The 57671-nt window shown below is 37.8% G+C and carries 53 protein-coding genes and 4 pseudogenes; 13 read left to right on the top strand and 44 right to left on the bottom strand.

The genetic code is table 11. The features are described from left to right. Positions 1-202: 202 nt before the first annotated feature. From RI196_RS02315 to RI196_RS18715, 5 genes and pseudogenes are all read right to left on the bottom strand, one after another. A complete protein-coding gene (locus RI196_RS02315) occupies positions 203-499 on the bottom strand; it encodes a hypothetical protein (RefSeq protein WP_063387903.1) in 297 nt (98 codons plus the stop codon). 49 nt (positions 500-548) lie between these two features. After that, on the bottom strand, positions 549-968 hold the full coding sequence (locus RI196_RS02310) for a stage II sporulation protein M (protein WP_311066818.1): 420 nt from the start codon (positions 966-968) through the stop codon (positions 549-551). 72 nt (positions 969-1040) lie between these two features. After that, complete coding sequence (locus RI196_RS02305) at positions 1041-1745, bottom strand: ABC transporter ATP-binding protein (protein ID WP_063387905.1); 705 nt, start codon at positions 1743-1745, stop codon at positions 1041-1043. After that, entirely contained in the window at positions 1742-3367 is a 1626-nt protein-coding gene (locus tag RI196_RS02300; RefSeq protein WP_311066817.1) for a hypothetical protein, read from the bottom strand. The genes RI196_RS02305 and RI196_RS02300 overlap by 4 nt, the downstream gene beginning before the upstream one ends. Before the next feature lie 832 nt (positions 3368-4199). Beyond that, a pseudogene (locus tag RI196_RS18715) lies at positions 4200-4397 on the bottom strand (transposase); the annotation flags it as partial. Between RI196_RS18715 and hypF the strand changes: the two are divergent. After that, on the top strand, positions 4347-6596 hold the full coding sequence (hypF, locus tag RI196_RS02290; RefSeq protein WP_311067316.1) for a carbamoyltransferase HypF: 2250 nt from the start codon (positions 4347-4349) through the stop codon (positions 6594-6596). The pseudogene RI196_RS18715 and the gene hypF sit on opposite strands and share 51 nt — an antisense overlap. A 372-nt stretch (positions 6597-6968) precedes the next feature. Here the strand turns inward: hypF and RI196_RS02285 are convergent. The 3 genes and pseudogenes from RI196_RS02285 to RI196_RS02275 all read right to left on the bottom strand — a co-directional run. Then, positions 6969-7133: pseudogene (locus tag RI196_RS02285) on the bottom strand (aldehyde dehydrogenase family protein); the annotation flags it as partial. An 11-nt stretch (positions 7134-7144) separates the two neighbouring features. Continuing rightward, positions 7145-7303 (bottom strand): annotated as a pseudogene (locus RI196_RS02280) (transposase); the annotation flags it as partial. 164 nt (positions 7304-7467) lie between these two features. Then, on the bottom strand, positions 7468-8790 hold the full coding sequence (locus RI196_RS02275) for an MFS transporter (protein ID WP_198318584.1): 1323 nt from the start codon (positions 8788-8790) through the stop codon (positions 7468-7470). 460 nt (positions 8791-9250) lie between these two features. On the opposite strand from RI196_RS02275, the gene RI196_RS02270 reads away from it, so the two are divergent. The 3 genes from RI196_RS02270 to RI196_RS02260 are packed head-to-tail and all read left to right on the top strand — an operon-like array spanning position 9251 to position 12698. Further along, positions 9251-9958, top strand: coding sequence for a FadR/GntR family transcriptional regulator (locus RI196_RS02270; RefSeq protein WP_311066816.1), 708 nt, complete (start codon positions 9251-9253; stop codon positions 9956-9958). A 24-nt stretch (positions 9959-9982) separates the two neighbouring features. After that, positions 9983-11392: an FAD-binding oxidoreductase gene (locus RI196_RS02265; protein WP_311066815.1), complete on the top strand. Its 1410-nt coding sequence runs from the start codon at positions 9983-9985 to the stop codon at positions 11390-11392. A gap of 1 nt (position 11393) precedes the next feature. After that, on the top strand, positions 11394-12698 hold the full coding sequence (locus RI196_RS02260; protein ID WP_117017308.1) for a (Fe-S)-binding protein: 1305 nt from the start codon (positions 11394-11396) through the stop codon (positions 12696-12698). A gap of 699 nt (positions 12699-13397) precedes the next feature. Here the strand turns inward: RI196_RS02260 and RI196_RS02255 are convergent. From RI196_RS02255 to iolA, 15 genes are all read right to left on the bottom strand, one after another. After that, complete coding sequence (locus RI196_RS02255; RefSeq protein WP_130158037.1) at positions 13398-13640, bottom strand: WGxxGxxG family protein; 243 nt, start codon at positions 13638-13640, stop codon at positions 13398-13400. Between the two features lie 329 nt (positions 13641-13969). Continuing rightward, positions 13970-14482, bottom strand: coding sequence for a DUF3231 family protein (locus tag RI196_RS02250; protein WP_311066814.1), 513 nt, complete (start codon positions 14480-14482; stop codon positions 13970-13972). A gap of 313 nt (positions 14483-14795) precedes the next feature. Continuing rightward, on the bottom strand, positions 14796-15065 hold the full coding sequence (locus RI196_RS18490) for a transposase (protein WP_375338779.1): 270 nt from the start codon (positions 15063-15065) through the stop codon (positions 14796-14798). A 195-nt stretch (positions 15066-15260) separates the two neighbouring features. Further along, positions 15261-16127, bottom strand: coding sequence for a class II fructose-bisphosphate aldolase (locus RI196_RS02245; RefSeq protein ID WP_063387626.1), 867 nt, complete (start codon positions 16125-16127; stop codon positions 15261-15263). A 117-nt stretch (positions 16128-16244) separates the two neighbouring features. Continuing rightward, positions 16245-17243 carry an inositol 2-dehydrogenase gene (iolG, locus tag RI196_RS02240; protein ID WP_063387650.1) on the bottom strand — a complete coding sequence of 333 codons (999 nt, stop codon included), beginning with the start codon at positions 17241-17243 and terminating at the stop codon, positions 16245-16247. 210 nt (positions 17244-17453) lie between these two features. Then, positions 17454-18440 (bottom strand): sugar ABC transporter substrate-binding protein, encoded by a 987-nt coding sequence (locus RI196_RS02235; RefSeq protein ID WP_117017312.1) that lies wholly within the window; start codon positions 18438-18440, stop codon positions 17454-17456. A 61-nt stretch (positions 18441-18501) separates the two neighbouring features. After that, entirely contained in the window at positions 18502-19494 is a 993-nt protein-coding gene (locus RI196_RS02230; RefSeq protein WP_063387628.1) for an ABC transporter permease, read from the bottom strand. Beyond that, positions 19494-20978 carry a sugar ABC transporter ATP-binding protein gene (locus tag RI196_RS02225; RefSeq protein WP_311067315.1) on the bottom strand — a complete coding sequence of 495 codons (1485 nt, stop codon included), beginning with the start codon at positions 20976-20978 and terminating at the stop codon, positions 19494-19496. The genes RI196_RS02230 and RI196_RS02225 overlap by 1 nt, the downstream gene beginning before the upstream one ends. Before the next feature lie 102 nt (positions 20979-21080). After that, positions 21081-22100 carry an inositol 2-dehydrogenase gene (iolG, locus tag RI196_RS02220; protein WP_311066813.1) on the bottom strand — a complete coding sequence of 340 codons (1020 nt, stop codon included), beginning with the start codon at positions 22098-22100 and terminating at the stop codon, positions 21081-21083. A 13-nt stretch (positions 22101-22113) separates the two neighbouring features. Next, positions 22114-23112 (bottom strand): Gfo/Idh/MocA family protein, encoded by a 999-nt coding sequence (locus tag RI196_RS02215; protein ID WP_066248129.1) that lies wholly within the window; start codon positions 23110-23112, stop codon positions 22114-22116. 157 nt (positions 23113-23269) lie between these two features. Then, complete coding sequence (iolE, locus tag RI196_RS02210; protein ID WP_063387631.1) at positions 23270-24163, bottom strand: myo-inosose-2 dehydratase; 894 nt, start codon at positions 24161-24163, stop codon at positions 23270-23272. 15 nt (positions 24164-24178) lie between these two features. Then, a complete protein-coding gene (iolD, locus tag RI196_RS02205) occupies positions 24179-26089 on the bottom strand; it encodes a 3D-(3,5/4)-trihydroxycyclohexane-1,2-dione acylhydrolase (decyclizing) (protein ID WP_066248127.1) in 1911 nt (636 codons plus the stop codon). Between the two features lie 25 nt (positions 26090-26114). Beyond that, positions 26115-27092: a 5-dehydro-2-deoxygluconokinase gene (iolC, locus tag RI196_RS02200; protein ID WP_311066812.1), complete on the bottom strand. Its 978-nt coding sequence runs from the start codon at positions 27090-27092 to the stop codon at positions 26115-26117. A 26-nt stretch (positions 27093-27118) separates the two neighbouring features. Further along, positions 27119-27934: a 5-deoxy-glucuronate isomerase gene (iolB, locus tag RI196_RS02195; RefSeq protein ID WP_130158047.1), complete on the bottom strand. Its 816-nt coding sequence runs from the start codon at positions 27932-27934 to the stop codon at positions 27119-27121. A 179-nt stretch (positions 27935-28113) separates the two neighbouring features. After that, a complete protein-coding gene (iolA, locus tag RI196_RS02190; RefSeq protein WP_063387635.1) occupies positions 28114-29577 on the bottom strand; it encodes a methylmalonate-semialdehyde dehydrogenase in 1464 nt (487 codons plus the stop codon). Between the two features lie 311 nt (positions 29578-29888). On the opposite strand from iolA, the gene RI196_RS02185 reads away from it, so the two are divergent. Then, a complete protein-coding gene (locus RI196_RS02185; protein WP_063387636.1) occupies positions 29889-30653 on the top strand; it encodes a DeoR/GlpR family DNA-binding transcription regulator in 765 nt (254 codons plus the stop codon). Between the two features lie 796 nt (positions 30654-31449). Here the strand turns inward: RI196_RS02185 and RI196_RS02180 are convergent. The 10 genes from RI196_RS02180 to RI196_RS02145 form a co-directional block, all read right to left on the bottom strand. Beyond that, positions 31450-32100 carry a cupin domain-containing protein gene (locus RI196_RS02180; protein WP_311066811.1) on the bottom strand — a complete coding sequence of 217 codons (651 nt, stop codon included), beginning with the start codon at positions 32098-32100 and terminating at the stop codon, positions 31450-31452. 903 nt (positions 32101-33003) lie between these two features. Continuing rightward, positions 33004-33531 (bottom strand): stage II sporulation protein M, encoded by a 528-nt coding sequence (locus RI196_RS02175; RefSeq protein WP_311066810.1) that lies wholly within the window; start codon positions 33529-33531, stop codon positions 33004-33006. Then, positions 33528-34253, bottom strand: a complete 726-nt coding sequence (locus tag RI196_RS02170) for an ABC transporter ATP-binding protein (RefSeq protein ID WP_311066809.1) — start codon at positions 34251-34253, stop codon at positions 33528-33530. Before RI196_RS02170 ends, RI196_RS02175 begins: the two co-directional genes overlap by 4 nt. Further along, the gene (locus RI196_RS02165; RefSeq protein ID WP_311066808.1) at positions 34246-35922 is read right to left on the bottom strand and encodes a hypothetical protein; all 1677 of its coding nucleotides are present in this window, start codon (positions 35920-35922) and stop codon (positions 34246-34248) included. The genes RI196_RS02170 and RI196_RS02165 overlap by 8 nt, the downstream gene beginning before the upstream one ends. A gap of 125 nt (positions 35923-36047) precedes the next feature. After that, positions 36048-36179, bottom strand: coding sequence for a hypothetical protein (locus RI196_RS02160; RefSeq protein WP_311066807.1), 132 nt, complete (start codon positions 36177-36179; stop codon positions 36048-36050). 225 nt (positions 36180-36404) lie between these two features. Next, complete coding sequence (locus tag RI196_RS18485) at positions 36405-36893, bottom strand: stage II sporulation protein M (RefSeq protein ID WP_375338778.1); 489 nt, start codon at positions 36891-36893, stop codon at positions 36405-36407. Then, entirely contained in the window at positions 36829-37119 is a 291-nt protein-coding gene (locus tag RI196_RS02155) for a hypothetical protein (RefSeq protein ID WP_130158054.1), read from the bottom strand. Before RI196_RS02155 ends, RI196_RS18485 begins: the two co-directional genes overlap by 65 nt. 35 nt (positions 37120-37154) lie before the next feature. Beyond that, on the bottom strand, positions 37155-37346 hold the full coding sequence (locus RI196_RS18480) for a M48 family metalloprotease (protein ID WP_375338777.1): 192 nt from the start codon (positions 37344-37346) through the stop codon (positions 37155-37157). 75 nt (positions 37347-37421) lie between these two features. Further along, positions 37422-38603: an IS701 family transposase gene (locus RI196_RS02150; RefSeq protein ID WP_311066806.1), complete on the bottom strand. Its 1182-nt coding sequence runs from the start codon at positions 38601-38603 to the stop codon at positions 37422-37424. Positions 38604-38699: 96 nt separating this feature from the next. Continuing rightward, positions 38700-40124, bottom strand: a complete 1425-nt coding sequence (locus tag RI196_RS02145) for a M48 family metalloprotease (protein ID WP_311066805.1) — start codon at positions 40122-40124, stop codon at positions 38700-38702. Between the two features lie 789 nt (positions 40125-40913). Here RI196_RS02145 and RI196_RS02140 point away from each other — a divergent pair. Both RI196_RS02140 and RI196_RS02135 read left to right on the top strand, forming a co-directional pair. Further along, positions 40914-41741: a sugar phosphate isomerase/epimerase family protein gene (locus tag RI196_RS02140; protein ID WP_094245009.1), complete on the top strand. Its 828-nt coding sequence runs from the start codon at positions 40914-40916 to the stop codon at positions 41739-41741. Positions 41742-42564: 823 nt separating this feature from the next. Then, complete coding sequence (locus RI196_RS02135) at positions 42565-42999, top strand: VOC family protein (protein WP_311066804.1); 435 nt, start codon at positions 42565-42567, stop codon at positions 42997-42999. 160 nt (positions 43000-43159) lie between these two features. Here RI196_RS02135 and RI196_RS02130 read toward each other — a convergent pair. Beyond that, positions 43160-43625, bottom strand: a pseudogene (locus tag RI196_RS02130) (DDE-type integrase/transposase/recombinase); the annotation flags it as partial. 658 nt (positions 43626-44283) lie between these two features. Between RI196_RS02130 and RI196_RS02125 the strand changes: the two are divergent. The 3 genes from RI196_RS02125 to RI196_RS02115 all read left to right on the top strand — a co-directional run bounded on the left by RI196_RS02125 (position 44284) and on the right by RI196_RS02115 (position 46171). Then, positions 44284-44766, top strand: coding sequence for a DUF2975 domain-containing protein (locus tag RI196_RS02125; protein ID WP_117017326.1), 483 nt, complete (start codon positions 44284-44286; stop codon positions 44764-44766). A 10-nt stretch (positions 44767-44776) separates the two neighbouring features. Next, positions 44777-44998 carry a helix-turn-helix domain-containing protein gene (locus tag RI196_RS02120; RefSeq protein WP_063388940.1) on the top strand — a complete coding sequence of 74 codons (222 nt, stop codon included), beginning with the start codon at positions 44777-44779 and terminating at the stop codon, positions 44996-44998. A gap of 387 nt (positions 44999-45385) precedes the next feature. Further along, positions 45386-46171: a DUF817 domain-containing protein gene (locus RI196_RS02115; RefSeq protein ID WP_311066803.1), complete on the top strand. Its 786-nt coding sequence runs from the start codon at positions 45386-45388 to the stop codon at positions 46169-46171. Positions 46172-46639: 468 nt separating this feature from the next. Here the strand turns inward: RI196_RS02115 and groL are convergent, their stop codons facing one another. Both groL and groES read right to left on the bottom strand, forming a co-directional pair. After that, the gene (groL, locus tag RI196_RS02110; protein ID WP_063388690.1) at positions 46640-48262 is read right to left on the bottom strand and encodes a chaperonin GroEL; all 1623 of its coding nucleotides are present in this window, start codon (positions 48260-48262) and stop codon (positions 46640-46642) included. Between the two features lie 53 nt (positions 48263-48315). After that, on the bottom strand, positions 48316-48600 hold the full coding sequence (gene groES, locus RI196_RS02105; protein WP_063388689.1) for a co-chaperone GroES: 285 nt from the start codon (positions 48598-48600) through the stop codon (positions 48316-48318). Between the two features lie 248 nt (positions 48601-48848). Between groES and RI196_RS02100 the strand changes: the two genes are divergently transcribed. Then, on the top strand, positions 48849-49580 hold the full coding sequence (locus tag RI196_RS02100) for a CPBP family intramembrane glutamic endopeptidase (RefSeq protein WP_066248103.1): 732 nt from the start codon (positions 48849-48851) through the stop codon (positions 49578-49580). Positions 49581-49584: 4 nt separating this feature from the next. After that, on the top strand, positions 49585-49788 hold the full coding sequence (locus RI196_RS02095) for a YdiK family protein (protein ID WP_063388687.1): 204 nt from the start codon (positions 49585-49587) through the stop codon (positions 49786-49788). A 92-nt stretch (positions 49789-49880) separates the two neighbouring features. Here RI196_RS02095 and tatC read toward each other — a convergent pair whose 3' ends face one another. From tatC to RI196_RS02080, 3 genes are read right to left on the bottom strand one after another with little or no spacing between them, the layout of a single operon-like run. Continuing rightward, on the bottom strand, positions 49881-50627 hold the full coding sequence (gene tatC, locus RI196_RS02090; RefSeq protein WP_066248101.1) for a twin-arginine translocase subunit TatC: 747 nt from the start codon (positions 50625-50627) through the stop codon (positions 49881-49883). Between the two features lie 22 nt (positions 50628-50649). After that, positions 50650-50823: a twin-arginine translocase TatA/TatE family subunit gene (locus RI196_RS02085; protein ID WP_063388685.1), complete on the bottom strand. Its 174-nt coding sequence runs from the start codon at positions 50821-50823 to the stop codon at positions 50650-50652. A gap of 14 nt (positions 50824-50837) precedes the next feature. Beyond that, a complete protein-coding gene (locus tag RI196_RS02080; protein ID WP_063388684.1) occupies positions 50838-51479 on the bottom strand; it encodes a redox-sensing transcriptional repressor Rex in 642 nt (213 codons plus the stop codon). A 311-nt stretch (positions 51480-51790) separates the two neighbouring features. Between RI196_RS02080 and RI196_RS02075 the strand changes: the two genes are divergently transcribed. Further along, positions 51791-53713, top strand: a complete 1923-nt coding sequence (locus tag RI196_RS02075) for an ABC-F family ATP-binding cassette domain-containing protein (protein WP_066248100.1) — start codon at positions 51791-51793, stop codon at positions 53711-53713. Positions 53714-53987: 274 nt separating this feature from the next. On the opposite strand, the gene tsaD is transcribed toward RI196_RS02075, so the two are convergent. From tsaD to thiL, 5 genes are read right to left on the bottom strand one after another with little or no spacing between them, the layout of a single operon-like run. Continuing rightward, positions 53988-55007, bottom strand: a complete 1020-nt coding sequence (gene tsaD, locus RI196_RS02070) for a tRNA (adenosine(37)-N6)-threonylcarbamoyltransferase complex transferase subunit TsaD (protein WP_117017330.1) — start codon at positions 55005-55007, stop codon at positions 53988-53990. Further along, the gene (rimI, locus tag RI196_RS02065) at positions 55007-55486 is read right to left on the bottom strand and encodes a ribosomal protein S18-alanine N-acetyltransferase (RefSeq protein ID WP_063388681.1); all 480 of its coding nucleotides are present in this window, start codon (positions 55484-55486) and stop codon (positions 55007-55009) included. Before rimI ends, tsaD begins: the two co-directional genes overlap by 1 nt. Beyond that, positions 55456-56151: a tRNA (adenosine(37)-N6)-threonylcarbamoyltransferase complex dimerization subunit type 1 TsaB gene (gene tsaB, locus RI196_RS02060; protein ID WP_311066802.1), complete on the bottom strand. Its 696-nt coding sequence runs from the start codon at positions 56149-56151 to the stop codon at positions 55456-55458. Before tsaB ends, rimI begins: the two co-directional genes overlap by 31 nt. After that, the gene (gene tsaE / locus RI196_RS02055; protein WP_311066801.1) at positions 56132-56608 is read right to left on the bottom strand and encodes a tRNA (adenosine(37)-N6)-threonylcarbamoyltransferase complex ATPase subunit type 1 TsaE; all 477 of its coding nucleotides are present in this window, start codon (positions 56606-56608) and stop codon (positions 56132-56134) included. Before tsaE ends, tsaB begins: the two co-directional genes overlap by 20 nt. Next, positions 56595-57602: a thiamine-phosphate kinase gene (gene thiL / locus RI196_RS02050; protein WP_063388678.1), complete on the bottom strand. Its 1008-nt coding sequence runs from the start codon at positions 57600-57602 to the stop codon at positions 56595-56597. Before thiL ends, tsaE begins: the two co-directional genes overlap by 14 nt. Positions 57603-57671 lie beyond the last annotated feature (69 nt).

Raw genomic sequence — 57671 nt, 5'->3', positions numbered from 1 at the left:
CTATGCTTTCCTCTTCTTCTGTTATTCCAATCTCATAAACGGTGCTGTTTGTCCTACGGGCGGACTTTAGTTTCTTTTATGACTGCAGCGAAATCTGTCAGAAATGTTTCTAGCAAAATCGCGAATTAGACTTCAATATATTAGATGAAATGAAAATTCGTAAGCGTCAAAAGATACAGTCTTTACAACTTTCGTTAGAAATTCAACCTTGGAACCACCATATCGTAACTATAGTTAGAAATAAAAGATATATGAATGATATAATTCGAAAGAGCCTTTTTTTATTTTTAAACGGCGGCTTCCACATTATGACGATAATGGCAGGGGCAAACAGAGTGATTAAAATGAGTTTTATCTCAATAAATGCTATACATAAAGCTAATAATATGGAAACGTAAAAAACGGGTATAAACCATGTGCTTTTTTCATTTTCTTCATCATCTGACCCATTATTCGAATCATTCAGTAATTTTTCTAAGTTTAGTTTTTCCCATAGCATATGCTTTACACCTCCTCATGAAAATTGGGCCATTAAATATGGAGTGATCTTAGCCTCTACACCTGCAGCGATAAATGTCAAAATGATCATTAGAAAAAAGAATGTAAAGATGTCCTTTAAAAAAAACGGAATTTGATTCTCCCCTCATTTTGGCAATGACTGCATCAACCAGTTTAAATCCGATAGAACCCGCAATAATCATAGCAGGAATCTCAAATATACCATGTGGAACTAGGGCTGTTACAATATAAATTAGATCGTTCCCATGTTGAAGACTGTGCATGATAGATACACCAACTAAAAAAACATTGACTAGTAATAAAGCAGCAGTAAAAATTCCAAACGTAAATATAGTAAAGCTTATGAAAACATCCGCAAGTACGTTATGTATAAAATAATCAAATATAGTACGGCCAACATTTGGTTCCTGTCTTTCTACAGGTAAGATATTGCTAAAAAAAGTACCCATGATAATTCCAATCACGTATATTATAAACGCTACTGATAAAACCCGCTTATTTCGCAGTAGAACGTTTTTTATTTAACCAATCTCTTCCATATCATTAATAATCATATTTTCGAAATTTATTATGTTTTTCATGTTCGTGTATTCCTTTAATATTTCCCCATTGATTAAAACTCCTACACGATCGCATAGATTTTGAGCAACATGCACTAAATGAGTAGACATGAAAATAATTTTTCCACTATCTGCGTATTCCCTTAAAAACTTTTTCATAAACATTGTTGTCGGAGGATCAAATGAGCTTAGCGGCTCATCTAGTAAAAGCACATCTGGTTCATGAATGATAGCACCGGCAACAGACAGCTTATGCTTCATACCAAAGGAAAGAGTTGAAATCATTTCATTTTCCTTATCTTTTAGTGAAAAATTTTTTAACAACATTTGAATACGGTCAGTTTTTTGCGAATCGGGTACTTGCTGCAGATCAGCTATAAAATCTAAATATTCCTTTGGAGTAAGATAATTATAAATAAAAGGTGTGTCCGGCACATAACCTATATATTGTAAAAATTCAGATCGATCATCATCAATTGTCTTACCATCAATAAATATTTTTCCAGAGTCTGGAGTGACCAATCCGATTATACATTTAAGCAAAGTGGACTTCCCAGCACCGTTTGGCCCTAATAATCCATATATTTCTCCTCTTTTTAATGTAATATTAATTGATTTTAATACATCATACTCCTTATACCTTTTCGAAACATCTTTTATAATCATCTGCTCATCTCCCAATGAGAAGTACCGACTCGTTTAATCCAAAAGTAAAAGAATATAAAAAAGCTTATGAATAGCAAGGAAGAACCTAAGATTGCCAACATATTAAAAAGAATGCTGCTGATATAGTTTTTCCAGTAAAGAACCCCCAACAGCCCATATATTTCTAAATTTAATATTAAAACAATTCCAAAAATCGTGTGTTCAAAAACAGAAGCTTTAACGGAAGAGCCAACATCTTCAATATGTTCCCAATCCAGACGCGGATACAAAAACGTTCCAATAATTTGAGCACTGCTGATGATAATAGCGGTAGTATTTACAAGGACAAATATCATAATGACAGTACTTAGTTTCAGATGAAAAAACGATACAACACATATAAATAAAACGTTCATGACGATCAAAATAGGAATAACATGTAAAATCGCCTTGCTTACGATTAACTGGTTCAAAGAAGAGCCTGACCCTTTATATAAAAGCAAGTTCTCCCTTTCAGCATCAGCTGATGTAATCCCTAATAATCCGTCTCCTAAAAACGAGACATTTATTGATACTGCAAAGATGATCGGATATATTACGAAAAGAGCCGGGAATTCAAACCAATTTTGCATCATTCCTAATCCGAGCAATAAACCGATTTCGGAAGCCAGCATATAGATAGATAAATAAAACCTCTTTTTTATTAAAAAGTTCGCTCGAGTGAAAGCGATGAAATCTTTTTTCATAACCGCCAAAACTTTTCTTGATAGAAGTTTTTTTAGTTTCCTATAAACAAAGTTAGGAAAAGATCTGTTTTTTATTATGTTGACATTTGTTTTTTCATTGGAAAGCTGCGAAATATCTTTTACGTCTAAATATTTATTTACAATAAGATACGAAATATAAATTAGAATGATTCCAATAATTAGCAACAACGGTTGATAATAGAGAAAGTATTCTACTTCCATTAGTGTATTAAATAACCAATTAGTAGGCAGCACATAACCAGTCAAAATCACATCAAGATTGAATCTAGAAATAGAATGAACGATTGATTCTATAAAGTTTTCCTCATAAAAGTAGCTAAAACCTAACCAGCCAAATACAATCGTAGACAGAAATGATAAAAGCATAACAAAAACGAAAGAAAGTACACTTTTCACAGCTGACTGAAAAACAACATGCAAAACCTTTGAATATATTATGTATAATCCTGAAGAATAAAAACTGATGACCCCAATTAAAAAAAGAACATAAAATGGAAACGATACAAATAACAATAGCCGAGAAGTTATTGATTCTTCTACAAAATTTAAAACGTAGAACAGGATAGGATATAAAAAGAAAAGAGTCGAAAACAGTGACTTGAAAATGATTTGCGTAAAAAATCTTACCAATAATATATCTTTTGGATCTGTTTTCACGGAGTATAGTAAGAGAAAATCTTCCGGATAAACAAACCTTTGAAAAATATCATGAGAAGAACGAAGATTGTTGATTAAATTCCATAATACTAGCAAATTGACTAACAAAACAGCTGCTTGAGAAAAATAAGGAATGATCAGTTCTACTAAATGATATAGGATAAAATTGTATACTCCAAAAATGAAAACAAATAAAACTAGTAATATTTTTTGATTCAATAAATTTTCCCCAAACGGAAAGAAAAAAAGAAATCTATTGACATAGCGTCTAAAATTTAATTTGAAATTAGAATAAAAAAGATTAGACTTTAACATACTGCCCCCTGAATTTAAAATCTAGGGCGATGGCAAAAACTTATTTCGCCATCACTCGATTTTTTTAATTTACCATTTCGAGTCCATTCTTTATCTAGATTGAATATATCATAAATAATAGAAAAAATTCCATATTTTGATAAATTTTATTTTAGGGGAAATGCTCGCGCTTTTTTAATAAGTGTCCATTTTACAGAGATGATTTGACGATTACATGAGAGAGTTACAAAAAGTGAACTTGAGCAGGTTGCCTTTTGCCGTTGAAGTAGCTTCAAGTGCTGAAAGATGAGAGGGAATAGATTGACAAGCTTCTCTTTAACATGAGATTCTTTTACCAGTAATTTTGTTGAAGCCCTTACAGAAAATCATAATTGAAGGATGAGCGCAAAACGGAATTTTTAAATAAGTTGTAAGTTTCTGTATTCTATCTTCCAAACCGAAAAGCCGAAAGCCTAATGATAGAGAAAAGAGTAAAAATTGTCAAAAAAGCCGCAGTTATTGTTCTCATTGCTAAGGGAGCTCTTGCACGCTGCAATTTGGCAGGAAAAATGAAAAGGGAGAAAAGAAATTGAATAAAGGACTTTTTTTATATGAGCATTTTGCAAAATTAGATTTTTATTAAAAAGAGTTTTAAAAGAAACCCAAATAAACTGGGGTATTTTGTATCTTTGGTTTACAAATATTCTGTTTGTCCTTTTTTGGGCGTACTTGCAGAATTTTTCGCTTTAAAAATTTTTTAAGCGGTTTGTTGCTTTTTACTCTCTTTTGCCATTGCGAGAGCTGAAACCAGTAATACGATGGCGTTCAAGTAAATATGAGTTTTTACTTTATCGATTCCCCAAACATGCAGGGAGTTCGCTGTAAGATAACTTTTCATTCTTGAATTGCACCGTTCTACACTGGTTCGCTCATTGTAAAGTTCTTTCGTCCTTTTGTCTTTCGTAAAGCAAAGCGGTGGAAGCTCAGCGGATGGGTGCGCAATGGAGAAAGCGGCGTGGAGATTCATGTGGAAGGGGACGCAGATGCCATTCAACAATTTGTTCAAGACATTACAGATCGATACCCTTCCTCAGCTAAAATAACCAATTTGGAAATTAAAGATGCGCCTTTACAAGAAGCAGCTGATTTCGAAATTTTGGCCAGCACGCTCCATAATCGGCCGACAGTGCAAATTCCTGCTGATCTTGCGGTTTGTCCGAAATGCTTGTCAGAATTGTTTGATCCAGCTAACCGCCGATTCCTTTATCCATACATCAATTGCACGGATTGCGGTCCACGATATACGGTCATTGAGCGGCTGCCGTATGACCGGCCTTATACGACAATGCATATGTGGTCTATGTGTCCGGCTTGTTCAGCGGAATATTATGATCCGGCGGATCGACGGTTTCATGCGCAGCCAACTGCTTGCCCCGATTGCGGTCCTCATTATCATGTGCAGGGACAGGATGGAGAAATACATGGTGATGAAAAAGCGATCAAAAAAACGGCCGAGCTCCTTCGTTCTGGGCGCATCGTTGCGATCAAGGGGCTTGGCGGCTATCTTTTGGCGTGTGATGCTGAAAACGAAGAAGCGGTATGGGAGCTTAGAAGGCGGAAGCGCCGCGGGGAAAAGCCGTTTGCCTTAATGGTAAAAGATCTCGAGACAGCAAGGGCGTTTATCGATATATGTGCGGAAGAAGAAAATCTCCTTACATCTTCCGCCCGACCCATCGTGTTGGCACGGGCGCGCCGATTGCTGCCGGGAGTAGCTCCTGATAATTCCGATTTAGGAGTAATGCTTCCATACACCCCTCTCCACCATTTGCTGTTTCATTTCGACGCACCAGAAGTGCTTGTAATGACAAGTGCTAACCGTTCCAGTGAACCGATCATCTATGATGATGAAGAAGCGATCAAGGCACTTGAAGGCATCGCGGACGCATGGCTTATTGGGGAGCGCCCTATTGCCCGCCGCGTCGATGATTCCGTCGTTCGCGTCAGCCCATTTGGCCCTACTGTACTTCGGCGGGCGCGGGGGTATGCGCCGCTTCCTGCTGCCCAATTGCCCAGTGATCGGCCTGTTCTTGCTGTTGGAGCTGACCTAAAAAATACCATTACATTAGTGGTCAACGGACAGGCGATCATGAGCCAGCATTTAGGAGATTTGATAAAATACGAAGCATATATGTCATTTGAGCAAACGGTCCACGATCTTTTGTCGATGTATGATGTTCGATTGCAAGAAACGATTGTGGCGTACGATCTTCATCCCGACTACCAATCTACCACCTTTGCCCACAATCTAGAAGCTTATCAACATATTGGCATCCAGCACCACCGCGCTCATGTGGCGTCCGTGCTGGCGGAGAGAAATGCATTGGACAAACGGGTGATCGGAGTGGCGTTTGATGGAACAGGTTTTGGCGACGATGGAGCGATCTGGGGCGGCGAGCTGTTTGTCGGAAGCGCTGCGGAAGGTCTAAAACGGCGCGGACATCTTCGTTACGCCATGCTTCCCGGCGGAGATGCGGCGGCACGCATGCCGCTTCAAGCACTGGCTGGTTTCTTTGTGGATGATCCGAAATGGGCAATAAATGTCGGCAAGCAGCTTTCGTTTCCTGAACGATTTTTCACGGCAGTGAAGATGGTAGAAAAACAATTGCGTACCTTTCCAACAACGTCCGTCGGCCGTTTGTTTGATGCAGCAGCTGCCCTTTTAGGATTTACCGGTCCTATCTCATTTGAAGGACAGGCAGCCATTTGGCTGGAGCATTTAGCACGTACAGCTCCATTAGAGAAGGTATATTCTTTCCCGTGGAATGGAAAAGAGCTAGACTACCGTCCTTTTTTAAAGGAAATGGCAGAAGACCGTCTAAAAGGAAAAGATGCAGCGGTGATTGCTCGCGCATTTCATCGAAGCGTCGCAGAAGGCATATTTAGAAGTGTTCGCTCTTTAGGAGCGGCCTATGAAATTGACACAGTTGTGTTGTCCGGCGGCGTATTTCAAAATTCGCTTTTGTTAGCTGATTTGAAAGAGTTATTTTTTGAAAGCGATATGCATATCTGGGTCGGTGAAGAAGTTCCGCTTAACGACGGCGGCATTAGTCTCGGGCAGGCAGCGCTTGTAGCTGCAGCGCATTCGAATTTATGAGTCGTTATTGCTTCAAAAGCTGTAAATATTGGTCTATCATTTGCTATGTTTTAATTGTTGTACATTCATTTTTTCCAATTCAATGTATTGTAGACCGCTGACTCGAATTCGAGGAAGCCCAAGTATGAACCCACATCAATTTATGTTTCATTTTTCAAACCTGCTAACAGCTAAAATTTTTTTAAAAGACATCTTTCGACGGCTGCACTTAAAGGAGGCAATATCCTTTTCCGTCCAATTTGTAAAAATGAATAAAAAAGCAGATTCATCAAGGGCTGCTATGCCAAAAATGCAGGAAAGCTGCTCAGGCTGCTGCCCTAAACGGATGAATCTGCTTCTTATCTATTTGTCTTCCTTTTGCATTAGACCCGTTTAAACACCCATCGAAATATACTTAACTTCTAAATATTCGTCTATTCCATGGTGTCCCCCTTCTCGGCCTATTCCGCTCTCTTTCACGCCTCCAAATGGCGCTTGGGCGACAGCAGGAATCGAATCGTTCAAACCGACGATGCCAAATTCCAATGCTTCCGAAACTCTAACGGACCGAGAACAGACTCAATAGAGGGTCTTCCGTTTTCCGGGCAATACAAATCCTTAACCTTTTCAGTGATATATGTATTGATCTATTTTTCGTAAAAGGTGATCTTCCGGTACAAGTTCCTCAATACAACAAATTTATATTCATTTTGACTCTCTTTATTTGTAGTTCACATGGTTATTATCCTCCTAACTAATATTATAATAAATTAACACGGTAAACTGATAAAGATTATAAATAAAAATAATGGCTGTCGAAGTTTCTCGACAGCCTGAGGATAAGGAATTTTCTCCCTTGTCCTTTTCCTCTTCGAGCAGTGCCAGACATCACTTATACTGCTTGTTTTTGGATGTCAGCTCTAGGTTTTTCTCGTTTGACAAGTAACATAAAGAAAGCAAACACAAGTAAGCCGCTTAAGAAATACAACCCGGCACTTGTTCCTCCCGTCAAATCTTTCAATGCTCCTACTGCATATGGACCGATAAAACCGCCAAGATTGCCAATCGAATTTACTACAGCTATCCCAACAGCTGCTTGTGCTGGATTAAGCATTGTTGTAGGCAGCGCCCAAAAAGGACCTTTATAACAATACATGCCTGTAAGTGATAAAGTGATGAATAACATGCCCAATACAGGTTGGAGTGTTACTCCAGCGCCTATCAATGTTATTGCCCCTACCAAGAGCGGCAAGGCAGCATGAAGCCATCTTTCTCCTTTGCGGTCAGAGCGGACTGACCACCAGTTCATGGCAATAGTAGCAACAATATAAGGAATGGTAGCAATTAGACCAATTTGTGTATTAGATAAAGACGCTGACATTCCATCAATAATCTGCGGCATCCAGTAACTGACACCAAGAGTACCGGCAATATAAACAAAATAAATAATGGCAAAGTACCACACTTTTGCATCACGAAGAGCTTCTATATGTCCGCTATGCTTTGCAGAACCCTTTTTGCCATCTGCTTCTTTTACTCTTTCCTTTTCCAATTCAGCAATTAGCCAATTCTTTTCTTCTTCGGTGAGCCATTTTGCATCCTCTGGTTTATCCGCTAAATAAAATAGGGTCACGATCCCAAAAATCACAGCCGGAGCACCTTCAATTAAAAACATCCAGCGCCAGCCTTCAACATTGAACCAATGAATGTTGTCCATAATCCATGTCGAAAGTGGAGCACCGATAATATATGATACAGGAATCGCACTCATTAACATGGCAATGGTTTTTGCGTGATCTTTTGCCCTAAACCAATATGTTAAGTACAAAACAATTCCCGGGAAAAAGCCAGCTTCTGCAACACCGAGCAAAAATCTAATAATGTAAAGATGACTTGCTTCCTGTACAAACCCAGTCGCCATCGATATAATTCCCCATGTAATGAGGATTCGCGCAATCCAGACACGGGCGCCAAACTTCTCCATCAAAATATTACTTGGTACTTCAAAAAGAAAATAGCCGATAAAGAATATACCAGTTGCCAGACCGAAAACCTGGCTGGTCAAACCAAGGGCATCATTCATCTCCAAAGCGGCATAACCAATGTTAGCCCGGTCCAAATACGAAATAATATAAAGGAAAAATACAAATGGAATAATCCTCCTTGTTACTTTTCGCACCGTTTGCTTTTCCAAAGATACTGCGTCATTCATCATACCCACACCCCTAAATTTAAAATGAATATAGAAAAAACTGTATAGATTGAATGAAGTAAATGTTCCGAAAATTATTGAAACGACGTTACTTCACTTTATTTACAATTAGGAATCAACACACCTTGAAATACACAGGCTGAAGGCCAAAAAATCTTATAAAAATGTAAGTGTTTACATTTTCAGGCTAATATAAAGGTTCCCCATATCTTGTGTTGGATCCTAATGTAAATAACATGTTCTAATAATTTGTTATTTGTAATACAAATTAGTAATACAAATTTCGTTGTATATCTTGTGTTTTTTATTTTTTTTGATTATTATAATCATAAAATAGTGTGTTGTAAATTAAAATTTCAAAAAAATTACTGAAAAATTATCATAAATTTGTTATATAAATCAATAAATTTGTTATACAATTTTCGTCCATTCCTATTTTAGAACTACGAAAGGAGAGGGAGTCATGGCCAAAAAAGAAAAAGTTTCGCAAATGATATCTCGTGAATTATTGAAACAAATTGAAATCGGAAAATTTCCACCAGGCTCTAAGCTGCCGACAGAAATGGAGTTGGCTGCTCAATTCGGTGTAAGTAGAGTACCTATTCGCGAGGCTTTAAGTATGCTGCGTGCAGCAGGTGTCATTTCCTCGCGTCAAGGCGGCGGGAGTTATGTAGAAGAATCAACAAATTCATCATTATTACAGCGTATTCGAATTGAGAGCGATGATGTGGACAGCATTAAATATTTATTTGAAATGAGAAAAATTTTGGAGCCGGAAGCAGCATATTTAGCAGCACTCCGACGTACACCTGAACAGCTAGAGCAAATGAAACGAATTTTAAAAACAATGGAAAATGAATCTTTAGAAGAAGGAGACATTTCAACAGAGGCCGATATCGAATTCCATCGTTCGATTATTTTGGCTACACATAATCCAGTTTTAATTCAAACACTTGAAAATCTATCCTCTCTTTATGAAAAAACATTAAAGATTACGTTGCGACCTAACGTGGAGTTAAAACAAAAACGAAAAGCTGTATATCAAGAACATTACAATATTTTACAAGCAATCGAAGCAGAAGAACCGGACCTCGCCAAAATCCAATGTCTCATCCATTTAAAAAATGCTGAGAAAAAATTAAGTCTGTTTTTAAGAGATTATACGATATAGAAAATTGGAAAGTGAGAGATTCATATGAAGGTAGTTACACCGAGTCATATTGAAGAGATTAAATCAATAGTTAAAACCGGTAAAGTACTCACTGATGAGAGCGACCGTTTCAGCTATTCATTCGACGGCTCTTTCGGATCATTTCTGCCGGATGTGGTCATTCAAACAAAGAGCGTGGAAGAATTAGCATCCCTTGTGAAGCTTGCCAATCGCGAGAAGATCCCAGTTTATCCTCGCGGTCAGGCCACATCATTAAGCGGCGGCCCGCTGCCTGTCAAAGGCGGTATGGTATTGGATTTATCGGTATTAGATGATGTACTTGAAATTCATGAAGAAGACTTAATCGCCGTTGTATCCCCGGGAGTATTAACATCGGATATTCACAAAGCAGCCGAGAAAAAAGGATTAATGTATCCTCCAGATCCAAGCAGTTCACATGTGTCTACTATTGGCGGAAATTTAGCTGAGAACTCTGGAGGTCCAAGAGGATTAAAATACGGAGTAACGAAAGATTATGTGATTGGTTTGGAGGTTATCACTCCTGAGGGTGAAATCATTCATACTGGCGGACGCACTGTAAAAAATGTAACCGGTTATGATTTAACAAAACTCATTGTCGGATCAGAAGGAACCTTAGGCATCATTACAAAAGCAATTTTGCGGCTTCTTCCAAAGCCGCCCGCTTCCGAAACCATTATGGCGGTATTTGACAGCCTTGTTGATGCGGGAAGCGCCATTTCAAAAATTTTATCGTCAGGTATTTTGCCTGCCAAAATGGAGTTAATGGATCAAGCTTCGATTGTGGCGGTCGAAAATTACGAGCCTTTAGGCCTGCCTGTAGATGCAGAAGCGATTATTCTCATTGAGCTCGACGGCCATCCTTTAGCTTTAAAGGATGAGATCAAACAAGCAGCGGAACTATGTTATCTTGTCGGAGCAAGAGCTGTTCGCATTCCAAAAAATGAAGAGGAAAAAAAGGAGATCTGGAAAGCTCGAAAGCTGGTATCTCCGGCTATCGTACGTATAAAACCGACCAAAATTTCAGAAGATGCCACCGTACCACGAAGCAAAATACCTCAAATGTGCGCAAGATTGCAGGAAATTCGAGATAAATATAATGTTCACCTCGTCGTATTCGGTCACGCAGGTGATGGCAACCTGCATCCAAACATTATTTGCGACAAAAACGACAAAGAAGAAATGCGCCGCGTAGAACAAGCTGTCGCTGAAATTTTCACAGCAGCAGTTGAACTTGGCGGAACGCTTTCAGGCGAACACGGCATCGGAACTATGAAGGCTCCTTTTATGGAAATGGAATTAGGACCAGTCGGCCTGGATATGATGAAGCGGATTAAAAAAGTTTGGGATCCAAATAACATCATGAATCCAGGAAAAATTTTCCCCGAAAAGGGTCAGAAATTGGAGTTGAGTTAACATGAAAGAATCTCTTGAAGAACTAAGGGAAGAATTTCAATATAATAAAACGAACAGCTGTGTACAGTGCGGTTATTGTCTGCCCGTCTGCCCGACATATGTAACTATGCGAATAGAAACACATTCACCGCGCGGACGTATTAATTTAGTCAAAATGGTTGGCGAAGGAAAAATCACGGATTTATCAGTGCTTGAAGAGCCGCTGGATTTATGCCTTGGATGCCGGGCTTGTGAAACGGCTTGTCCGACTGGAGTGGAATATGGTTCCATCCTTGAATCTGCAAGGGCTGCACTTGTGAAACGCAAGAAATTTAAAGCTCCTGTTCGTCTGCTGAGAAAGACAATGTTTCAGAACGTATTCCCTAGTAAAACAGCCATGAATGTGATCGGCAATACGTTTTGGCTTTATGAGAAAAGCGGATTGCAAAAAGCGATGCGCAAAACTGGTATTATGAAAAAGCTGCCTTATCATTTAGGTGAATTCGAAGCGACAATGTCTCAGGCAGTTTCGCCAGCAGAGCGTAAACAAGCTCCCTCCAGAGTGAAAGCAAAAGGTGAAAAAAAATATACAGTTGCATTTTTCACCGGATGTGTCATGGATGCTATGTTCCATCGCATCAACCGGTTGTCTATACAGCTGCTTGCAGAAGCGGGTTGTGATGTCATTGTCATCCCTAATCAGACATGCTGCGGCGCACTGCATGCGCACTCTGGTGAAATAGAGGAAGCCAAGCGTCTCGCAAAACAAAACATCGCCGCATTTGAACAAGAGAACGTTGATTTTATTGTGAATAATGCCGGAGGATGCGGCGCTATGCTGCATGAATATGACCACCTGCTCGCAGATGATCAAGAATGGGCTGATAGAGCGGCTGCGTTCACTGCAAAATCAAGAGATATCAGCCAAGTGCTAGTCGCTTGCGGCGGACTGCCTAATCTTCGGTCAAATCCGGAAGAACGAGTCACATATCAGCCTTCGTGTCATATGACCAATGTTCAAAAAGTGACTGAGGAGCCTTTAAACCTTCTAAAAAGTATTTCAGGAATTAATTTTGTTGAGATGGAGCAAGCAAACATGTGCTGCGGTTCAGCAGGAATCTATAATATTATTAACTATGATGCATCAATGGACATCCTTGATGAGAAAATGAAGCATACGAAAGCGACCGGAGCATCAGTCGTGATTACGACCAACCCAGGATGTCTCATACAGATGAAGCTTGGTATCGAACGCGAAAAACTGTCTGATTCTGTGCGGGCATTGCATCTAGTCGAATATTTGGCCGAAGCTGCCGGAATTTCATAAATTTTGCTTACACTTATGATGGATACGTGTTTATTGTTCATTTGATAGAAGCATTAAACATGACATTCCGCACCTGAAAGGAAAACTTTCACCTTTTTTTCAGGTGCGTTTTTTAAAAGTTTTCACTTATCATTTAGTTCCTTTTTAATCGACTTCTTCCACCTTCATTCTTTTTTCGATAATTTCCATCCATCATCTATTTTAACCTGTTCCGACACACAGATGGAAAGGAAAGATTATAGCCAACCTCAAGTTCAAATAACCCTTTTGTTTGTTAGCCGATGTAATCAAGTCAGCCGGAAAAGAATTCGATCCGCTAATACAATCGGATTTTCTTCACGCTGAAAATCTCCAAAATGTGTCCAGTTACATTGAATTGGACGATGTTTCAGAGCAACGTTTTTCGTATTTCCATTGAGAATCTGTCTGTAAAAATAAGAAAATGAAGCTTTATATGACGTTTTATTAATGTTTCTGTTTATTCATATAGGTTTGTAAATTCCGCATATCCGAGAACAGCCAAGTACGATTCATCACGAAGTCATAAATACCTTGATATTGCCATTCTCAGGAAAGTTTGAAAAAAATCCCTAGTTTCGTAACAAACTAAACCGGACCAATTTTTATTTCTCAAAATATTTAAAAAAGATCAAAAAAAAAAAAAAAAACATTTATTGATTTTTAATAAATATATTGGGTCTAATCTCTTCTGTCATTTCTTCTTAACCCTAACAGTCCTGCAAGACCAACTAAACCAATCCATCCCCAATCTGTATCTTCATTATCATCACTATTATCAACATCTGTATTTTGAGCCATTTGAGTAATTTTGTTTGTGTTGTTATTGACGTCTATGCTGTCATTTTCAGCGTAGGCAACTATCCCAAAAAGCATCAACGCAACTGATAGAGCGCAAAATGAATGGAGAATTTTTTTTAACATGGTTTTCACCTCCTTTTAATAATTGTTAACATTTAATATGTCCATCAAAAGAACAATTATTCTTTAGATATAGAAGCCGTTTAGGGCGTCATTTTTAAACCTATTCAATTCAATAAACGAGTGCGTTAAAGAAAAAATAGATGGTAAAAAAAGAGAAATGAATGCAATTACAAGGTATATATCTTCTATAAAAGAAGGGGAGCTATTATCAAATGTTTTAAGGCAGGGATTGGGGATTTACTGTTATTCCACAAACGTGATGAATGGTTGGCATACAAAAGACGATTTTTAAAAAGTAAAAGCTTGCGGCATCGCAAGCTTTTCCATATTTAGCAATCCGAACTTTTCACGTTGAGCGGCGGTGGAACTAGCCAGCCTTTTTCTTTGTTTATTCTAAGCAATTTAGCACCATATTGCGCTTTTTTTACGTGAAATTGACCAAACATTAAAGCAATATCTTCCCTGATGCACTCTCCTATAATTGTACTGCATGCCACTAAACCAGCAGAAATATCTTTGCTAAGCATTGCAGCTATTTCCGGGTCGGCAAATCTCGCACCAACTGGAATATCTTCCAAACATGCTTTTGGCCGTTCTGGGGGTGATGGCGGAAGTGCTATTCCATTTTCTTTTAACAAGTTTTCTATTTCTTGTATTTCCGGTTTTAAAACGTTTTCGATGCTATCCTCTATAAAACGTTTTAAATCCTTATCGCCTGTGTGGTTGAGCAATGTTTGATATCCGGCAACAAATCCTTTAGCCGTTTGTAAATACGACCATACGCCAAATATTTCTCCGTAGTGCATTGGCTCTTCTTTTGGATTACCGCTTAAAATTCCCATAATAAACCTCCTAACAAAATTCATATATCACCATTCTTTAGATAATATGGATTGATTGAAATACAATTATGCAAAGGAAAGTGAAGTTTTAAAAAACTTATTATGTTATTGGAATTTTGTACGAAGGATGAACAAAAAAGTTTGTGTAATGCATGGATTAGTTCATCAAATTTAGTTAAATTTTCAATCCTTCTAACAGTACTTCTCGATAGGAAATTTGACTCCAAAAAAGGACTACCTCCTTTCTTCTTAGTAAGGAAGTAGTCCTCACTTATTCTATTGAACCAGTTCTCAAAAAAGTGGTCAAATTTTATTACATGCACCCTACATATCCTTTTATTGTAATAATTTTACAGTTCCCTTTCACTTTCGTGCATTTTGATTTTAGAGGGCAATGACTACAGTCTTCACATTCATAGATTTTGAAGCTTTGTTCATAACCAGACGGGTCCTTTTTGTTTTGGTATTTTTTAAACGCAACTTTCCTTCCATTTGGGCAGATAAAACAATTATCTTGCTCACAATACGTCCAGTTTTTCGCAATTTTGATGTCTTTTTGTATTTGTGTGTTGTTCTTGTACATAGGTTCCATAAGGAATCAGAAAATCAAATCGAGGCTCTTTCTCAACACCAACTGTATATAGTTTTCTTCACTGCCATATCCTGTGACTGTTTTCAGCATGGGTAAAGAAAATTTGCCAGTTTCTCCATATTTTCTTGGATGAGTTTTTCGATTCCCCGGCAGGAATAAATCTTTTGGGAATAAGCGTACAGAAAACTATATTTTTTGCATCAATTTTTCTATTCGATTGGAGCTTCCGAAAATCTCAATATGGTATTTGACATTTTCATATGCGGCACGGATAACATCTTGATGAAACACAAAATAATCTGTATAGCAAGAAGATTGGACATTTTTATTTATATGATTGATAACATTGTTGAAGGTTGAAGTAGCAACATTAATTTTTCTAATTCCTAACTTAATGCATTCTTTAAAATCATTCTCTTCGATTCCCGATCCACCGTGTAATACAAGCGGTATTTCAACTCGCTCATCAATTTCCTTCAAACGGTCAAACCGCAAATTTGGTTCACCTTTATATACGCCGTGGGCGTTTCCGATCGCAATTGCTAATGCATCTACTTTTGTTTCTTCCGCAAATTTCTCAGCTTCTTCAACCCCTGTAATAGTTATTTCGATATCTTCTGACCCATCTTCGCTTCCTCCGACTCTTCCAATCTCAGCTTCAACGGTTGCACCGTAGAAGTTCGCCAGTTTAACAATTTCTTTTGTCTTTTCTATATTTTCTTTTAAAGGTAAATGTGATCCATCATACATGACAGATGTAAAGCCGATATCAAGTGCCTGCTTAATTTTTTCATAAGTTAAACCGTGATCAAAATGAACCGCTACTGGGACAACAGATTGTTTCGCAGCTTCAACCATTAATGGGCCGATTAAATGAAGCGGAGAATGCTTCAAACGAACTTCGGCAATTTGCAATATAATGGGCGATCGTAATTCCTCTGCCGCTTGGATCGCCCCCATAACCATTTCCATATTTGCAACACTAAATGCGCCGATTCCAAAATTGTCCTCTTCCGCACTTGCGAATATCTCTCGCATTGTCACTAAAGGCATTTATTCATCATCCTTTTCCTATACCGACTATTTTCTAGGGAAAATCTGTACTTGCTATTACGTTTTCTATACAAGATCTTTAATGAAAAACAACGAATTTTTTTCTTAAATGGTTTGTTAAAACTCGACTTTCACCGGTACTCCTTTTTCAAATGACTCTTGCGCAGCTTTGGCAATTCTTTGTGCTTGCAAGCCATCAAATCCACTGCACAAAACAGATTCATTATCCATGCAAGCATGAACAAATTGCTTAACTTCTTCAATATAGGCTTCAGAATAACGTTCAAGAAAGAAATAGAGCGGTTTATCCTTCACAACATGGTCAGATGTTGATAATTCAACTGTTGTCGGCCGGCAATTATCAGCAGTTGCCGCCCCTTTATCTCCAAAAATTTCTACTCTCTGATCATATCCATAAACGGCCTGTCTGCTATTATCAATGACACCTAATGCACCATTTTCAAATTTTAGTGTTACAACCGCCGTGTCGATATCACCGGCTTTGCCAATTTCTGAATCTATTAAAACGGCTCCTTGAGCAAAAACTTCAACTACTTCACTGTTTACAATATAACGAGCCATATCGAAATCGTGGATCATCATATCCATAAATAAACCGCCTGAAGTCCGCACGTAATCAATGGTTGGCGGTTTTGGATCCCTTGAAGTAATTTTTAAAATATGAGGTGTTCCAATTTGTCCTTGTTGAACAAGATCGTGTAGCCTTTTAAAATTCGGATCAAAGCGTCTGTTAAATCCTACTTGAAATTTGACGCCAGCCTTTTCAACTTCATTAATTACCTCTACTGTTTCTTCAACTGAAAAACTAACCGGTTTTTCACAAAAGATATGCTTACCGGCCGCCGCAGCCTTTTTAATAATTTCGGCATGCGTAGTAGTTGGAGAGCAAACAAAAATGGCATGGATTTCCGGATCACGTAAAAGATCCTCATAATTATCCGTAACTATTGAAATGTTCTTTTCTTTTGCCCAATCTTCCATTTGAGCAATCATTACATCCGATATTCCTTTAATCTTTACATTTGGTATATGCTGCATGTTTTCTGCATGCAGCCGCCCGATTCTCCCTGCTCCAATAATTCCAATGTTTATCATGTTCCGATCTCCTCCATTTTCACCAAGAAAATGACCATCATTTGGCATGATGAAATCTGCTTGCTCATCATTAAAAGTTTTTTATTTAAGTAAATAAAGGATCATTATATTAATGAGCTCGAGCTGAAGAAGCTCGAGCTATTTAATGGTTTTACGTGTCCGACAGACTTGTTGTTGCGAACAACCATCTTTTCATCAGTTAACAAAAATTTATTCTTTCGTAATGCTTTTCAAGAATTCTAATTTTTCTTGCGCATTTTCTTTTGTGATGACATCAATGCCGCTGTCAATTCTTTTTTCAACTTTTTCACCTTTTATAGCTTTAATTGCATTTTCAACTCCTAAATATCCCATGTCATAAGGGCTTTGAGCAATTGTTCCGGCTAATTTTCCGGCTATAATCGATTCAACAGCTTCAACTGTACCGTCTGTGCCAATGACCGGGATTTTCATTCCTTTAGCTTCAACTGCCCGGAGCACTCCAAGTGCCATATCATCGTTTGCAGCAAATACACCTTTAATATTTTTATTGTTCTGTAATATATTCTCCATTACTGACATCGCTTTTGATTTATCACTATCTGCCGGTTGTTCAGCTACTACTTTCATCCCAGCATCTTCTAAAGCTTTTTTGGCTCCTTTTATACGCTCATCTGTTGCAGTGTTCCCAAGAGCACCGCTAATAAGAGCTACTTCATCCCCTTTATTCAACATTGATGCAAGCAATTTTCCAGCTTCCTGACCAGCTGTGAAGTTTTCTGTTCCAATAAATGTTGTTTTATCTTTCAGTTCTGCGTCTGTATCAATGAGCAATACAGGAATGCCCTGTTGTGTAGCCTGTTCTAGTGAAGGAACAACAGTTGAAGGCTGAGTTGGCGAAACAACTAATGCCCCCGGCGATTGATTGATTTGGTCCTCAATCATATTTACTTGTTCGATCACTTGAGACTCTGAAGCTGGTCCTACAACATTTACTTCAACACCCAATTCTTTTCCAGCTGCTTTCGCACCAGCCTCTACATATTTCCAATATGGGCTGCTTAACGTTTTTAAAACGACTGATATTGTTTTACCTTCTAATTCGTTGCCTTCTTTCTCACTACTTCCCCCTGAAGATTTTTCACCCCCACATCCGGATGCAATAATCATGCTAGCAGCCATTGCTACAACACCTAAAGATTTCACCCATTTTTTCATAAAATCATCCCCCTTGAATTTATAAATAAATTTTTAAATATTAACACTATTTTTGAAAAAGTTAGTCTTTCTTGCTTTTTCTCTGTCTAATCACATCTACATAAACAGCCGCTATAATAACAAATCCTATGACTGCCATTTGAAAATCGGCTGAAACATTCAATAAGTTAAGGCCATTTCTCAACACAGCAATAATTAAAGCTCCTATCAGAGTTCCCCAAACTGTTCCAACTCCACCAAAAAAGCTTGCTCCGCCAATAATTACCGCTGCAATGGCATCCAATTCATATGATAAACCTGCTAGCGGGAAGGCAGAATTTACTCTTCCTACCATAACTAATCCTGCCAGTGATGCCATAAAACCACTGATCGTATAAACAATGACAAGAACACGATCAACATTGATTCCGGATAAATGAGCTGCTTCTTTATTTCCTCCAATTGCATAAATATATCTTCCGGTTTTTGTTCTAGTTAAAAATATATGGAAAATGATATACATCACGATAACTAGCAAAAAGCTCACAGGAATTGGACCGACAAATTCTCTCCCCAAAAATTGAATTAAATACGGAAATCCGGCAATTGGTGCAGCTGCTGTTACAATCAGCGCTAAACCACGTGCTATGTTCATTGTTCCAAGAGTAGAAATAAACGGATGAGGCAATTTAAGCTTTGTCAGCAATATTCCGTTTAGCCACCCAAAAAAACATCCTACTAATAAGCAAACAAGAATTCCTAAAATGGGATGCATGCCCATATTAACGGAAACAATCCCCATTAACATGATTGAAATAGCTAAAATGGATCCGACCGATAAGTCGATACCTGCAGTCAAAATCGGCAAGAGCATTCCTAAAGCCAACAATGCATTAATGGATGACTGTCTGGCGATATTCATGATGTTGTTGATGGTTAAAAACTTATCCGATAGAATCGTGAGAACTGTACATAAAATGATAAGCCCGATCAGAGCGCCAAACTTACTAAGGTAATGCTTGACAGATTTCTTTTCAACATTCGTTTCCGAGCTGTTCACCGCTAACTCTCTCATCAATTACTCCCTCCTGTAGCCGCTTTCATAATCTTCTCTTGCGAAGCTTCATTTATAGGAAAGTCTGCTGTTATTTTTCCTTCAGACATCACAAGTACGCGATCGCACATTCCTAAAATTTCTGGCAAATCAGATGAAATCATTAAAACGATGGCTCCATTTTCAACTAATTGATTCATCAACCGATATACTTCCACTTTAGCGCCAACGTCGATACCACGTGTCGGTTCATCAAATATAAAGACTTTCGCTTTTGTACAAAGCCATTTGGCTATAACGACTTTTTGCTGGTTTCCTCCGCTCAGCTTTCTTGCATTCAGTTCAATATTTCCCGGGCGGATTTTCAATTCTTTTACATAGTCCATGGCTCCCTGCTTGATTTTTTTCAAATCTATTAATTTGCTCTTTTTTCTAAAGTTATCCATATTAGCAAGGACAATGTTCATGTATAACGGTTGATCCAGCAGCAAACCTTCACTTTTTCTATCCTCTGTAATAAAGGCTATTCCGGCAGAGATGGCGTCCCTAGGTGATTTAATGTCGACTAATTTTCCGTCAACATAGATCTTCCCTTTTTCCTTTTTATCTGCACCAAAAATGGCTCTTGCCAGCTCCGTTCTGCCGGCACCAACAAGTCCGGAAATACCGACAATTTCGCCGCGGCGAATACTAAAGCTGACAGGTTCTTTAAAGCCGCTAACTTTTAAATCTTCGACTCGAAAGCCTTCTTCCCCTAACGTAAAGGTTTGTTTTGGATATTTTTCTTCAAGAGTTCTACCTACCATCAGTTCAATCCAATGATCCGTGCTCGTTGTCTTTACTGGAAGTGTATCGATTTTAAAGCCGTCTCTTAAAATAGTGATTCGATCGCCAATTCGTTTAATTTCTTCAAGTCTATGAGAAATAAATATGATAGCAATTCCTTTTTCTTTTAATTGTTCGACCGTTTTATATAACTGTTCTACCTCCGACTGGCTCAAACTCGCTGTTGGTTCGTCCATGATAATTAATTTCGCATCTAAAGTAAGAGCTTTCGCAATTTCGACTAGCTGCTGCTGACCTATTCCTAAGTAACCGAGCGGCTGCTCTGCAATAGCTGGATCTTGTCCAAGCATCTGCAAAAATTGCTTCGCGCTTTCTTTCATTTGTTTGTGGTTGATAAATGAAAATTTTCCATTCCCTTTAATTTCCCGGCCTAAAAATATATTTTCATAGACTTTCAGCTCTGGAATCACGTTTAGTTCTTGGTATATCGTTGCTATTCCAAGCTGCATGGCATCCAAAGGTGAGTTGATTTGAACCGGCTGGCCTTCCCAATAAATTTCTCCTTCATCTTTTTGATAGGCTCCCGTCAAAATTTTAATCAACGTTGATTTACCAGCCCCATTTTCACCTAACAGCACATGAACTTCCCCAGGTTTCACTTCAAAATCAATGCCCTTCAAAACATGATTATTTGAAAAGCTTTTTTTAATGCCCTTCATCACCAGTAAGCTTCCTTCAGTACTAGCCAATGTTTTTTCCTCCTTTCTCTGCGTATAGGAACTAATCTATTAAGAGAATCAACAGCTATTCTGAAGACAAAATCATAATATTTTAGATGTTTTCAAGGAAACTTTTTCTTGCTTAAAAAACGATTCTTGTGCCGCAACAGCAATTTCTTGAGCTTTTACTCCATCTTCAACAGTTACTTTAGGTTGATACCCCTCTAGTAAAGCATTGAAAAAGTCTTCCAGCTCGAGATAATAGGCGTCTTTAAATCTAGTCGGAAAATCTTGAACAATATCATGAACTGCGCCAGAACTGGTCAAAACTTGAATGTTATGTTGACGCAAGCCGCCAATAAAAATAGTTCCTTCCGTACCTATTACTTCCGCACGTATATCATAGCCATAATGGGCATTTCTGCTGGATTCAACGTCACCAACGGCTCCCGATTCAAATTCTAAATAACAGAGAGATTGATCCACATCTTGATATTTGGACATAAACGGATATTTTAAAACTTTGCCGTGAGCTGATACTGCTTCAACGTCTGATTCCATTAAATACCTTGCAATGTCAAAATCATGAATGGCCATATCAATAAATATACCGCCGCTATTTTTTATAAATTCTTCAGGAGGCGATGCTGGATCGCGGGAAATTCCCCGAAAATAAATTGGTTTTCCGATATCTCCTCTTAAAATTCTTTTTTTGGCTTCAGCGTACGCTGGATCGAACCGTCTCATAAAGCCGACCTGACAAATTGTGTTATGCCGCTTCATTATTTCAAAAATTTCTTTCGCTTCGTCTAAATTGCTGACAAGCGGTTTTTCAACAAAAACTGCTTTATTGCTAAAAGCTGCTTCCTTCAACAGTTCAAAATGCGTACTCGTAGGAGAAGCAATGATAACAGCCTCAATCCGATCATTGTAAAAAATATCACTTGGATTTGTAGTGAAGTTAGGAACATCTAATTCTATGGAAACTTTTTTGGCAAGCTCTTCATTTCTATCACAAATGTATACTAGTTCAGCGGATTGGATTTTTGTCTTAACGTTTACGGCATGCCAATATCCAAGACGTCCCAGCCCGATCACTGCACAGCGAATTTTTCTGTTCATTTTCATTACCTTCCTAAAATTTATTTAGACTTGCTACTACGGATTGATTGCGCAAAGATTCATAACCTTTTTCTATATAATGAATAACTTGAATAGAATTTCGGATTCCATAAACTGGTTGTTTTCCGTTGATAATGCAATCATTTACATGCTCCACTTGATTGAAATACTGATTATCTTTATATGTTTCAAACAGTATTATTTCGTTATTGTCATCTTTTACAATTACTTTGCCCTTTTGATCTGATGACACATCAGGCCGAAAAGAGGAATCTACTAAAATGGTTCCGCGCTCTCCTATAATTTCATACCGATTAATAAATGGCAGCTTCATGCTGGCGGTAATTTCAGCTGTTCTTCCAAACTCATCTACAAAAATACAAGTTGATAACATATCCACTTTATGTTCAGGGTCAACTTCCCCCAACATAACAACTTTCTCTGGTTTTATTCCGATGATCTGGCTCATCGCATGAACTCCGTAACACCCGACATCCCACATAGCTCCTCCGCCTAATGCGGGGTTTAAACGAATATCATCCCGGTCTTGCAAACTCCAAGAAAAATGTGATTTTACATGCAATATGCTTCCGATCATCCCCGAAGCCAATAAATCCTTTACACGTGCATGTTGTTTATGGAATTGATACATAAAGGCTTCCATAAAAATTACGTTGTTTTGCTCTACAGCTTCCTGAACCTTCAATAATTCTTTCGTACTAACAGCTGCAGGCTTTTCTACTAAAATATGCTTTCCCTTCTGTGCAGCTTTTATTGCCCATTCGGCGTGCAGGGCATTTGGAAGAGGAATATAAACTACATCAATCGATTCATCTTCTAACAATTGATCGTAATCACTATAAACCTTTGGAATATTGAATCGGGCGACTTTTTCTTTGCTTCTGCTCGCAATCGCTACAACTTCGGAACGAGAGGATTGTCTCAGGGCAGGAAGAAGCTGCTCGTAAGCAATATTAGCTGCACTCATAATTCCCCACTTTACTTTTTCCATTTTGATCACCTTTCACAAAATTTTCTGAACGGCAAAGGTAAAATCATGACCGCCCAGCATCCCATTACAATCAAAGTTACGAATCGATTGTTTCGATTAACGGGTGGCATTTTTTTAAAGAGCGAAACTGTTGTTTGTTTCATCCTCCATGCCCTGCTTAAGAGTTGTTTAATAATTTTTCATTTATATACTTACGAGCAATTAAAGCGTATTCCAATGGATGGGCTATTGACGGATCTTGTTCGGCTTCAACGATAATCCATCCTTTGTATTGATGGTCCAATAGTTTTTGATAAAGTACGGTAAAATCAATGCAGCCGTCCCCTGGTACCGTAAAGATTCCGCTTAAGAAGGAATTCATGAATGATTTTCCTTCTTTTTTGCACTCCTCCATTATCTTTTTTCTTACATCTTTAAAGTGCACGTGTTTTATGCGGTCAATATGCTTGTTTAATAGCTGCTGGCAATCTTCATCGGAAACATAGATGTGGCCTGTGTCATAGAGCAGGTGCACGTAGTTTGCATCAGTGTTTTCCATTAACCGATCAATCTCCGGAAGGGTTTGAACCCCCGTTCCCATATGATGGTGATAAACTAATTTCAAACCGTACTGCACAGCGATTTTTCCCAGTTCGTTCAGGCCTTCGCACAATTGGGTCCACTCGGCATCTGTAAAGTGCGGCTTTTCGGAAAAAACATTTTTATCGGTACCTTGAATGCTGTAAGTCTGCTCAGAAACTACTGCCACATCTGCATGAACTTCATACAAGTATTGACAATGCTGATGGAAAGCCCGTTTAGCTTCTTCTATGCCGTCGCGGATAATAAAACTGCTAAACCACCGTCCTGCTATTTTTAAGTTTCGCAGCTTCAATTCCTTGTTTAACACTTTCGGCTCAGGGAAAAAGCCGCCGACTTCGGTGCCTTCAAAACCTGCGACAACAATGTCGCTTAAAAGGTGCTGCAACGTATTTTCAGCTCCGATTTCCGGTATATCATCATTTCTCCAGCCGATCGGCGAAATTCCCCATAAGATGTCTTGCTCTCCCATTGTTTGTCTCCTTCTTTAATATTGTTTGGCAGTTTTTAAATTTTCTTGTTTTTCTTTAAATGCTTTTTGCACACTTTCCTTTTCAGAGACTTCCGCAACCCCGACATGCCACCAGCTTTCATAGCCATTTGTCATGGTCTTTGGAAGCACTTTCATTTCTATTAAAGTAGATACATTTTGTTTCTTGGCATCTTCTAATGCTGCTTTCAATTCTTCGACTGTATTGGCACGGTAAGTTTTGGCTCCGTAGCCTTCAGCCACTTTTGCATAATCAATGTTCATGATTTGATTGTCATGTGTTCGGAATTCGCAATAATAGCTTCCCATTCCATTGCCCATTTGCAGGTTGCTAATACAGCCAAATCCTGAGTTGTCAAACAGCAAAATATTAATTTTATGATTATATTGAATGGCTGTAACCAATTCAGAATGCAGCATGAGGAAGCTGCCGTCGCCGACCATGGCATAAACTTCTTTGTCAGGCTGCGCAAGCTTGATTCCTAAAGCACCCGACACTTCATATCCCATACACGAATACCCGTATTCCATATGGTATGTGTTAGGTTCTGTTGAATGCCATAAGCGTTGAAGATCTCCAGGCAATGAACCAGCTGAACCGATGATGATACTGTCAGGCGAAACCGCTTCATTAATCGCCAATAATGCAGTGGTTTGCGCCAATTCTGTATTTAACGCATCTGCATATTCATTCAGCACTTCTTGGGAAAACTGATCTTTTATTTCCGGTGTAAAGTTTTCCCTGTCAAACACTATCTTGCTTAAACGGTCGCGCTCTCTCAGCCACTCCTCTTTTAATTCGACAATTTGATCTCCGAATTCGCTTTTATACCCGTCCAACAGCGGGAATAACAGCTCCAAAGTTGTTTTGGCATCTGCGACTACTTGAAAACCATCCATTTTATAGGCCTGCAAACGGCTGACATTAATGTTCAAAAACTTTGCCTGTTCAAAATTGAACGCTGTTTTCGACGAAGTCGTAAAATCTGTATATCTTGTTCCCACTCCAATAATCAAATCCGCTTCTTTAGCCGCTTTATTGGCAGCTAATGTTCCGGTTACTCCGATTCCGCCCAAATTATTTTTAAATGTTGATTCGACTGTCGATTTTCCGGCTTGCGTTTCGACAAGCGGAATATCATGCTTCTCGGAAAGCTTGATTAAAATATCCCTCGCTTGGGAATATTTTGCACCGCCGCCCACAATGATAAGTGGTTTTTTGCTTGATTTTATTAATTCTGCAGCTCCCTTTAGCTCTCGATCGGTCGGCAATTTGCGGTCAAGATAGTGCACCCGTTTTTCAAAAAATTTCTCATCAAAATCAAACGCTTCCCCTTCGGCATCTTGCGAAATGCAGATGGTCGCAGGACCCGCTTTGGCCGGATCTGTCATCACTTCAAAAGCTCTGATTAAACTTGACATCAACTGTTCAGGGCGTGTGATCCGATCCCAATATCTTGATACGGGCTTGAGCGCATCATTGGTTGTCACCGCCGTACTATATTCATGTTCCACTTGCTGCAAAACAGGATCAGGCTGGCGGGTAGCAAACGTATCTGCAGGGAGCAGAAGGACGGGAATATTATTGGAAAGAGCTGTACCCGCTGCCGCGACCAAGTTGGCCGACCCCGGTCCAACCGACGTGGTGACGGCAAATATTTTTTGCCGAAGCATTTGTTTGCTGTAAGCAATGGCTGCATGCGCCATTCCTTGTTCATTTTTCCCTTGAATTACTTTTAAATGGCCGGGATCTTGCTCAAGCGCCTGACCAATTCCTAAAACATTGCCATGTCCGAACACATTGAAGATTCCTTCCACAAAGGGAAATTCTTTACCGTCAACGTGAATGTATTGTTGGTTTAAAAATTTGATTAAAGCTTGAGCTGTTGTCAGCCGGATAGTTCCCATCTTTTTCACCCCTGATCGTATTCAATTAAGATCTTTCGGCAATGAGTTGTTCGATTTCTTCTGCTTTCGGCATTGCATCAGAAGAGCTGTGTCTGCTGACGACAATAGCTGCTGAGGCGCTCCCGTATTTTAAAGCCGTCTCAATGTCCTTGCCTGTAATTAGCGCATACAAGAAGGCTGAAGCGTATGCATCCCCTGCACCGAACGTTTTTAATACTTTTGTCCGATAAGCATTCGCTTGAAATGTTTCACCTGATTTCGCATACGCATAAGAGCCTTCAACGCCATGCTTAATGATAATCAGGTCCGGCGAATGCTGAAACAAATAGCGAACGGTCTCTTCGTTTTTCCCGTCTTTTGTTCCTTCCATGATATCGTATTCGTCGCGGGTGCCGATCACAACGTCTGCCTTTTCCGCCACCAATGAATAATAAACAGAAGTTTCATCAGTAGATATCCAAGTGTACGGGCGATAATCCAATTCAAATATGACTTTCACATCATGTTTTTTCGCCAGAGAGATCGCTTTCAAAACAGCTTCTCTCGAAGGGCTTTTAGATAGCGCCGTACCGGAAACAAGCAAAATTTTGGATCTTTTGATATATTCCTCATCTACCTCGGACGGTTTCAAATAGAGGTCTGCTACATTTTCACGATACATTAAGATGCTGCAGTCTTCCGGACTTTTAATTTCTGTAAAAGCCAATCCGGCTTTATGCCCCTCCTGATCAACGACCATATGGGATGTGTCAACCCCAACATTGCGCATATACTGCTCAATAAAACGGCCATGCTGATCGTCTGAAATTTTTCCGATGAATCCAGCCTTCAGCCCTAATTTTGAACAGCCAATGGCAATATTAGCCGGAGAGCCTCCAACATATTTTGTAAAAGTCATCGTTTCTTCCATCGGACGGTTGTATTCCACAGCGTTTAAATCAATGCATGCACGGCCAATTGCAATGATGTCAAATTCTCTGTCGGTATTGAAATCATATCTCATCTTTGATAAACAGCTCCTTGTATTTTTTAACGTTTCAATATCCATTCATGATCAGGGTCATTGTAAAATTTCCAAATCCGTTTCGGGCCTGCCATAACATTTAAATAATAAGAGGTATAACCGTCTGGTACGCCGACCGGATGATATCCTTTCGGCACGATGACAACATCACCGTTTTCAACTGTCATCGTTTCATCTAGTGAACGATCGTCCGTATAAACTCGCTGAAAAACGAATCCTTGAGGCGGATCCATTTCATGATAATAGGTCTCTTCCAATAGCGACTCATTTGGTAAGTTATCACGGTCATGCTTATGCGGAGGATAGCTTGACCAATTGCCGCTTTCCGTAAACACTTCCACCACTAAAAGACTATTCGCACTTGGATCTGAATCAGGCAAAATATTGTGGACAAAACGTTTATTGTTAAGTATCCCCCTATGCTCGATTCCTACATTTTCTGCTTTAATCCATTTCGTAGGCAGCTGACGTTCAGACGGGGAATAGCATAAGGCAACGCGCGCTTTTGTTACTCCTTCAACCTCAAAATGGCGCTGATTGGAAACATATACGCTGTCCGTCGGGATCTTTTCAAAAACACTTTCCCGCGTACCTAAATTTTCGAAATTTTCATCACCGACTGAAACATTAATTTTTCCCGTTAAGGCGACGATGCAGCATTCTTGGTTTCCTAATAATTCCGAATATTTGGCGTTCGGATCTAAATCGATGACTTTAAATCCCACATATTCCAAAGGAGAGTTTTCTGATGTTACTTCATGAACAACTATTACTCCCTTTTCGATTTCTTTCTTGTTCGGTTTTCGCAGCAAATGACTCATATATACCTCCCTCACATGGCGGCGGTTTTCTTTTTCTTAAAGGAAAGAAAACCGAAAAAACAATTGTTTTCTTAAAGCTTTTGACAAAGCCGTCGCGCTCTCTTTTCCGATTCATTTTCAGGCTCATGAAGCTGAATAATGAGCCTGAAGGATGAATCTTCTATCACATTACCAATCTATTATTCAAAACTTGGCGTTTTATAGCGCGCTGTGACAACCTTTTTGCGCGTATAAAAATCAACGCTGTCTTTTCCGTTGGCGTGCAATGTTCCAAAGAACGAAGACTTCCATCCGGAGAACGGGAAGAACGCCATTGGAGCCGGCACTCCTAAGTTAACGCCTAGCATACCTGCATCAATATTTTCGCGGAAATAGCGAATGGCTTGAGCGTTCGTTGTAAAAATACATGCGCCGTTGGCAAACTCAGATCTATTTGCAATTTCGATCGCTTCTTTTAAATGTTTCACCCGAATGATCGATAAGACAGGTGCAAAAATTTCGTCCTTCCAAATGGTCATATCGGTTGTAACATTGTCAAAAATCGTAGGTCCGATAAAAAACCCGTCGTCAGTTGCGCGATTGCGTCCGTCACATACCAAGGTTGCGCCTTCTTCAACACCCTTTTCAATATAACGGATCGTGCGTTTTTTATTTTCTTCTCGGATGACCGGTCCTAGCAAGACACCGTCATCAAGGCCGTTGCCCATTTTAATATTTTCTGTTTCTTCTTTTAACTTGGCGATAAATTGATCAGCAATTTCTTCCTCCACCGTCACAACTGAACATGCCATGCATCGTTCTCCTGCTGATCCGAATGCTGAAGAAATAATGTTGGTAACAGCATCATCCAAGTTGGCATCCTTTAACACAATCGTATGGTTTTTCGCTCCAGTCAACGCCTGAACACGTTTTAAATTTTCACTAGCCCGTTTATAAACGTATTCGCCAACCGGCTTGGAGCCAACGAACGAAATCGCTTTGATATCCGGATGATCCAAAATTCCATTGACAACATCATGCGCTCCATTTACCACATTTAATACACCTTTTGGAAGACCCGCTTCTGTAAACAAGTTGACTAATTTTTCGATTAAGAGCGGTGTTCTTTCAGATGGTTTTAATATAAAAGTATTGCCAAGCGCTATTGCCATTGGGAACATCCAGCAAGGCACCATCATCGGGAAGTTAAACGGAGTAATCCCGCCGACCACGCCGATCGGATAGCGGTAATTGGTCGCCTCAATATCAGTCGCAATCGTTGATAAGGAATCCCCCATCATTAAAGTAGGCGCTCCTGCCGCAAACTCTACATTTTCTATTCCGCGCTGAACTTCTCCTAATGCTTCAGAATAACTTTTTCCATTTTCAATCGTAATGATCCGCGCTAATTCTTCCCTATGCTTTATTAACAGCTGCTGAAAATTAAATAGAATTCTTGCACGGCGAGGAACAGGGACGTTTTTCCATTCCTCAAAAGCTTTTTTGGCAACTTCTACAGCTTCATCCACTTCCTCTTTTGTAGAAAGCGGAACTTGGCCAATTACTTCTTTTGTAGCAGGATTGTAAACATCTTCATATTTTGTTGCTTTACTTTCAACCCATTCGCCATTAATGTAATTTTTTAATTTTAATGCGTTAGACATTTTCTGTCCCCCTTAATTCATCAACACTAGTTGATCATAAATAGTTGGTATGTTTTTTAAAAAATTGATGATATTATTGTTATATATTAGTTATATTTTGGTTATATCTCGATTTTTATGATAATATTAAAAGCGTTTTCAGTCAACAAAAATTTAAAAATATTTCTGCGACTAATCGGCTAAATCTTCATTATTATTGAACTTATAGGGTAATATAGATATAATTAACGTTGATGGTTAAGTTTTGGTTAACTTTATAATTTGTTTCAAATATTAGCCAGTGAAAACTAAAGAAAGCAAGAGGGATCCACATGTTAAAATCTAAACGAATAGAACAAATAGAAAAATATGTTTTTGAACATCAAACCGTTTCGTTGGACGAACTTGTTAAGGAATTCAATGTGTCAAAAAACACCATCCGGCGCGATGTTCAACAATTAGTTGAACGGGGAACGATCAAAAAGGTGTACGGAGGAGTTGCTGTTAATCATACAACATTAGAATCATTTACGGTCAGACAAACCCGCAATCAAAAGCAGAAAAAAGCCGTTGCCAAAGCAGCCGCAAAATATGTTGAGGACGGCGATATTATTTATATTGATTCGGGAACAACAACATTGGAAATGGTGGAATATTTGCAAACAAAACAGGTTACGATCATCACAAACAATTTGGACTTTATTATAAATTCGTACCCTTATCCAAACTTAAACGTTCTGACAACAGGTGGAGTATTTGAACGTAAAACGAAATCGTTCGTCAGTCTCAAAAATATGGATATATTACAAAGCTACAATATTAATAAAGCTTTCATGGCATCAACCGGCATCTCCATTTCAAATGGCGTAACGAACTCTTCCCCGCTTGAAAGCGAAATAAAACAAACAATTGTAAAAAGAAGTGAACAAGTTTATTTATTGGTAGATCATGATAAATTTGATAAATACGCTTTAATGACTTATTGCCGTCTTGATGAGGTTGATTATATTATTACGGACACTGCTCCGAGCGAGCAATACCAGGAATTTGCCAAAAAACACAATATCCAGCTTGTCATTGCTGATAATGAAAATTAAACATAAAACATCGTTGACAAGCGGCTAGCAGCTTTTTCTTTTGTCAAATTGTTTTTGAGGTGACTGAATCCTTGTTCTCATCATGATTTCCTCAAGCTTGTTCACCTTTAACGATGGAGACATATTTTAATAGATTTTCGAAATCGTTCCTGCTATTCTATGGAACAGGAAGTAATTGATTCATTCAGTAGATAAGTGTAAATGTTTTTATTTTAACGGACACAACAGAGTGAAAGCCATTCGATTATTCTATTTTCAAGCTGCTGGTCGAACCAATTGGCAAAAAGGATTTAAACCTGCGGTTACAATTGGACAATTTGCAAACAGAGAAGCCCTCCCTTCAACACCGCTTGATCAAAAATCAACTTAGTTATGCAAAAACCCCCGCCTTTTTTTCGTTTTGGGAACTAACTGTTGCAAAGTATGTATAAAGATTTTTAAGGCAAATCATGAAAACCTCCTTCGGCAAACATAAAACCCTTGGACAAATCCTTTTACTGGATTGCCCAAGGGTTTAAGAATACTTGCGAAACGAATTCATGAGTTGAGGATCTACACCACATGTCGCTCACCGCCGCATATTGGTTCTTCCTGAAATATTCTTCCGGTGATTATACCCCAACAGCTTACAAAGCAATGTTTCCAACCACCTTTTCCTCATCTAAAAGATGGTTTCAACAAAAAAAGAGAATTGCCATAAGATTTCTATAATCAGGAACTGTATCATACGACTGGAATTTTTAAATCCCTAAACAAAACCTGCCAAAGGAAAAATACCTCCTTTAAAGGTTCTGCCTTAGGAAAGGTTGGGACTATAAGATGCGAATGGGTAATTATAAGGGTAATGATGGTAATGATGGATATAATTTGGATTTTGGCGGGTCGATCTAGTTTGATCATTTTCATATTTCTTACGTTTACAGTTTTTATGTGGGCCGATAAATGTGTTCGGTTGAATAGGAGCTATAGTTTTCTTCCATTCCTGTTCATTCAGGCAATAAGTATGCGCCATGATATTTGACGGAGTAAGCTTTAAGATATCTGAACCTAAAATCACCTCAGGAGTCGGGGCATCAAATATTGCCAGAAGGTGTGTATTATCCTTGGTTGCTACTTCGTAATGCCACCATGCTTGCGGGATATTTACCACCTGCCCCGGCTTAATTGGATAGTTATGAATTTGTTTTGTAAATGGGTTCAACATCGAGACAATGGCAGCACCGGAAATACAATAGACCAGCTCAGCTGCATTTTGATGATAGTGAGGTTCTATAACATTATTTTTGCTTAAAAAAATATCCAATAAAGATATGTTTTCTAATGTGTTTAACTGTTTAATTCCCAAGATATTTATAAAGTTGTGTTTATCCTTTGTGAACGATCTACTCTTGTTGACATCGAAGGTGAATTGCGTTTTAGGTGATGTGTAATCCAAATATGCAACCATGTGCACTCATCCTTTGTGTTTAAATATTTCACCATAATCTATGCAGACACGTATTAGTAGTGCAAGTACCTAAATAAAAAAGCCAAAGATCTCCCTGTACCTAAAATATGGGCGATAAAAAATTAGGGATAATCTTTTCCAGAAAGGGTAATATGCCGAAACTTCCTTGAGCTTCCTCGCAGCCAAAGGCAATTTTCCCCTTGACCGATTCGCTATCTATGCAGGATGGAATTTTGTCATGAAGACGTACACATTAATCGGAGCGAAATAGTTGAACTTTTATCGTTGCAAAAACATCAGGCAGCTCAATATCAACGTCATCTCTATTTTGTGATTTGGCCAGTTATTTTTCAGTCAAAATCATTTTTGAAAACAATAATGACTTTGTTTTAATTCGAAAATAGTTGCACAACTGACCAATGTAAGACTATATTTTTGGGATAAGCAAATCACATACTGCCTAAGCCTTCCTTGGTCAATGGTTATAAATTCAGCATTCTGTTTGAAAGAAGAGTACTTCCTAATTGTAAAAAATAAAATGTTAAACAATAACTAATTTACCAATATTCCAAACCATACTAACTTGATACTTGGTTTATTCATAATATTCATTTATATACCCCTCGTAAGAAGATGATTTATTAAAAAAAATGAGAGTATAAAAAGAAACAGAAATTCAAAGCCCAAAAAAAGGAATTTTAACATTTTATTGTTTATCTTTCCTCCTAATTGCCAAGCAAGAATAAACATAGATAAAATTAAGGGGAATAAACTTAAATATAGATTTTTAGTTAGTACTATAACGATCAATGCTAAGAAAAAAAGGGCAGTTGATAGAAAATTTGCAAATTTTGCACTCATGACATGACCTCCAATATTATAATGGGGTTATATACCATTCTATTATTTCTGCCAATTAAGGAAAATTAATATTATACTGGTTAATAGGGCTATTTCAAATAACGTCTGTTTTATTAGCTGTTTTGTACTTAAAGAAGTACGGAAATATTCAATAATAATTGATACGCCTTTTAATCCAATGATTCCACTTATTAATATCGCAGGTATCTCAAATATTCCATGCGGGATTAGCTTTACAAAAATACTTGAAATAGACAATCCAAGCTCCAATTGCTGCTGAATAGAGGAACCGACTATTAACCCATTGGTTATCAAAAATATAACAGTAGGAATACCTAGAGAAAGTAATCCTGAAGCAATAACTAGTGATGCCTTTATATTATTAAAAAGTAAGTCTTCTACATCAGAAGCCTGTATATAGTTTAAGTCTCCTCTTACTGCATCTATTCTAAACAAATCCCCCCCTGCCATCCCCCCAAAAAATAAAAGTAAAGAAATGACATACAATATTTTGTTATTCGATACAAGCTTACGAACAACATCCTTTATACCCCTTCCCTGAAAATTCATTTGCTCATCATTTCTCCAGAATTTTCACCTAAGTAAACTGATGTAATACGCTTTTCTATTGAATCGAGACTTAATTTATTGGTTGAAAACTCCTCGACAATTTTACCTTTATGTAAAATCCCTATTTTATCACATAGAGAATGTGCCAATTCAAGTAAATGTGTCGTTAGAATGACTGTTTTATCTGCTTTTACAAACTTTTTTATATGTTGTCTTATAATATGTGAATTGATTAAATCGATTCCTGTCAAAGGTTCATCTAATAATAATATATCTGGATCGTTCAATAATGCTGATGCAATAGATACCTTTTGTTTCATTCCGTGGCTATATGTCTTAATCAATTCATCTTTTGCTGATGTTAAATTGAAGAGGTCAATTAAATAAGAAACTTTATCTTTTCGCAACTCTTTCGGAACATCTAAAATAGATGCAAAGAACAAAAGATATTCTTCCCCGCTTAAATATTCATATAAAGAAGCGGAATCAGGAACAAAACTTATTTTTTTATTGCTTTTATTACCAACACGATTTATGTTATCAATGTATATTTCACCATTATCTGGTTTGGATAAACCTGCAAGGATACGTAGAAAGGTAGTTTTCCCAACACCATTCGTACCAACAATCCCATAGATACAACCCGTATCCACTTGGAAATTAAGGTTATCTAAAACGATATTTTTATCATATCTTTTAGATAAATTTTTCACCTTAATCATTTTTTAAGAAAACCTCCCTGACTGAAATTTGTTTAGTATACGCAGCAACGATGGCATAAGCGCAAAAGAAAAAGACAACGAGAATTAATATAAGAATACATGCAACCATAGTGTTTAATTTTAATCCGAAAAATTGATCTGCGATCAGTAATCCTCCTATGAAAACCGTGTATAGATAAGTTAGACCATTATTTAAAATGCTATCTATAAAAAGGGCTTTGTGGGATTCACCAATTTCATAGGGATGCTCCCAATTTATCCGTGGGTATAACGCTGTTGAGAATATTTGAAATAAACCACTCAGTCCACCGTAGGTGAGCATAATAGTGATTGATAAAGCATACAGAAAAATATTTACATTTATAAAAACAGAAGATAATAAGACTACGAAAAAAGTGACTAGAAATGTAAAAATAAAATATATATACCATTTTTCTTTGACAATATCCCACATTGTATATTTGGTATAAACAAGCAAGTGTATATTCTTGGCCTCTGTATCAATCGCTAATATCATTTTTAGTGAGTCGCCAACAATTTGAAATATGGCAAAAGCAAATACTGTTATAATGGATAAAAAAAACAACGGTGATGTTGAATCAATAAAATGTTGTACTACTGGCAAGGCGATTCCGATAAATACTAGCAAGCCTAATATAGTTTTTCCTATATGCCCAATAAACCATGAACTAACACGCTTAATATGAAGTATGTCTTTTACAAAAAAATATTTATTTGTATTCATGAACTTATCTTTATCAGATATAGAGCTTTTACGGGTACGAATTTGGTAATAAGGTATTAAATCTAAATGATTTAATGTTTTGATCCATATCAAAGTGAATACACCAGCTATGAATAGCATGAAAAGAAAAACGATGAAAAGTTTATGAAACTCGAGATTATATATGTCCTTAGGCAGACTGAGTTCCATTAAAAAAGACTGATATTTTATCACAATATTTGCTAATTCAATTCCAAATTTTTGTGAATTGAATAACAGTGAAGCGATCGTGAAGGGTAATAAAAAAAATAAGAGCGCAACGACTATAAATATAAAAAAGCGATTTAATAAACGCAGTGATTGTATATAAAAAAAATGGGCAAACAAAAAGCGGAAGTATGAAAAAAACATAGTCATTATTAAACTTAATAGACTAAATAGCGGAAAATAGTAAATCAAAAATTTCGGCTCAAAACTTGGGTAATTTATATGTATTCCTAAAACTACAGGCATTAACAAAACGAACCACATTATCACTGTATTTTTCAATGAGTCACCATAAATAGAAGCAATGACTTGCAACACTCTATAACTTTTTAATTGAGACAACATTTTTGTCGTGTCATAATAAAAAACAGAAGATTTTTTATTAAAGAAACTTAATGAGTTGAAGAAAGCAAGAAATATTACAAAGCTCAAAAAGGCATTTAACCATGTATTTGCGTCTAGATCCTTGATGATATAACCAGTTAAAAATACTGTGAAAAAAAACAAAGCACTCATAATAAAAATCATAATGAGTGTAATCCATCTATATATCTTTCTAAGATCAATTTTATCCAGCTGCCAGTCTGCTAAAAATTTTCGCAGAGCAGATTTTCTGTTATATTTTATTATATTGATCATTTTATCTAAAAAAGAAAAGGCAGAATTACTAGTAAACATTATTGAATTGGCACCTCCTGACTAGGTAAACAGAAAAAAGAAGGGGCATGTTAATTTTAGTATTAGCTGCGAATACAAGTTTTGCCGGATTCCCGCAGCTTGTGCTTGTACTCTTTCAGCTTTAATTACCAAGCAATAGCAAAGTCTCTTCCTGAATTTTGAATAACGGCTTTAATTGCAGTAATACCTCCAATTGCGCCGCTAAGTCCAGCTACTGCCGCAACAATCGACCAAAGAGTTGAACCTCCAGAAACCAAATCAATAATAAGCCCTGCTGTAGCCTGTTTAATTCCGAGTTTAGTAGCTAATCATGCGAAAGATGAATTTACAGTTCCTATTTCAGTAGTAACTTGAGCTGCCATTAAACCTAATGCAAAAGTTAAAAGACTAGCAAAAAATCCTTTTTTTCAGGTCTACACACTGCTTCATTGATACTATCTCCTAAATTAGCAATTTTATACAAATACCTTCAATCCCCTAGATTACCATATATAGGGTTGATTGTAAATTAAATTCCATATAACACTTGTAAAATAGGAACTACTAACTATTATCACGCTTTCATCCTGGTACACAATTTTATTAATAGTTAACCGTGTCCGATTGTTCCATATAAGCCAAATTTTTTTCATATAAGTCCCCATCTCAAAGCCTTGTTGTATAAGACCTTCAATTAACGCTGCCAAGAAAAGAAAAAATACATAGAGCACAAACAGTATAGACATATCTTTAAAATCTCTTTTTTGGAAAAAGGGCTTTTTTAATATAATGCACTTAAAAGTCACTACTGCTGGCTTTAGTGCGAATGCCCCAACAAGTATAATTGCTAGGATTTCAAAAAAACCATGAAAAATTGTATATTTAAATACAAACCAAAAAGAGAATTCTTTTGATAAATAAAAGATACTAGTACTTAATAAATATCCTTGTAAAAGGATATACCAAAAAAACGAAACCAAATGAAAACACACCAATACATGCTGGCAATAAAATCATGAAATTATGAAAAAATATAGACTGCCACGTAAGCTCCTCATCATCGAGGTTTTCTGAAACTATTACTACAGCCTCCTGTTCCATGTCTGTTGCTTCTCTTACATCAGTTAACTGCAAATAAATCATTGGTCCACAAAAACTTATTAAAACAATTAAAAGTGAAAGTAAAAAAACATCTCGATTTCTTTCCAAAAATGCCATACCAAACGCCTTAAGTCGAAATATATTTTTCACGTTCATACCAAGTCCTTGATAAAGTTAATTCTTTTTTGGAAGGATGGATGAGTTTCTTTCCACTCTTTCCTTTTGAAGTCAAACTCGTCATTCTCTTTTTCACTGATTCGCTCTAACTTCATTAATGTTTGAATATATAACTCCTTATTCCCCAATTGCCTTACAGCAAATTCATCTGCTTGGTGTTCAAACATTTTACTAATTTTACTGTAGTTGAGCAATTTTCATTACAATAATTACCATGTAAAAAGAGACAAACGGAGTACCCCTTATGCCACATGAAGCTGTTTTTTAACGACATCAATGGGAATATCTTGTTTCGCTGCATCGTAAATAAACTCCACGAGGCTATGTCCTTTCTTCTTTCGAAGGAAGTCAAGCCCGGTAGAGAAATCGCTGTTGGATTCGACCATACTGTACACATAAGCGAGTTGCACCAAGATCCAATACCGTTTCACCGCCCGACGTTGACGAACGCGGTACCCATCGAGCTTCAGCTGGTCTTTCGCTTGTCGAAAAAAGCATTCGATCGACCAACGCTGGGCATAGTAGCGCAAGATCTCTTCATCGCTTAGCTCCCGGTCGGTGCTCAAGACGCAGTGAAGATGTTCAGGTGTCATCGGCTGATCGGCTTTCCAAGCCAACAACACAACGGCATCATCGAGACCTTTCAGCGCTCCCTCGTAGCGATACACGCGATAACGCTCTTCTCCCACCGTGACGAGATGGGTGTCGTTCGGTTCGATATAGCGGGCAAACTGTTTGGCTTGGATGGCGATGCCTTTTGGATAAAGAACCCGATTCGTCTTGAGCATCGCAATGACGTGGAATCCTTTTTTCAGGCAGGCTTCCACGAGTGTTTTCGATGGGTACCAAGAATCCATCAGCACATAAACAGAACCGTGCACATCCAAAGAAGAAAGCATCTCGATGGCCCATTGACCCTTGCTTTTCCCATCCGCCTTGTCGTAGAGGCGAAACGCAAAGGGAAAGGCTTGCGTCATCGTATGAACCATGAGCCAGACGAGAGAGTGTCCCCAAATCGACTTTTTGTCCGCGTGAGAATAATGCCAATTACACCCTTCAATAGCGTGTTTCGCCTGTGACGAAGGCTTCGTTTTTCGGCAGATCGTATCATCGATCGAAACAAAAATGGGGTGATTCTTTCGCTTGGCCGTTCGTTCCACATGACGAAGCATCCACTGCTGGTGTTTGCGAAGCAAGATTTCTTCATCCCAAGGGCTTTTCGTGAAAAAATGGCTCAGTGTCGTTCGATGGTTGGGATGAAAGCTCTCATGATGCAGATCGGTCAAGGTTCCCACAAATCCTTTCGTTGTCAGCGCATCGATAATATGAACGAGATGCTTCATGACCGGCTTAGAGAAATAAAGGGCCAGCCCCAACATTGCGAAAAACTTGTCGATTCCTTGGTGATGTGGTAGTCTATTCATGAGACATGAACCTCCTTGAGAATGGTTTGGTGACACATCTATTCTAATCAAGGAATCGGGTTCATGTCTCCTTTTTTGTTCGGATGTAAATTTATGTTAGTGAATTTGCTCATCTACAGTAATTTTATTCGGAAGCCATTCTGTGAGCCCTATTAAAGCGATTATACCAACTGGGAAAATAAGGATATACTGTCCCCATCCAAATCCTAGCATAATTTTTCTAGTAAAGAACATCAGCAAACTAATAAGCGTCGCTACTCCAAAAGTAATAAACAGTATCCAACGACCATGCTTTCGTTTGATATGTCCAATTTCGTGAAATAACACTGCCTTTACCTCATCTAAAGTAAATTTTTTTATCAAACCTTCTGTCATGTAAATGTTAATGCTTTTTTTAGATGCAAAAGGAGTACTATACACCCAAGCATTCGTCTCATTCTCGGACTCTTTCTTCGTAAATAGGTTAACGTTTATACTACATGCAGCTTCTATCGTTTTTTTCAAAGAGTAAAATTGCTCGGTGAATCCCACATTTTCATAGTTCCCCATGAAACGATGTATTACAGTATAAACTAGCATTATAATAAGGGTTAACGATAAATACCAAGCAGCAAATAAATACCATTTGTCCACAATTTTTACATATAGGGATAGTGGAAAAAGGAAAAATGAGAAAAAGTAAGCAAGACTTCCTATGGTGAGTACAAAAATTATAACTTTTTCCCTTTTTGAAAATTCAAGGAAATCTGATTCCTCCATTTCAGACTCTCCTTCAATATCCTCATCACTTTTTATCGTCCATTGGTATATAGCAGTTGTCAATGAAACTGATAAAAACGTCGGGAGAAAGATACATAACAAAATGCTCCAAATGTATGATTTTGTTAAAAGTAGTGCGTAACCCATCGAAAAATGATAGTTTAATATCAATGGAAGGATTCCAGCTAAGATAAACGGAACAAACAATGTAAAAAGATTGCGCCATGGAAGAACCTTGTTAATAAACAATGCCAAAAGAAAAGGCAATAAAAATGAACAACCATATATCAAAAAAGTAAGAGTTTTACTAAACTCCGTCTTCAATTGGATGGAGAATGATCCATCATTTTTTGCAGCACGTATTGTATATTCATTAAAAAAAAATTTCCTCTTACTAGACTGAATCGTCACTTCCTTACTAAAAGACGGTTCAACCCCTCTTCTCGTCATAACAGTCAGCTCTTCTCCAGCAGGTAAGATAATGTTTTCTGTATTGACTTTGATAAATTGATAATCAATAGGTCCAATATGAAAAGCGAGCGGACGATTGGTAGAGTCTTCTTCAGTATTTTCAATATCTAAAAGATAGTCCCCATGGTAGATGGAATAGCCAGTTAAAAGCTTCTGGACTCCTACATTTTTTTTTGAATCGAGAAGAATAAATGGCGATAAAACAGCTGAACGGATACTTAACTCAACCATAATAACCGAAACTGTAAAAAACGCCGTGACCAATAAAAATATGAGCATTCTTTTTTTCATAATAACTACTCTCCTTAATTTATAGGAAACTTGTCATAATCGATGGAATTGTTTTTAATGTCAAGTTTGCTACAAAGATAATACTTACAATAAGTAAAGGAGCAACCCGTCTTTCAGATTTCAATAATGCTTTAACACCAAAATACAATAAAACAAACTGACATATTAAAAAAGGCTCAACTTGATTAAGAAGAGCAACAGCCACATCATGATCTAGATTTGGAACCAGAACCCGCAGTCCTACCGGTTCAAATACTTCTCCTGTAATTAAAACAAGTGTGGCAAAAGATATTGTTTACAGAAAATGATGAAGAGACGACAATTTTTTTACTTGCCCCTTTATTTATCAATTACCATATATAGGGTTAATTGTAAATTTTATTACATGTAAAACAGGAAATATTAACTATTGGAAAGAAAGATGAAATAGATCGGAAGAAGCAGAAAATCTGATATAAGAAGAATTAGACTATCTTGTAAATGAAGAAAGAACAAGCTGAGGACTTACCTGTTAGAAGCTGCAAAACAATGAATGGAAGAAGGAATTAAAGTTATAGATTCTGAATCGGAAATTACTATTATATTTGATCCGCCAACTGTAAAACTAAGAAAAATTAAGATAATAGGACTAGATCCGTTTCAACAAAATTGCAATAACTAGTATTGAATCTGTGAAAGCTTAACAGATTCAAAATCTTACAACTTATAGTATTCAGAATATTTCAGATTTTGATACAATCTATAAATAATAGAATTGTATAAATTACTACTTGCCGGAGGGAAAATAATATGAAAAGAGATTATGGTCTTTGTTTATGGACGTTTGGAGATATAGATTTTGAAGAGAAATGTAAAATATCCAAGGAGATTGGTGTTGACGGAGTGGAGGTCCAAGGGGATTTGTCACAATCTCCGGAAGAGTTAGCAGCGATTTTAAAAAAATATGACTTGAAGGTATTGTCCGTAACACCTGAAAATGTAGACATTTCCAGTTCTGATGAAAATATTCGAGCTAGTGCCGTACAATATTTTTTAGACCTAATCAGTTGGGCGAAAAATTTAGGCGCCAACAGAATCTGCTTACATGGTGATGTTGGGAAAATACATGGATGCGGAGATTTAACAAAAGACTGGGATTTGCTTGTAGCTAGTACGAAGGAGATTGTAAATAAAGCGGAGGAAGTTGGCCTTCAAGTTGTATTTGAAGTACTCAATCGGTATGAGAACCATCAAATCTTAACAGCAAAGGAAGCGATTTCATTAATTAATGAAGTAAAAAGCGACAACCTTTATATATTATTAGATGCATATCATATGAATATTGAGGAGGCTTGTCCAATTCAGGCAATCAAGGACGCAGGGAATAAGCTGGGTGTTTATCATGTCGCTGATTCCAATAGGCAAGCTATAGGTAACGGACACTCTGATATTAGAGGTCAAATAAAAGCTTTAGATGAAATTGGTTTCAAAGGACCGATTATAATGGAAATGGTCGCAGAAGGACCCAATCCATTTACGCCGATTAAGCATGGAAACTATTTAGATGTGGTGGTCAATTACTATAAAGAATCTTTAAGACAACTAAAACAATGGGATGAAATGAAAGTTCAAGTATAAAGAAATCTCCTGACAGAAGTCGTTTTATTTCGATTGATATGATTTCAAAAACATTTTAATCCCTGTTTAGACCTTTTGAAATCACTTGTGAATCATTGAGTTTTTATACAATCAAAGCCTTGTACAGTGGCATCATATTCAACCTGTGGGGCGGGTGTGGTGATAGACTGGTCTGTATGCCGTGCAAAGTCCTATCACCTGCCCCTCTTTGCAAAAGCTCATGCCTGAATATAGAAATGAATGTTATACAGGAAGGGAATGTTTTTGTTTTTCACAAACGGACTCCATACCAAGTCTATTTACAGGAATCAAATGGACAGCGCTTGCGGGCTAACTAAAAGCAATGGATTTCGTCGAAAGCGCCATTTGGTCATTCACTCCGTTTAAGCAGCCACATGAATCAATACGTTTTGAAATTTGATTCAAATTTCTATATTTTTAAGTATTTTGTAATCTTCCATATCACTATTAAACAAACTTCTTTCTGAAAAAACTAAATTATATCCAGAATTTCTTATCTAAACTATGCTAATAGATAGGCTACACGGTATTTTGTGTATGCTCTATCTATTATTTTTTTACATAAGTAAATATCAATACTGAACGCAAGTTAAAAAGGGAAATGACAGATGCAAGCAAAGATGTCCTTATCGTTGCTAAAAACAAGCGTATATAAGAGTTAGAGGAAGAATTCAAACGGTTAATAGGTATTCTGGCACAGACATTGTGATGATTATGATAAAGGTATATAATGACAATAGTTAATGCATATTTATTGCGTATTAGCAGGAAATAGCGAAGCTATAAAAGGAGTGTGTACATAATGGTTGGAGTAGAAATTGATATGGTTGTTACAGACAGCTTGAAAGCATTGGAATTATACGAAAAAATATTCGATATCGAGCGTGTTGAGGTTACAGATTTTCCCAAAGGTGAAAATGAAGTCATTTTTACCCTATACGGAGTACGCTTTCACATGTTGGATGAAAACCCAAAATTCGGGTTGAAAGCCCCAAACCCGAATGAACCTAAAACGATTTGGTTTAACATCCTTGTTCCTGACATCAAGGAAACATTTTCAAAGGTGACCAGTGCGGGCTGTACTGAGGTGCAACCGGTGACTGAAATGCCTGATTACGGAGTGTCAAATGCCATATTTATTGACCCTTTCGGCTATCAATGGATGCTGCATCAAATACACAAAGAAGTGAGTTTTGAAGAACGCACACGACTTTGGGAGGAAAAAAGGGATAATTAACAATTGGTGCATTATAAGCATAATACGAAGTTAAATTGGTTTATTTTACGAATCGAGTTACCCGCAAAGTTATACACAATTTATAGTAGAGTAGAAAACTGTGGTATGTCAACACTAAACGAGACACTTTTTTTGAGGTGTTTCTCTTTATACTCCATCGGCTCAAATACCCTAGCGTTCCATGGATTCTAATATGATTAAACCAATGAACATAATCATCTAATTCCATTTTGAGTTGTTCTACACTTTCGAAATATTTACCCGGTCTTCATGATTTTAAAGGTTGCTTCAGCTACTGCGTTGTCATAGGGGCAGCCTTTCATGCTTAACGACCGATTAATCTGAAAAGTATCTAGAGCTTCATCAATGGTCTTGTTTTTGAATTCGTTGCCTCTGTCTGTGTGGAATAATTGAATTTGCTGCAAATCAGCTTTCACAGTCGACAATGCTTCATAGACGAGTTAGGCATCTTTGTTGGGACCTGCACTATGGCCGATAATTTCTCGATTATAAAGATCGACAAATAAACAGATGTAATGCCAACTTTTTTCTACTCTAACGTATGTTAAGTCGCTAACTACAACTGTTAATTCCTCTTGTGGGTCAAATTCCCTTTTCAACACGTTTCTGTTTATTGCAGAAACGCACCCGTTTGAAAAAAGAACATCGTTGCTATTTGAACAAAACACACCAAAATTTAATTAATGGGAATAGATACGTTGCTTAACTGATGACCTTTAGCATCATAAGCCACTTAGAAATATTTTGTCACGACCAAAGTATCGCCTCTTTGCAGTTCAGCAAGCAACTTCTTGCTTATACACGTATGAGCCCCCAGCAGTTTTAAGCCATGTTAAATTTGCTGCTTTGTATGTTTTATATTCCATGTTATTTTCTCCTTTGATTTATGTCACTATGTTTTGACACCTTTTGAAGCCTTGATAATACTAGATTTTTAATGTAGAAGTTATTGTGCACCTATTTTAAGCATTATTTTATAAAAATATAGTTTTTATAAATTTACTTAATTCCGATAACTAAACTATCCCGTGCAGCTTCATGTATTTAAATTAACGTTACAGGTTAGTTGAACAAGTTGTAAATTGAATAGTTTAAGTTATAGAGTATTTCTTTGAAATGAGGAATGCTTTTTATTTTTGTCTAAAATTAAAAGGATATTTCTATAAAACAATAAAAATATAATAAAATTAAATAATAATTTATTGTAAAACGATAAAACGCGTATTAAAATCAAATTAACAATAAATAAGTGAGGTTGTTTTTATGAAACAAGGATCAACATTGTTTTTAAAAATAGCTGTTTTTATTATCGGAACTCCAGTTCTTGCTTTATGTATATTTGGGTTGCCTATGTTAGCTAAAGAAGCAGCAGAAAGTGATTCGGAGTTCGCTTATGTACTATATGGCTTATTAATAGTTATGTATGTATCGGCGGTACCATTTTTCTTTGCTCTGTATCAAGCTTTTAAACTTTTAAGTTATATTGACAAGAACAAAGCTTTCTCGGAATTATCTGTAAAGGCTTTAAAGAATATAAAATACTGTGCAATCACAATCAGTTTATTGTATGTGCCAGGTTTGCCATTCTTCTATATCGCTGCGAAGTTAGAAGACGCCCCAGGTATCATGCTAATCGGATTGGGCGTTATTTTTGCTTCAACGATTATTGCAGTCTTTGCAGCTCTTCTTCAAAAGCTTTTAAAAGCTGCCATTGATATAAAATCAGAAAATGATTTAACGATCTGAGGTGAATAACTTGGCAATTATAATCAATATTGATGTAATGCTGGCTAAAAGGAAAATGAGCGTTACAGAGCTTTCGGAGAGGGTTGGAATAACGATGGCTAACCTTTCTATATTGAAAAATGGAAAGGCAAAAGCGATTCGATTATCAACTTTAGATGCGATTTGTAAGGCTTTAGAATGTCAGCCTGGAGATATTTTAGAATACAGAAGTGACGAAGACACCCAAGGATAATAAAGCGGTGATATTTTACAGGATGTTATTGTTGACATTTTTTATAAGTACTAATTCTTTCAAAAATGGTGGGAGTAGGAGGGTTAACATTTCATTTTTTCGTTGGCAATCTCCTATTCCACCATGATATTCTGAGTTTCTATCATTGCTGTAATAATATCCAGTATCAAATGAATCAAATTTATAAGGGGAGTTACTCATGAGTTTAACCATTCATAATGTTTTGGAATAAAAAGGAATTAGATGATATAAATCTTCTTTAAACAGCCTTTTAAAATAAAAGAAATTATTCGGTGGTGAACCTATGTACATAACCCTAAATCTATTTAGCTACTATACTAAGCAGGGCTTACATATATTCAGAAAAAACCTTTGGAGGCACAGATCATGAGAGCCCTAAAACAACTCGTTCGTTTTGGTTGGGAGCAGGCTCTATCATGTTTGTTTCCTGTCGTTATTTTTGTCTCTTTGGCTTTCACAAAAATCATGCCCCTTCCCTTCCTGCCACGGTATGACTGGCTGCTCATCATCTGCCTTCTGATGCAGTGGTGGATGGTGCGTTCTGGGCTTGAAACACGGGATGAACTAAAGGTTATCACATTGTTCCATCTTATTGGACTTGCTCTTGAACTTTTCAAGGTACATATGGGCTCCTGGTCTTATCCAGAGGAAGGATATTTCAAAATTTTTGGAGTGCCTTTGTATAGTGGATTCATGTACGCAAGTGTAGCGAGTTATCTTTGCCAGGCGTGGAGGAGGCTTAAGGTTGAACTGGTTAATTGGCCACCATTTTTGGTAGTTGTACCTCTTGCAGCTTCGATTTATTTAAATTTTTTCACCCACCATTATTGGATTGACGTTCGTTGGTGGTTAACTGGAATTGTAATGATCTTTTTTTGGCAATCATGGGTTGCATTCGAGGTTGATGGAACTCGTTACCGTATGCCACTCGTACTTTCTTTTGTGCTCATCGGATTTTTTATATGGATAGCTGAAAATATCGCAACGTTCTTTGGAGCTTGGGAATATCCAAACCAAACCGATGCATGGAGCCTCGTTCATCTAGGAAAGGTAAGTTCGTGGTTCTTATTAGTGATTGTTAGCTTTCTTATAGTAGCGACGTTAAAGCAGGTTAAGGGAAAAATTGTTTCACCCAAGAAGGATAAGGTTTAAAGAGGCGTTTGATAATCATTTAAAGGAACGAGATAGAGGTTCTTTTTAGGCTATACCCACTAATGAAAGCTCACGTGTTATTCAGTTATCGGGCGCCTTTTTGGAATCACGATAAAAGAGGCTGTCCAAAAAGTCAGGGTAACTGATTTTTTGGACAACCCCGTCGAGGAAACAGTCCCTCTCTATTCCAAATCCATTTCAGCGATCCCCTATCTATCTTACATTACACAAAATTGTTGACGGTACCTAGTCAGTAAATATTGTCCCTATTAATTATCATTTCTCTACATCGTTATTCTATTAAAAAGAAAATAATGTTGCGCCATTAATAATAAAGAAGCTCCCCAAAAGCCCAGTGAAACTTATGAGAAGCTTTATAAAAATTTGTGATTTTTTCGTGGTCAAAATGTGGTCAAAAAAATAAGGAACACCAGGAAACCCTGGTGTTCCAAGATTTTTGAGCAATTATTACATCATTCCGCCCATGTCAGGCATGCCTGGGTTGCCGTTGCCTTTGTTTTCTTCTGGTTTGTCAGCAACAACTGCTTCAGTTGTTAAGAACATAGCGGCAACGGATGCTGCGTTTTGAAGAGCAGAACGAGTTACTTTTGTTGGGTCAACGATACCAGCTTCGATCATGTTCACCCATTCGCCTGTAGCAGCGTTAAAGCCGATTCCAACTTCTTCTTTTTTCAAGCGTTCAACGATAACAGAGCCTTCTAAACCAGCGTTGTGAGCGATTTGGCGAACTGGCTCTTCTAAAGCGCGAAGAACGATGTTTACACCAGTTTGCACGTCGCCTTCTGCTTCAATTTCAGCAACTTTTTTGTAAACGTTAACTAGAGCTGTACCACCACCGGAGACAATTCCTTCTTCCACTGCTGCACGCGTGGAGTTAAGAGCGTCTTCGATGCGAAGTTTACGTTCTTTCAATTCTGTTTCAGTAGCGGCACCAACTTTGATAACTGCTACGCCGCCAGCTAATTTTGCTAAGCGCTCTTGAAGTTTTTCTTTATCAAATTCAGAAGTTGTTTCTTCCAATTGAGCTTTAATTTGATTTACGCGAGCTGCAATTTTGTCGCTTGCGCCTGCGCCTTCAACAATTGTAGTTGTTTCTTTCGTTACAACAACTTTTGCAGCGCGGCCTAATTGAGAAATAGTAGCGCTCTTAAGATCTAAACCTAAATCTTCTGTAATAACTTCACCATCTGTTAAAATGGCGATATCTTCTAACATTGCTTTGCGGCGGTCACCGAATCCAGGAGCTTTTACAGCTACAGCATTAAATGTACCGCGAAGTTTGTTCACAACTAATGTTGCTAAAGCTTCGCCTTCAACATCTTCAGCAATGATTAATAAAGGTTTGCCTTGTTGTACAACTTGCTCAAGAACTGGCAAGATTTCTTGGATGTTAGAGATTTTCTTGTCAGTAATTAAAATGTATGGATTTTCAAGAACAGCTTCCATTTTATCAGAATCTGTTACCATGTATGGAGAAGCATATCCGCGGTCAAACTGCATTCCTTCTACAACGTCAAGCTCAGTAGTGAAACCTTTAGATTCTTCAATAGTGATAACGCCATCGTTACCAACACGTTCCATTGCTTCAGCAATTAATTTACCTACTTCATCATCCGCAGCAGAAATAGCAGCAACTTGAGCAATTGATTCTTTTCCTTCAATTGGTTTAGAAATTGCTTTTAATTCTTCAACAGCTGTAGCAACTGCTTTTTCAATACCTTTACGTACACCCATTGGGTTTGCGCCAGCTGTTACGTTTTTAAGTCCTTCGCGGATCATTGCTTGAGCTAAAACTGTTGCAGTAGTTGTACCGTCCCCAGCAACATCGTTTGTTTTGCTAGCAACTTCTGCAACTAATTTTGCACCCATGTTTTCAAATGGATCTTCTAATTCAATTTCTTTTGCAATCGTAACGCCATCGTTTGTAATTAACGGAGAACCGAATTTTTTCTCAAGAACAACGTTACGGCCTTTTGGTCCTAAAGTAACTTTAACCGCATCTGCTAATTTATCCACACCACGCAGCATTGCACGACGTGCTTCTTCACTGAATTTAATTTCTTTTGCCATGTTGCGAAAACCTCCTCAAAATTTAAATTGTCTATGATATTGGGCTGTCTCTATTAGCCGATCACAGCCAAAATGTCGCTTTCACGCAAAATTAAGTATTCTTTGCCGTCATATTTTACTTCTGTGCCGGCGTATTTTGAGAAGATAATGCGATCGCCAACAGCAACTTCAACTGCAACACGTTCACCGCTGTCTAATACACGACCAGTACCAACTGCTACTACTTTACCTTCTTGAGGTTTTTCTTTAGCTGTGTCAGGCAATACGATGCCGCTTGCTGTTTTTTCTTCTGTTTCAACAAGTTCAATTACAACGCGATCACCTAATGGCTTTAACAAGGGAAACAACCTCCTCAAATATCTTTTGAGATTTTCAAAATTTATTCCTTATTCATTATTAGCACTCATTGCTATCGAGTGCTAACACCAATTATTATATTAAAGAAACCTCCTCTATTTTTCAAGTCTCTTTTAAAAAAATTTTAACATCCTCCATTAAGTGCTTACCTTGTCAAAATTGTTTTTCTTTCTTAAAACCATTGTGTGTTAAAATAGTCATATGAATCTTTTATAAAGGAGAACTATTCGTGAAAAAGCAATATTGGTGGATCATCATTACGTACATCATTATGCAGCTCTCATCCTATATTGGAGTTCCCCTTTTTTATGAACTGGGTGTTGGCGACGATGAAAATCTCAATGCAGGACTTTTTCAAGCGCAAGCATATTGGTCGATTACAAGTTTTACTGCTGCGTTCGTCATTATTTTATTTCTCCTTCGTCATGAACGGAAAAATAATGTCCGGATTGAAAAAGCTTCTTTCGGCGAATCTGCCATATGGGCTGTTTTCGGAGTTTTTTTAGCTTTTTTCATTCAAACAATCGTTGGCAATATTGAAATATATGTACTTAAAGTTAATCCGATGTCGGAAAATACTCAAGTTATTATGGATTTAATTGAAGCAACGCCTTATTTGATTATTGTCACATCAATAATAGGACCGATTATTGAAGAAATTATCTTCCGAAAAATTATTTTCGGGGTGATTTATCAAAAAACGAATTTTTGGATCGGCGCGCTTGTCAGCTCGCTATTGTTCGGCATCGTGCATGGGGAACCTGAACTTTTATTGCGTTATACAGCAATGGGGTTTACGTTCGCTTTTTTATATTATAAAACAAAACGCATATTAGTCCCTATTTTTGCCCATACAATGATGAATACAATCGTAGTCATCATTCAAACAATTTATCATGATGAGATTGAAAACATGATGAAGCAAATGGAACAAATACAAATCATTATTGGAGGCAGCTAAGATTATGAATTTTCATCCCGTTTCCATGGGACTCTTCTATTTTATCATGGGAGTTCTATTTACATATTTAGCAATTCATCATGCTGAAAATGGTATGTGGACAGCTACAAATATGATTTTAATGATTTTAGCCACGTTTGATTTTGCTGTTTCCATCCGCATGTTCACTTTCTCATATAAAATTCGGAAAGCAAAAAACAACCGATGAGGTGTAATGATATTATCCCTCTTGTGTAGACAGTAGGAAAAAAGCCTATACTGTCTACTTGACAGGGATATGTTTATAACAGCCCATCGGTTTTACTTTTGATCTGATTCTTTTATTTGAGAAGACTGTGCTTTTTTGTAAGCAAATCTTGAAACAATGATACTTATTTCATACAAAATGAATAGCGGAATCGTGACCATTAAATGCGACACAATTTCAGGCGGCGTAATAATCGCTGCGATAACAAGCAATACAAAATACGCATATTTTCTAACCTTTGCCAAAAACGCCGGATTGATGATCCCGAGTCTTGTTAAAAACATAATGACAACGGGAAGCTGAAACAACAGTCCGAAAGGCAATGTTAACTGCAGCAGGAAACGAAAGTATTCATTTATTCCTATCATTTGTTGAATGTTTAAATCATTGGAAAGCCGCCCCATAAAATCGATGACAAAAGGAAACAAAATAAAATAAGAGAAGCTTATTCCTAAAAGAAATAAAGCAACCGACAACGGTATATAGCTTAATGTGACCCGCCTTTCTTTTTCATACAGTCCTGGGCTGATAAACGCCCAAAGCTGGTACAATAAAACAGGGAAAGTTAGAATTAAAGCAATAATAAATGTAATCTGCATATAAACGATCAATGGATCTGCAGGACGAAAAGCATTTAAGGCGAATTGCTTTGCTTCATCAGTTTGCTGTAAAAAAACAATAATTGGCTTCGCTATGAAAAAGCCAGTAATCATAGCAACGAAAAAGAAAACGACTACAATAATCAGCCGTTTTCTAAGCTCCGCTATATGCTCCAACACGGACATTTTTTTTTCGCTCATCATTATTCATCCATTCTTCTTGCTATTCATTTTTCTTGTTTTCTTCATCATCGTCTGCTAAGCCCTTCGTGGCACTTTTAAACTCCTTTAATGATTCTCCTATAGCTTTTCCAAGCTCAGGAAGTTTTTTCGGCCCGAAAACAAGCAGAGCTGCAAATACAATCAACAGCAAGCTTCCAATTCCAATTGTTGGCATTTAATATCGCTCCTTCAATCTTCATTCGAATAATGTTTTAAAAAATATGCAAGAGCCTGAAGTTCAACAGATAGATCGATATGATGAATCCGAATTTTATCCGGAACATTTAAGCGAGCCGGCGTAAAATTTAAAATGCCTTTTATGCCTTTTTCCACTAACCGATCCGTTATTCCTTGAGCGGCAGTTGCCGGGACCGTTAATATCGCAACAGGCACATCATCAGGCAATTCACTTTCTAGCTGATCCAAATGATAAATTGGAACTCCACCAATTTTCATTCCTACTTTTCGTTTATTAATGTCAAATGCAATAACAATTTGTGTGTTGTTATTTTTTGTAAAATTGTAATTTAAAAAAGCTGTTCCCAAATTTCCGACTCCAATGAGGGCAACTTTGGTCAACTCATCTTGGTCAAGCGTCTTTCTAAAAAATGATAACAAATAATTGACATTATATCCATAACCTTTTTTGCCCAGCGCTCCGAAATATGAAAAGTCCCTTCTAATTGTCGCAGAATCTACTTTTACTGCTTCACTCAGTTCTTGAGAGGAAACACGTTGTTTTCCCGAGGCATGTAAATTTTGCAAAAACCGATAATATAGAGGTAATCTTTTTGCAGTTGCTTGCGGTATCTTAGATTGATCTTGATTCAATGCTCATCCCTCGCAATCCAAAACAACCTGACTAATTTTGTTTTTAACTATGTTTTCTAGCAAGCGGCTGCTCGCCTGTATGAAACAATATCAGACTGATAACGCTTCCATCCTGATCTTCTTCTCCGTCTACATTTCTTTTTATTTGTTTTTTCTCCAAACTCTCCTTATATAAAAACTATACACTATTTTTTTATTCGTGTCTTTTGAACGATTGTTACAATTTCTTGTCCTTTTGTTCATCAGGTCAGTTGCCTGCAGTCAAATATATAGGCTACACTTATTCTAGCAAAGATTGAGGTGAACTATGGATGATTTTATTGCAGTTAAACAAAATCACAAAATATTATGGTGCTGACCTTATTTTATCGAATATTAAGCTGGAAATCCAAACAGGAGATAAAATCGCCGTTGTAGGCCGCAATGGAGCCGGAAAATCAACATTATTGAAAATCATTGCCGGTGAAATGCCCTTTGATTCTGGTGAAATTGTGAAGCCAAAAGATTTAACAATCGGCTATCTGGCACAAAACACAGGATTAGAATCAACTAAGTCGATATGGGATGAAATGCTAACCGTTTTTGAAGAGCTGCGGAACATCGAAGCTGAGCTGCGAAATATTGAACAAAAAATGGCAGCTATCTCCTCAGCTGGAGATTCTCATGCTTTGCAAAGCTTAATGAAGGAATATGATTCACTCCAACATTTATATAAAGAAAATGGCGGATATCAATATGAGGCGGATATCCGTTCTGTGCTGCATGGATTAGGGTTTGCTGATTACGACTATTCAACTAAAATTTCGGTTTTGAGCGGAGGACAAAAAACCCGGTTAGCACTCGGAAAGCTCCTGTTGAAAAAACCGGATCTGCTCATACTCGACGAGCCGACAAACCATCTCGACATGGAAACATTAAACTGGCTCGAACAATATTTACAGCATTATAATGGAGCGGTTCTAATTGTTTCCCATGACCGGTACTTTTTAGATCGCGTTGTCAACACTGTTTATGAAATATCACGAACAGTTTGTACGAAGTATGTTGGGAATTACAGCGCTTATTTAAAACAAAAAGCGGAAGCGTACGAAAGGGAATTAAAACAATTTGAAAAACAGCAAGAAGAAATCGCGCGGATGAAAGATTTTATTCAACGAAACTTAGCAAGAGCATCGACAACGAAACGTGCGCAAAGCAGAAGGAAAATGCTTGAGAAAATGGAAATACTGGACAGGCCCGCTGGGGACGAGAAGTCAGCCAGCTTTTCCTTCGAAATCGAAAAGCAAAGCGGCAATGACGTGTTAAAAGCCATTGATTTGTCCCTTTCCTACGATCAAAAAACTCCGATCGTGAAAAATATTAACTTTTCGATCAACAGGAAGGACTCAATTGCCTTAATAGGGCCAAACGGAGTTGGAAAATCTACCTTATTAAAAACGATCATCAACCGCTTAAAGCCGCTGAGCGGAAAAATTCAGTTTGGATCTAATGTCCAAATCGGATATTATGACCAGGAACAAGCGGATTTGTCTTCATCTAAACGGGTTTTAGATGAATTGTGGGATGACTATCCCGAAAAAACAGAAAAAGAAATCCGAACGGTTTTAGGGAATTTCCTTTTTTCAGGAGATGAAGTGCTGAAAACCGTCTCGTCTTTAAGCGGAGGAGAAAAAGCTCGGCTCGCTTTAGCGAAATTAATGCTAAAAAAAGCTAACTTTCTCATCATGGATGAACCTACGAATCATCTGGATCTCGACAGCAAAGAAGTATTGGAAAACGCTCTGATAAATTTTCCTGGAACAATCTTGTTTGTTTCGCACGATCGTTATTTTATCAACAAAATCGCGACCAAAATTTTTGAATTATCCACAGAAGGCATTGCCGAATATATCGGGGACTATGATTATTACATTGCAAAAAAAGCGGAGATGATCGAGCTTGAACAGTTGAAAGAACCAACTATCGAAACCAAAGAGCAAAAACAAGGAAAATTATCTTATGAACAAGAAAAAATATTGAAAAAAAAGGAACGGCAAAGACAGCGCCGCATTGAAGAACTTGAAAACAAAATAGCAGAAATTGAAGAAGCGATCGCTGAAAACAATGAAATGCTTTGCGATCCAAATATATACCAAGATCATGAAAAAGCTCAAAAACTTCATGATCAAAATGTCATGTTAACGGAACAACTAGATCAGCTGATAGAGGAATGGGAATCACTTCTTTCTGAATAACCGGCTCATGCCGGTTTTTTATTTATTTTGTTTCCTTCAGCATGTTTCTCTCAAACAGTTATCCACATCATTAGTTCCTTACCTTATAATATTTTTCTTATTTGTTCACATTATCCACAACAAACCCCTTTAGTTATCCACATGTTTCACCTTATTTTTTCTTCTTCTATTTCAACGTTTCGTCTTATTTATCCAAAATGAAGATTTTCTTTGTGGATAACCTGTGGTTAAAATAAAAAAATAGGGCCGCTGTTCATTCGACCCTATTTTGCCTTTATATATATGACGTTAATTCCAATCCAGGATGAGCATTCATACGATAATCACCGAAAATTCCTTTTTCATAAAGTACATCAGCGAAAGCTGCAATCATGGCCGCATTATCTGTGCATAAGGACAATGGTGGAATGACAAGGTCGATCCCTTTTTTCTTTTTGAATGCTACCTCCATAGCAGTTCTTAATCCTTTATTCGCCGCTACTCCGCCTGATAAAAGAACTTGCTTAGCTTGATACTTCTCACTGGCACGAACAGTTTTTTCCACTAAAACTTCTACAACACTTTGCTGAAAACTTGCAGCCATATCTTTCGGATCTATCGTGATCCCTCTTTGCGCCGCGTTATGAAGAGTGTTAATCACCGCTGACTTCAGCCCGCTGAAACTAAAATGAAACGAGCCTTCTTCAAGCCATGCTCGCGGCAAATCAATGGAAGCAGTTCCTTCATGTGCTAGCCTGTCGATATGAGGCCCGCCCGGATAAGGCAGGTTTAATGTTCGCGCTACTTTATCATAAGCCTCTCCTGCTGCATCATCAAGTGTTTCCCCAATCACCTCAAAACAACCGTGCTCCTTCATATAGACAAGCTCTGTATGGCCGCCGGAAACAACTAATGCAATCAGCGGGAAAGAAAATTCTTTCACAAGACGGTTTGCATAAATGTGTCCTGCAATATGATGTACTCCGATTAGTGGAAGATCATACGCAAAAGCTAAAGCCTTTGCGGCATTGACTCCAATCAATAATGCACCAACCAGCCCCGGTCCTTCTGTCACGGCTATGGCGTTCAAATCGTGATACGAAAGATTCGCCTGTTTTAACGTTTCTTCTAATACGAGAGTAATTTGCTCGACATGATGGCGTGAAGCGATTTCTGGAACGACTCCGCCAAAACGTTTATGGCTTTCAATTTGGGAAGCAACGACTTGTGCAACAATTTCTTTTCCGTTTTTCACAATGGCAGCTGCTGTTTCATCACAGCTTGTTTCAATTCCTAAAATTAATCGATCTTTCATTATAAATTCACCTGCATTAATATCGCATCTTCTTGGTTATCCGTATAATAGTTTTCCCGGATTCCGATTGGTTCAAAATTCAATTTCTTATATAATGATTGCGCAACCGTATTCGAAACTCGGACTTCTAATGTAACGGTTTTGGCTCCTTTTTCTTTTGCTACGTTTAAAACGCTTCTAAGCAGGGTCTCTCCCAGCTTTTTTCCCCGATACGCTGGAGAAATAGCAATATTGGTAATCTGCCCATCATCAACAATCACCCATAAACCGCAATACCCTACAACTTTTCCTTCATATTCTATTACTAAATAAGTAGCAAAATGATTATGGACCAATTCCCGATAAAATGATTCCTTTGTCCAAGGAACCGAAAATGACAGCTGTTCGATTTCATAAACACGATGTATATCTTCAACTGTCATTTTTCGAACATTTACTTGATTATTAATCATGTTGACGTTTTTTGCTGCTCGATCCATTTCGCTTCCGCCTCTGCTAACCTTAAATAATTTGGCACAAACTGATGAACATTGACTGCTTCTCTAGTCATTCCCATCAAACCTAGCAATCCCGGACGCGGCTGGTGCAATGACGGATCCCCGATGACTGCCAACTCACCCATTATTTCTTTGATCAGATCTAAATGAAGAGAAACATCATTCCCTAAAAAGAGCACCCGCTTTTTGAGCTGTTTTATTTCATTCAACCAATCTTCTAGCAGAATATTTCTGTCTTCTTTCACACAAAGTATGTTTTCTTTAAATTCATACAGCCCGGTATTAACTCGTCCTCTTCTTGCATCAAATAAAGGGCAAATCAATCCGTCAAAAAAACGCCCGTTCAGCGCAAGCACTTCAAGACTGGAAACGCCCGTTAAAGGAATGTTTCTAGCCCATGCAAGCGTCTTAGCAATTGTTACACCGATTCGCACACCAGTATAAGAGCCAGGACCTTGGGCAACCACAATCTTTGTTAAGTCGCTGGGCTGAACGTGGCACTCTTTCAAAAGATAATCAACTGCCGGCATTGCACGAACAGAATGGTTTTTTTTCAAGTTCGTCATATATTCGCCAATAATTTTAGTTTCGTCTACTAACGCAATGCCTAAACAGTCGTTTGATGTATCAATCGCTAATACCGTCATCAGTGAAAAACTCCTTACACAGCTTAATATATCTTTTTCCCTTCGGCCTAAAAATTAGAGATCTTGCATTGTCCTGAATGTAACGGATGAATATATCCAGTCTTTCCTCCGGCAGTTGATCTTCTATATATTGCGCCCACTCTACAACTGTTACACCGTCTCCATCAAAAAACTCATCAAACCCTAAATCCTCATCGCTATTTTCAATCCGATAAACGTCCATATGATAAAGCGGCAGTCTGCCGTCTGTATACTCCTTCATGATTGTAAAAGTAGGACTGTTCACTGTTCTGCCAATGCCCAAACCTTTTGCCAGTCCTTTCACAAATGTAGTTTTGCCTGCTCCAAGATCTCCTTCAAGCGTAATCACATCGCCCGCTTGTAAGTGCTGAGCCAGCTTCATCGCCATATTCCCTGTCTCTTCAGGATTTGTCGTTTTTATTTCAAATTGATCCAAATGAATCACCTTTTTTAAAATGATTGTAGCCTTTGCTTAGTAGCCGTTTGCGAATATTTTTTTCTTGCAAATAAACCGATGGGCTGCCTTCAAATACTTCTCCGATCTTCGTTATGCGTATTCCTTCTTGCTCGCATTTTTTTTTCAACACTTCAAAGGAATGTTTAGAAGTCGTCCCTACCAGTTCAAAATCTTCTCCTCCAGTGATAGCCCACTCAAATTGCTTTTCTAACGGCAATAATTGTATTGAATCACTTAATGGAAGAAGATCTTTATGTACGACGATTTGTACGTTGCTCATGTCAGCTATCTCATTCAATTCGCTTGCAATACCGTCACTAATATCATTAAGGCTCGCCCGATCCACTTCAGAAATAATCCTGCCCGCTTTTACTTGCGGCTTCGGACGTCTATGGCGAGATACTAAATATTGATAATCGTCCTCCGGCAAATTGAACTCATCGTTTAATAGAAGGTGCAATCCAGCAGCTGAATCCCCCAGAGTACCCGTAACAAAAACCACATCCCCCGGTCTTGCTGAGCTTCTCAATTGGGCTTTCCCGCGTTCAACTTCTCCAATCAAGGTGACGGTGATGACGAGGTGATCAGCAATAGAAACAGTATCTCCACCGATTAAATCCACTTTATATTTTTCTGCGGCATCTGCCATTCCTTTGTATATAGATTGTAAGTCTTTCTCGTGCCATCGAGAGGGAATCGCAATGGAAACTAAAAAATACTTTGGAATCCCGCCCATTGCGGCAATATCACTAATGTTCACTGCCAAACATTTAAAGCCGATATCAAAAGGCTCCATTGTTTTACGTAAAAAATGAACCCCTTCGACCATTGTGTCTGTGCAGACTATTTGCTGAAAACCTTTATTCGGTGTGTAAACTGCGGCATCGTCACCTATTCCGACAACAAGGCCTTCATGAAAATAATGTGCTGGCCGAATACTTCGGATAAACTCAAATTCATCCTGAATTGACATATAAAACCTCTTTCTTTAAAAGATGCTCTCCTAAAGAATCCAATTCAATCCTCTTGTATAGTTTACCGC

It is taken from the genome of Aeribacillus composti (assembly GCF_031760945.1).
GTDB lineage: Bacteria > Bacillota > Bacilli > Bacillales > Aeribacillaceae > Aeribacillus > Aeribacillus composti.
The sequence above is the reverse complement of the archived record's forward strand: the minus strand, read 5'-3'. Positions and strand labels throughout refer to the sequence as shown.

Bases quoted from the DNA above. Each gene is read 5' to 3' on its own strand.
- RI196_RS02275 (WP_198318584.1), bottom strand. From the start codon at position 8,790: ATGATGAATGACGCAGTATCTTTGGAAAAGCAAACGGTGCGAAAAGTA.
- iolG (WP_063387650.1), bottom strand. From the start codon at position 17,243: ATGATAAACATTGGAATTATTGGAGCAGGGAGAATCGGGCGGCTGCAT.
- RI196_RS02180 (WP_311066811.1), bottom strand. From the start codon at position 32,100: ATGGTTGCATATTTGGATTACACATCACCTAAAACGCAATTCACCTTC.
- rimI (WP_063388681.1), bottom strand. From the start codon at position 55,486: ATGGATCGAGCAGCAAAAAACGTCAACATGATTAATAATCAAGTAAAT.
- RI196_RS02135 (WP_311066804.1), top strand. From the start codon at position 42,565: ATGGTTGGAGTAGAAATTGATATGGTTGTTACAGACAGCTTGAAAGCA.
- iolG (WP_311066813.1), bottom strand. From the start codon at position 22,100: ATGAACAGAAAAATTCGCTGTGCAGTGATCGGGCTGGGACGTCTTGGA.
- RI196_RS02310 (WP_311066818.1), bottom strand. From the start codon at position 968: ATGGGTACTTTTTTTAGCAATATCTTACCTGTAGAAAGACAGGAACCA.
- iolC (WP_311066812.1), bottom strand. From the start codon at position 27,092: ATGAGATATGATTTCAATACCGACAGAGAATTTGACATCATTGCAATT.
- RI196_RS02185 (WP_063387636.1), top strand. From the start codon at position 29,889: ATGTTAAAATCTAAACGAATAGAACAAATAGAAAAATATGTTTTTGAA.
- tsaD (WP_117017330.1), bottom strand. From the start codon at position 55,007: ATGAAAGATCGATTAATTTTAGGAATTGAAACAAGCTGTGATGAAACA.
- RI196_RS02170 (WP_311066809.1), bottom strand. From the start codon at position 34,253: ATGATTAAGGTGAAAAATTTATCTAAAAGATATGATAAAAATATCGTT.
- iolE (WP_063387631.1), bottom strand. From the start codon at position 24,163: ATGGGAGAGCAAGACATCTTATGGGGAATTTCGCCGATCGGCTGGAGA.
- RI196_RS02305 (WP_063387905.1), bottom strand. From the start codon at position 1,745: ATGATTATAAAAGATGTTTCGAAAAGGTATAAGGAGTATGATGTATTA.
- iolD (WP_066248127.1), bottom strand. From the start codon at position 26,089: ATGGGAACTATCCGGCTGACAACAGCTCAAGCTTTAATCAAATTTTTA.
- RI196_RS02265 (WP_311066815.1), top strand. From the start codon at position 9,983: ATGAAGGTAGTTACACCGAGTCATATTGAAGAGATTAAATCAATAGTT.
- RI196_RS02245 (WP_063387626.1), bottom strand. From the start codon at position 16,127: ATGCCTTTAGTGACAATGCGAGAGATATTCGCAAGTGCGGAAGAGGAC.
- RI196_RS02225 (WP_311067315.1), bottom strand. From the start codon at position 20,978: ATGAAGGGCATTAAAAAAAGCTTTTCAAATAATCATGTTTTGAAGGGC.
- RI196_RS02270 (WP_311066816.1), top strand. From the start codon at position 9,251: ATGGCCAAAAAAGAAAAAGTTTCGCAAATGATATCTCGTGAATTATTG.
- RI196_RS02165 (WP_311066808.1), bottom strand. From the start codon at position 35,922: ATGTTTACTAGTAATTCTGCCTTTTCTTTTTTAGATAAAATGATCAAT.
- RI196_RS02230 (WP_063387628.1), bottom strand. From the start codon at position 19,494: ATGAGAGAGTTAGCGGTGAACAGCTCGGAAACGAATGTTGAAAAGAAA.
- RI196_RS02215 (WP_066248129.1), bottom strand. From the start codon at position 23,112: ATGGAAAAAGTAAAGTGGGGAATTATGAGTGCAGCTAATATTGCTTAC.
- RI196_RS18490 (WP_375338779.1), bottom strand. From the start codon at position 15,065: ATGTACAAGAACAACACACAAATACAAAAAGACATCAAAATTGCGAAA.
- RI196_RS02155 (WP_130158054.1), bottom strand. From the start codon at position 37,119: ATGGCATTTTTGGAAAGAAATCGAGATGTTTTTTTACTTTCACTTTTA.
- RI196_RS02250 (WP_311066814.1), bottom strand. From the start codon at position 14,482: ATGGGAATTTTAAGCGGTAATCCAAAAGAAGAGCCAATGCACTACGGA.
- RI196_RS02115 (WP_311066803.1), top strand. From the start codon at position 45,386: ATGAGAGCCCTAAAACAACTCGTTCGTTTTGGTTGGGAGCAGGCTCTA.
- RI196_RS02145 (WP_311066805.1), bottom strand. From the start codon at position 40,124: ATGAAAAAAAGAATGCTCATATTTTTATTGGTCACGGCGTTTTTTACA.
- RI196_RS02095 (WP_063388687.1), top strand. From the start codon at position 49,585: ATGAATTTTCATCCCGTTTCCATGGGACTCTTCTATTTTATCATGGGA.
- RI196_RS02085 (WP_063388685.1), bottom strand. From the start codon at position 50,823: ATGCCAACAATTGGAATTGGAAGCTTGCTGTTGATTGTATTTGCAGCT.
- thiL (WP_063388678.1), bottom strand. From the start codon at position 57,602: ATGTCAATTCAGGATGAATTTGAGTTTATCCGAAGTATTCGGCCAGCA.
- tatC (WP_066248101.1), bottom strand. From the start codon at position 50,627: ATGAGCGAAAAAAAAATGTCCGTGTTGGAGCATATAGCGGAGCTTAGA.
- RI196_RS18480 (WP_375338777.1), bottom strand. From the start codon at position 37,346: ATGTTTGAACACCAAGCAGATGAATTTGCTGTAAGGCAATTGGGGAAT.
- iolA (WP_063387635.1), bottom strand. From the start codon at position 29,577: ATGTCTAACGCATTAAAATTAAAAAATTACATTAATGGCGAATGGGTT.
- RI196_RS02260 (WP_117017308.1), top strand. From the start codon at position 11,394: ATGAAAGAATCTCTTGAAGAACTAAGGGAAGAATTTCAATATAATAAA.
- groL (WP_063388690.1), bottom strand. From the start codon at position 48,262: ATGGCAAAAGAAATTAAATTCAGTGAAGAAGCACGTCGTGCAATGCTG.
- RI196_RS02315 (WP_063387903.1), bottom strand. From the start codon at position 499: ATGCTATGGGAAAAACTAAACTTAGAAAAATTACTGAATGATTCGAAT.
- RI196_RS02125 (WP_117017326.1), top strand. From the start codon at position 44,284: ATGAAACAAGGATCAACATTGTTTTTAAAAATAGCTGTTTTTATTATC.
- RI196_RS02150 (WP_311066806.1), bottom strand. From the start codon at position 38,603: ATGAATAGACTACCACATCACCAAGGAATCGACAAGTTTTTCGCAATG.
- RI196_RS02235 (WP_117017312.1), bottom strand. From the start codon at position 18,440: ATGAAAAAATGGGTGAAATCTTTAGGTGTTGTAGCAATGGCTGCTAGC.
- RI196_RS02140 (WP_094245009.1), top strand. From the start codon at position 40,914: ATGAAAAGAGATTATGGTCTTTGTTTATGGACGTTTGGAGATATAGAT.
- RI196_RS02255 (WP_130158037.1), bottom strand. From the start codon at position 13,640: ATGTTAAAAAAAATTCTCCATTCATTTTGCGCTCTATCAGTTGCGTTG.
- RI196_RS02075 (WP_066248100.1), top strand. From the start codon at position 51,791: ATGATTTTATTGCAGTTAAACAAAATCACAAAATATTATGGTGCTGAC.
- iolB (WP_130158047.1), bottom strand. From the start codon at position 27,934: ATGAGTCATTTGCTGCGAAAACCGAACAAGAAAGAAATCGAAAAGGGA.
- RI196_RS02175 (WP_311066810.1), bottom strand. From the start codon at position 33,531: ATGAATTTTCAGGGAAGGGGTATAAAGGATGTTGTTCGTAAGCTTGTA.
- tsaB (WP_311066802.1), bottom strand. From the start codon at position 56,151: ATGACGGTATTAGCGATTGATACATCAAACGACTGTTTAGGCATTGCG.